This is a genomic window from Agarivorans sp. Toyoura001 (assembly GCF_005405585.1).
Classification (GTDB): domain Bacteria; phylum Pseudomonadota; class Gammaproteobacteria; order Enterobacterales; family Celerinatantimonadaceae; genus Agarivorans.
This window is the reverse complement of the sequence record NZ_BJEQ01000027.1, coordinates 1-41,816: the sequence shown is the minus strand read 5'-3', so window position 1 is coordinate 41,816 and position 41,816 is coordinate 1. Positions and strand designations below refer to the sequence as shown.

Genomic DNA, 41,816 nt, shown 5'->3' with positions numbered 1-41,816 from the left:
AGCGATATACAACACGATGAGACCGCACCTGAGTTTAAATATGGAAACGCCCAATCAGGTGCATAATAGAAAAGGCCAGCTACTGGAGCTGGCCTAAAAACCGTCAACCTATTTTAGGACGGGTCAAAACTAAACGCTATTTAGTCCAGTTCCAAGACTGTGATTGAACTAATTTCATTACGCCACGTTCAACCCCAACACTAGCGGCTTGGCTGAGTTTTTCAGCGAGCTTTTTCTTAGTGTGATATTTAAACTGAATAACTTGTTTATCGCTAAACTGTTCCATTAAGTAATCATCACTAGTACTGACTTCGTCTACCAACTCTAAACCAAAAGCTTGCGTGCCATACCAATGCTCGCCAGTGGCTACTTTAGTAATATCCAATTGCGGGCGAAACTCTTGCACAAACTCTTTGAATAGCACATGGGTCTCTTCTAGTTCGGTTTTAAACTTCTTACGTGCTTCTTCAGTATTCTCACCAAACATGGTCAATGTACGTTTAAATTCGCCAGCGGTTACCTGCTCAAACTCTATGTCGTGTTTTTTCAGCACTTTATTAAAGTTTGGTAGTTGCGCTATCACACCGATAGACCCAACAATAGCAAAAGGTGCAGCAATAATTTTGTCTGCAATGCAGGCCATCATATAACCACCGCTTGCGGCAACCTTATCAACCGCAATAGTCAACTTAATACCTTTCGCTTTAATACGTTTAAGTTGCGATGCAGCTAATCCATATCCATGAACCATACCGCCGCCACTCTCTAAACGAACTAAAACTTCGTCTTGTTCTTTAGCTGCAACAAGTACTGCGGTAACTTCTTCGCGCAAACTCGCGACTTCTTTAGCGTCAATACTGCCTTTAAAGTCGATAACAAATAACCGTGGTTTGTTTTGTTCTTCGCCTTTTTTCTTGTCTTCTTTTTGTTGCTGCTTCTGCTGCTTCTTATATTGCTTAAGCTGTTCTTTACTCATGAGGTTATGATTCAGCTTGTCTTCTATCTCATCTTGTCGCTCACTAAGATCAGTGACCTCTAATTCGCCACTCTTGTGCTTAGTTTTTGAAGATACTGCGATAACCACAACCACCACAGCAATAATGGCGATAACAATGGTTAAAGCCTTCGCAAAAAACAATCCAAACTCGATCAAAAAATCCAAACTTCTGCCCTCTTAAATTCAAGCTGTTATTAGTACCACAGCTTGAAAGACTAACCAAGCAACAAAAAAGGCCTGCGCGATGCAGGCCTTAGATTGATTATTTTTTACTTATTGAGCGGTGCTAATAACCGAGCTGTCATTCACCACTACCGTCGCGTTTCCAGCATCAGCACTTACTGCATAGCCCACAAACTGGCTTTGCATTTCAACGGTTGTTGCTAAACTCACCGTCGGTGAAATCAACGAACTGTGAGAGCCTTGGCCAAAGCGAATCGCATAACTACCTGCAGACGTAACTGCTGCGCCCTCTAATCCCATGGCAGCAATTAGCGGCTCGGTTCCCACTAGCGGTAACGTTGCCAGCGAGTTTGGTATCACTTGGTCACCACTTCCTTCGCTACCATCACCTACTACCTCATGCACCAATACTGGCATAGAAAAGCCTGCTTGCGCATAGTTTAGCGGGTCAGCTCCATCTACAACGGTTTGACCCAAAGCACCAAATACTTGAGCAAAAGCCGCATAATTGGAGTCAATAACTAGCTGCGCTGCTTCTGGATAGGTGGCTTGATAAACCGCAAACTGCTCCAATGCCGTAGCTGAGTCGTTATCTTCAAACCCTAAACCGGCAGCCACTAAACCTAAGTAACCAGGGTTTGCTTTAAGGTTTGCTTCAACTAAGGGGGCAAAGCTAGGCGAATTTTGGAAAATGCCCGCTAAACCACCACCTGGCACGCTAAACGAAGCACTTTGTAAGGAGTAATCTATGGGAAAGCCACTAACGATGACTTCACCAGCTAATGCGGCAGCGCCAACTCCAACAATAGAACCTAATGACTGGCCAACAAAGTGAACCTTGCTACCATCTAATTCTGCCGGAGCCGTAGCTGCTTGAAGTGCAGCTCGCAGGGCTAATAAATCAGCACTAGATTGGCGCAAGTTTTCTCGAATGCTTAAAAAGCTACCTAGATTTGCAAATACTTGCGCATCAGCATTAGCACTTAAATCTGCATTTCCATCGCCTGTTAAATCAATGCCACGGGTGCCGTGATAAGGTAAATCCATTGCTAACACCGCATACCCTTGAGCAGCATAACTTGCGGCTATGCCTGCGGCAGTTTCTTTTAACGAGCCAATCCCATGTTGGAATACCACAACTGGCCAACCATCCGCTGGCATAGTTTGTCCAGTTAAGGTTTCGTCAGGAAGGTAAATATCTAGGTTGAGTAAAGCAGTACTGCGTGTTTCTGGAATCGGGTTATAAGCAGTTAAATGGCGATGTGCATCTACGGCTTTGGTTTCGCCGTCTTCAACGTAGGTTAAACCCGCTAAATCGGCTTGAGCTAACAGGGTTCCGGCAGTTGCAGTATCGCCGCCAGTCAATAGACCACCAAAAGTCGCTGTGTCAAAACCTTTAGCACCAGCTTGTGCCCAAAAACTAGTGGCGCTAGCTTGGTCGGCAAAGTCCGCATTAGTTTGTAACAACTGAAGAATGGCAACCGGGCTGTCCGTTCTAGCTTGCGCCCATTTATTCATATCAGCCCCCGTAATGTCTGGATTATCTAAGTCAGACAAATAATAAGGAACCGATAAGGTTGATTTGAAGTACTTAGCAGCAGCAAAACTCGGCTGGCTAGCGCCTAACACGGTATTTGCTACATCTTCTGCAGTGCTGCCAGTATCAACCAATGCACCTAAAGGCAGTAGCCCGCTCAGTGCCATACCTCCGTATACTTGTTGCAATGCGCTAAGTACACTTCCTACTGATTGCGTAGTAAACACCGCTGCGTAACTAACAGCTTCTGTTACCCCTTCAGCAGCTAACAGACCATTGTTGAAGCCAGTTAAACCTTTTAATTGCTGAGTGGTTGCATCGTCTTCAGCAATAGCTGCAGTGCTTAGTAATTGATAACCACTGCCCGCTTCTACCGGGCGACCGTTGCTATCTAACAGCGATTCTGTAATCGCAACCATATAAGATGTTGCTGTGGTGAAAGGTTTAAGCGGCGTAACAACTATGTTGCCGTCGCTAAAGGTAGCAACGTAGTCTTCGCCATAAACCAACTGTTCATCAACCCTACAAGTTTGGCCGGCTGAAAAACTACCGCCGTTTTCGGTCACATCGGCACAGGTATCAACAAAACCAGAGGCTCTCACTTTGTAAAGCAAAACGCCTGCAGCAAAGGTGCTTTCATCTAAGGTAGTATCAATTTCTGCATTATATTCGCCTTCTTCGTCACCATAACCAAGAGGAATACTAAACGGTACGCTGGTCTGCCAGCCATCTAGGGCGCCAAGTACGTTGGTAATAGATTGATACTCTTGCGTAGCCACAATAGCAGCTTCACTAGGTAGATTAACGGTCCCGTCTTGGCTGCCATTAAACAGCAAATTATTTGGTGTAGAAACATCACCAATCAGCGGATTGAAACGAATTTTTACTGAGTTTGGCTCATTTGGCGTGATATCATTACTGAAATCAAAAGGCGAGTTGCTACTACCACAACCTGCAAGAGTAACAGAAGTAAATAAAGTGACAGCTGTAGCTATTCGGGACAAACGCATATTAGCAAATTCCTTTTTATTGTATGTTTTTCAAAGAAACCTTAAACATTTGTTTACATTATTGCAACAGGTCTAACCAGGCGTTAAACAGATGTTTAAATATTAAACAAATATTTGTGGGCTAACGCACATCTACAGGAACAAATAATGAGCACGGAAATCTCTCCTCAACACTTTCAAGCCAGCGCAGATGAACTTAAAGATAAAGTAATTTTGGTTACCGGTGCAGGCGACGGAATTGGCCGTCAGGCGGCGTTAAGCTTCGCTGAATTAGGTGCCACCGTGATCCTCCTTGGCCGAACAGTTAAAAAATTAGAAGCTGTATATGATGAGATAGAAGCGTTAGGCGCACCGCAGCCCGCAATCATTCCGCTTGATTTAAAAGGCGCCAGTCAACAGAACTACCTTGATATGGTTGCCACAATCGACAATCAATTTGGCCGCTTAGATGGCGCATTATTAAATGCCGCGCATTTAGGCGTGCTTAGCCAATATGTGCAAATTGACGAAGATCTTTGGGATCAACTGATGCAGGTAAATGTGAAATCTCAATTTCTACTTAGCCAAGCCTTAGTACCACTGATGCTTAAAAGCGATAATGCCTCATTGCTGTTTACCTCTTCTAGCGTTGGTAAAAAAGGCCGCGCCTATTGGGGTGGGTACTCGGTATCTAAGTTTGCCATTGAAGGCATGTCTCAAGTGATTGCTGATGAATTTGATAAAACTGGCCTGCGCAGTAACTGTATTAATCCTGGGGCAACTCGCACTCTAATGCGCGCTACGGCCTACCCCGGTGAAGATCCAAAAACGTTGAAAACGCCTTTAGATATCATGCCTAACTATGTGTACTTGATGAGCGATGCAAGTGCTGGCGTGACCGGGCAAAGCATTGACGCTCAAGCGAAATAGAACAACAACCTATGAGCATACCCTTTCGAGCAAAAAGCACATTAGAACAATGGCGTATTTTTCAAGCAGTGGTGGATTACGGGGGGTATGCTCAAGCTGCCAGTCAGTTAAACAAGAGCCAATCTTCGCTTAACCATGCGGTAAGCAAACTGCAAAACTTACTTGGCATTCAATTGCTCGAAGTAAAAGGCCGTAAAGCTTATCTCACGCCAATGGGCGAAGTAATGCTTCGCCGAAGTAAGTTACTCAGCCAAAATATTCAAGAGCTCGAACTACTCGCAGCAAGTTTAGAACAAGGCTGGGAACCACAATTGAGCCTGGCCTGTGAAATTATCCAACCCCGTGCTCCTATTATTAAGGCACTTAAAGCATTCTTGCCCGAAAGCCGTGGAACCCGTGTAGAAGTCATTGATACGGTAATTACTGGCGCCGATGAAGCAATTACCGATGGCAAAACCGATTTGGTGATTACCGGATTGTTGCCTAAAGGCGTATTGGGCGAGCGACTTAGTGCCGTTACTTTAGTGCCTGTAATTCATCGCAGCCACCCATTAGCTAAAATGCCCCAACCAGTGTCTATCGACGAAGTATTGCAACATGTACAGCTGGTTGTGCGTGATACTGGGAAAAACCCTCAGCCTGATCGTGGCTGGCTGCGTGCTGAGCAGCGTTGGACATTTAGCGGCTTTAATCAAGTGCTGGAGGTACTCAATCAAGGTTTAGGTTTTGCCTGGTTACCAGAGCATGTAGCAAAACCATTTTTTGAAGACGACAGCTTGGTTGAGTTAAATATTCAAGGAGGGGCATCTAAAACGCTAAACACCTACTTGGTGATTCCTCGACCCGAACAACTCGGCCCTGCGGGTCAATATTTCTCTAAGCTATTGTTACAACACTGTAAGGCTGCTCGCTAAGGACTGACATGTTATTAAATTGCGATATGGGCGAAAGCTTTGGCGTATGGAAAATGGGCATTGATGAGCAAGTAATGCCTCATATTGATATGGCGAATATCGCCTGCGGTGGACACGCTTCAGATCCCGACGTAATGAGTAATACCTTAGCCCTAGCTAAACAACACAATGTAAGCGTAGGCGCGCACCCAAGTTACGCTGATATTGGCGGTTTTGGTCGGCGTTCAATTCCCTACCAGCCCGATCAACTAACTCACCTAGTGCTAGCGCAAGTAGGCAGCTTACAAGCCTTATGCCACTACCATAAACTCAGCCTGCATTACGTAAAACCGCATGGCGCGCTTTACAACGACATGCATAAAGAGCCCAGTATTTTTGAATCGGTGGTTAAAGCTGTCGCCTCATTAAACGGCAATATTAAGCTAATGGTTCACGCTACCCAGTCTGCTGGATTTATAGAGAAAATTGCCGAAAGCTATCGCATCGAGTTAATCAAAGAAGCCTTTTGTGATCGCCGCTATTTGGCCAATGGTCAGCTGCAAGCTCGCAGCGAAGCTGGCGCGGTAATCACTGTACAATCCGATTTGATTAATCAAGTCACTACTATCCTAAGCAATCACAAAGTGATCTGTGCAGACGGTAGTGAATTAGCCGTACATGCTGACACTTTGTGTGTTCATGGTGATAATCAAGCCGCGCTTGATACCATCAAACAAATAAAGCAGCACATCATTCAAGCTAATCGAAGCAGCTAGCCTGATATGTACTGTATTGATTATGTAAATGAAGACAGCATTTTAGTTAGCTGTAAAAACTCAAAAGATTGCTCATCCCTGCCCGCGCTTTCTCAAATACTCAAACAGCAGCTTCGCGGCATTCTAGATATCATTGTGGCTGCAGACAGCTTACTGATCGTTTTAGAGTACACTGCCGATATCGATGCTTTACTATCAGTGGTAATTCAGTTTAACCCCAGTGAAGTCGTCAGCGGCTCGGCAAATGTTATCAACATCCCTGTATGTTACGAATCAAAGTTAGCGCCAGATTTAGCTGAAGTTTGCCAATTAAGTAAGCTAAGTGCTGACCAAGTAAAAGATCTACATCAGCAGGCAAGGTACCAGGTTAAAGCCATTGGATTTATGCCCGGTTTTGCTTATTTGAAGGGTTTACCTGCTCAGTTACAACTTCCGAGAAAAGCCGTACCCGCTTCAAAGGTTGCGGCAGGCAGCCTAGCCATTGCTGAAGACATGACTGCGGTCTACCCCGCTAGCAGCCCTGGCGGTTGGCATATTATTGGCCAAAGCCCTATGCAGCTATTTAATAAACTGTCTGAACCAATGTGCCCTTTTAAGGTCGGTGACGAAGTACGCTTTGTTGCCATCACTTATCAAGAGTTTATTGCTTTCAAGGAGAACCGATGAGCTCTCCAGCCGCCATGAATATAATCAGAAGTGGTCCGCATACATTGGTCGTCGACCAGGGCCGTTTTGGTTATCAAGACATAGGAGTCAGCCCTGGCGGGCCGGCAGATTTACACGCTTACTATTGGGCAAACCGTTTATTAGGCAATTCAGTAAACTGTGCAGCATTAGAAGTTACCATTGGAGGCGCCCAGTTCCAATTTAGTCACAGTTGCACAATCGCCGTTTGTGGTGCCAAGATGCCAATCACAGTCACGTCTGCTAACACTAGTACCTCAATAAACTTAGCCACTTGGCAAACTATAAAGGTAAACGCAGGCGATAGGCTAAGCCTAGCGCCCGCGCGTAGTGGTTTGCGCAGTTATTTGACGATATCAGGGGGATTTAGCGTAAGGCCAGAACTAGGCAGCGTGAGCAGTTCAATAAAACAAAAATTGGGAGCGTTTAATGGTCGCTTGCTGGCGGCTGGAGATAAGCTTGAATACATAACGTCATGCCAACACCCTGCACTCTCACAGCAACAGGTGCCGAACCGCTTTCTGCCTGATTACCAACAAACACTAAAACTAGCGCTTATTCCAAGTTATCAGTTTCAGCAGTTTACCCAAAAAGACATTGATACCTTACGCCATCAAACCTATACGCTTAGCGAATTAAGTGACCGAATGGGCCTGCGATTGATCGGTGATCCATTAGTAGATATTCCTCCCAGTGGAGAATCTGAGGCCATTGCTTTGGGTGCGGTGCAGGTTCCTCCCAATGGGCTGCCCATTGTATTGTCGGTAGATAAACAAACCATTGGCGGTTACCCCAAACTCGGCTGTATAGCCCGCCTTGACCTATATGCACTAAATCAACGCCGCCCTCAGCAAGCAGTGCAGTTTTACATAAGCTCTTGGCAAGCACAGCGACAACGTTGGTTAGCATTTCAGCAGTTCTTTTCAATACCACTGGGCGTAACAAGAAATGCCTAAAACTAAACAAGCTACACAACTTAGAGATTTAAAAGGTTTTGGTCCTAAAAGCGAAGAGATATTGGCCAAAGTGGATATTCACTCCGTCGAACAATTTATGGCAAGTGACCCTTTTGAGCTTTATGCCAAACTTAAACAAACGGTTAAAGGTACCGGGTTAAATTCGATATACGCAATTATTGGCGCCCGAGAAGATCTTCATTGGCAAATCATCAAACAACAAAGAAAAACCGAAATTCTACTAAAACTCGACGATATGGGTCTTGCACCTAAATAGACGATATTTTTGAGTTGCTAGGCTAAATACTACAAACTCAGCCAATGACGTAAGCTATTTACGATATGGTCCATTTCACTCAGCTGATTTAGTCGCTCGATAGTTTCTAATGCAATAATCGGTGAATCCGTCACTATGCCATCCACCCTCAGATAATAAAGCCTCTCCACGTCGGCTGCGCTATTTACCGTCCACACGTGCACTTGTTGGCCTCGCTGCTGAGCACTTAATAAGCGCCAAGCATTTACCCATTGTTGGTTAACAATCAACATATCTACGTTTTGCTGTACATCGGTTTCACCAAAACTAGCAGCAGCAATAAAGGCAGTGCTAATGTTTTTTGCCTGCGGAGTACCACTCATTTGAAGCTTTAAGGTTTCTAGCAGTTCACCATCTAAACTACTTATGATGACCGGGTGCAGATAATCTTTGAGCGCGTCCAGCAAGGCAGGAACCAAAGCCAAAGAATCGTTATAGCGTTTGAGTTCTATATTCAAGGTTATCTTGTCTGCACTTTTAGCTAACCAAACTGGCAAAGCTTGAGGCGTACTAAAACCTGCATTAACAAAGGCTTGTTGAACTTGTTCAAAGCGACTTAAATGCACTACCGCGCTATCGGCAGTTAAGCGTCGTAAATCTCTATCATGCACCACAGCAATTTTGCCATCAGCGGTTAACTGTACATCTATTTCTGTGACTTCTAGCCCAAGGTTTATCGATTTTTGTAAGCCTTCTAAACTGTTCTCTAGCGCTAACCAGCCACCTGCTCGGTGGCCCATCACCACAAAAGAGTTGGGTGCAGAGAAGCGCTGACTAAAGCGATTAATTTCATCACTTATTTCGTTGGCTCCAAGCACCAACACCGCCAAAAACATCATTCGTAAACCTAGATGCAAACGGCGGCTTTCTCTTAGTACTCGCTGATGAGCCAGTTTTAGCCCAGAACGATTACGTTTCACCAATACTTTGAACATATAAAACTGAATGCTGGCATATAGCCAAGTATCAAGAAAGCTCAGTACCGAACCACCAGCAAGCACAGCAAAGCTAAATAGAAATAGCCATAAACTGGTGACCTCTTCAGGCTGCCACCAACTTAAACTAAATCGTAGCAACCAAATAAAGCCACTGATAACTGAAACAAACACCAATGCACGCAGCGCAAACCAACCGGCATTAAGCGCCAAGATAAGTCTGCGTTGATGGTGGCTTAATTTGGTTGAATCTCTTAGTTGGTTGCTAAGCGGCTTTTTTTGCAGCATGCAGTATGGAAGCGCAAACCACCAATTGAGCCACTTTGCGCCAAGCCATAGCGCTAATGGGATCCCACCTACGCTTACGGCAGTAACAAAAATCCATAATTGATTACGCTGTTGATCGAGGTAATAGTTTATGTCCCAGTCGGCCAGCATTAGGCCAAACAACCAACGGCCAATAAACAAAATGGTACAAGAAATACTGATTAACAAAGCGGATTGCAGAAAGGCTAAACGGGCAATTAACCAAGAGCGATTTAGCAATAAACGAACGGCTTGTGATACAGAACGCCGATTAACTTCATGCTGAGCCAGCAGTAAAGTAATCACCCCCTGCTGTAAGAAAAAGTTGAACAATGCCATGGCAACGAGCCAAATAGCAAACAGGTATCCACTGGGCGAAAGAAAAAAGGCCAGTAACTGCTGATTAGCAACGCCTTGTAAACCATACCAAGACATTAAAGATTCGCTCACCACAATCGACACGGGTGCGACTACTGCCAACCAACATGCCTGCACCAGCAGATAAGCGCCAAACATTGCGATGCCGCGGCTTTTAAGCGAGCCGGCTAAATAATATATAAAGTGTCGAATACGATGTAATGCGTTGGGGAGAATCACTGGGTATTTAGCCCCAATATAGTGGCCATTTGTTGTACTTGTTGTTGCGAAACCTGCAATCGACTTAACTCTTTATCCAAATCTTTTGCTGCAGCCATGGCTAAGGCATATCGCTTGTCGAACTGAGAAGGTAATGCTGTTGATGCAGCGCTATGAAAATGCCTGAGTCCACTATTTAACAGACCGAGTATATTGTGTTCTCGCAATCCACCAGCAGCCAACCATTCAATGGTTGGAAAACACTGTTGCATGTCGAGTAACAAGATGAGTCCATCTTCAATGTTGTTCTTCTGACCAGAACTAAGCACACGTGTAATATTTAATGCTTCTATTTGTGTTGCTGCCTTTTTAGGCTCAGCCACACAATCGAAGGCTCGATGAAAGGTAGTACTAAGCCCCTTGGCTGCTTTAACCAATTGTTGGCATGCAAGTTCGTCCACCGAAGCGTCAGTATTTAGTGCACCAAAAACCACGCCATTAAAGCCTAAATCTTTAACCATCGTTATATCGGCAACCATTTGAGCAACTTCGTCATCGCTATAACAAAAGTCGCCGCCGCGTGGCCTAATCATTACAGTAATGTCGATTTGGCTTAAATAATCTTTCACCAATAACAATGCGCCATAACTAGGAGTCGTGCCGCCTTCTGCTTGGCCTGCGCAAAACTCTACCCGTGTAGCGCCACCACTAATAGCGTTTTTTACATCACTAATGCTGTAGCAGCAAATTTCAAGAACAGGAGAATTAGAATCAGATTTAGACAAGTTTTGGCCGACGTTCACGGGTTAAGTGTTTTTATTATAACGAATTATGCTCTAGCTTCACCTTCGTAAGCGATACATAATTAGCTTTTTCATCGAGAACCCTCGATTTTTATAGCAATAAACCATGAAACTTTGCCTAACTATAGAGAATCGTTAAGCTTTAATGCTTTAAACCAAGCGACCCATAGTGTTGATTTTGAGTTCACAACTTAGTCGTTCAAACAAGCGTTTTGCTAAATATCTGTGTATATTAAACGGGTTATTCTAGGGAAAGAAGACACTTTTAGGTGAAACCATGAAACGATTTCCACTTTATTTATTAACGGTGGCATTAAGCATCAATGCTAATTACACCTTAGCTAATGAGTATTTATTTGTAGGTACTGGTAATGTTAGCGGCGTTTATTACCCCACTGGCAACGCCCTTTGTCGCTTGCTAGAGCAGAGCAACGAGCACCGAAAATTAAGTTGTACTGCAGAGAGTTCAGGCGGTTCTAGCGACAACGTGGAAGCACTGCAAAGTGGTGATATTGATTTAGCTATTGTTCAATCAGACGTGCACTGGCAAGCCTACCAAGGTAGCGGCGAGTTTGCTGAACAAGGCGCTTATAAAGAAATGCGATCTCTTCTTTCCCTCTATGCTGAAGCCTTAACTATCTTAGTGCATGCAGACATGAAAATAGGGCAAATAGAACAGCTTAAAGGACATTCGCTAAACCTTGGACCAGAGGGTTCAGGCCAGTATTCAACCATGCAACTGGTGATGGAAGAACTCAATTGGCAAGCCTCGGATTTCTCTAAGTTAAGTAATTTAAAACCCGACGAGCAAAGCCGTGCCCTATGTAGTAAAAAAGTAGACGCAATTATCTATGTGGTTGGGCACCCTAATACCTCTATTACCCGCGCCACAACAATGTGTGAGTCCAACCTTATTAGCTTGTCTAAAAAGACCATTATGGCCCTAGCAGATAAGTATGATTACTTTTCGCCAGTGACTATCAAAGGCGGCACCTACCACGGTAACCCTGATGATGTTTCATCTATAGGGGTAAGTGCCACCTTAGTGGCCGACAAGCAGCTTTCTGAACAAACGGTTTATAACTTTGTTGCGGCAATTTTTGAAAACTTAAACACCATGCGTTCACTGCATCCAGCGCTAGCCGATCTGCAAGTAGAAGATATGATCAATACCAACTTAACCGCTCCCCTGCATGACGGTGCCAAGCGTTACTATCGTGAACAAGGTTGGATTAAGTAAGGTGCAGGCGGGTTTAAAAACCCGCGTGTTTGGCTAGCTGACTTAGCGGTAAATCTAGAGAGTCACACATTCGGTCAAGTTCCTTCCCTATAACTTGGTGCCAATCTGCACACTCCCCTTGCCAACCTAAGTGCTCAAGCCAAGCTTGCCTAAACGTTTTGTTAGTGAACAAATCATGCAAGTAAGAACCTTGAATATTGTTAAGTTGCCAGCCTGTATCAGCTTCGACAAAGCTAGCTAAGGGCTCAATGCACACTGTTTTACCGTGATGAATTTCGTAACAATTCAGCTCACTATGTTGCCAACTCAGCCGCCGTTGACGAGTCGTTTTTTGATCTGAGTATTCGGTAATAATTGGCAGTAAAGACAGACCCTTAAAGCTCTCTCCTTCTACCGAATTAGGATCAAGATTTTGCTCACCTAAAATTTGCAATCCTCCACAAACCCCGGTGATTAACACTCCAGCAGAAGCCGCTTTAATAATCTCATTATCCAAGCCACTCTTGGCTAAGTGAGCCCGACTTGCCGCAACATGTTTCGAACCAGGCAATATAATCGCATCAAATTGGCTAAGATCTTGGCTGTCACGCATTGGAACTACGTTCACACCTTGTTGGTAAATGAGAGGATCAAACTCGTCAAGATTACTGGCATAAGGATAAACAATCAGCGCAACGTTTATGCTGCCGGCTTGCCAAGTACTGCGATGGAAGAAATTATCTTCTTCAGGAAGTTGATGCGCAGTCCAAGGGATGACCGCAACAATAGGGATACCGGTTTTTTCCTCTAACCACACATTTGCATCGTGTAACAAGGCTTGCTCACCACGAAACTTATTAAGCACAAAACCCTTAACCCTTTGTTGCTCCGCTTCACTTAAACACATCCAAGTACCCAGTAAATGAGCGTAAGCGCCACCTCGGTCAATATCTGCAATTAAATATACTGAAGCATTGGTATGCAATGCTACTTCCATATTCACAATGTCACTTTTACGCAGGTTAACTTCGGCTGGGCTGCCTGCACCTTCAATCACCAATAAAGGGTGTTTACTCTGCAAACGCTGCAAACTGGCTGTAACGGCCGGCCAAAGCACCGCTTTACGTTGGTGCCAGTCTTTAGCCAGCAGCTCATGGCTCACCTTACCGTTCACCACTACCTGCGCGCCCTTTTCACTATGCGGTTTAAGCAGCACAGGGTTCATATCGATAGTGGGTGTTTGTTTGGCGGCAATCGCTTGAAGATATTGCGCTCTGCCTATCTCGCCGCCTTCTTGGGTTACCGCAGCATTATTACTCATGTTCTGCGCTTTATAGGGCGCGACATCAAGGCCTCGATTGGCTAAAAAACGACACATTAAGGCGCACACTAAGGATTTACCCGCATCACTGGTGCAACCCATAAACATGATGGGATCGGTTGTTGAGAACTGTGGTTTCATTAGTGAGTATTATCTACCAGTAATACCGACAGTACGTCGCGCCAAGTGACCAAGCCGAGTAATTTATTCGCCTCATCTATCACCGGTAAACAGCTAATACTTTTATCCACCAGCAACTGCCCGGCATCTCTAACGCCGGTAGTCGGTGTGCTGCACAACGGCTCTCTGGTCATAACATGATGTACCCGCTGGGTTAACGTTTGTACATCTCGCTGATTTTCTGCGGCTTTACCTAAATAAGGACTTAGCGCAGCCAGCAAATCAGATTCGGTGAGCACCCCTACCACTAAATCTTCGTCATCAAGTACCACCAAATGATGAAAGCTCACGTTATCAAAAATGTCTTTTATGTCGAATAGGCGTTGATCCATTCCCACAGTGACAACTCTGGTTTGCATAATATCTTTGATTATCAAGTGATTCTCCAATCCGCTGATGTTTCAACCATTATAAACACAACAATGGCTTTTTCGCTGTTTAGTTAATGACAACTATAGAAAAATTCATGCACATACGTACACTAGGGCGGTAACTAATTAGAGTAAGAAATCATGGCCTATCAAATTATTCCGGTAACTCCTTTTCAGCAAAATTGTAGCCTCATTTGGTGTGAAGCAACCATGCAAGCAGCCATCGTTGATCCAGGTGGCGATCCCCAGCTCATTCAAGCTGCGGTTGATAAGGCAGGCGTAACCGTAACTAAAATCTTGCTAACGCATGGTCACCTTGATCATGTTGGTGCTAGCAGCCTTATTCAACAACGTTACCAAGTGCCGTTGATCGGCCCACATATAGAAGATGACTTTTGGATAAGCAAAATGGCCATGCAGTGCCAAATGTTTGGTTTTCCTGAAGTGGCTAATTTTACTCCAGACCAATGGCTAGAACATGGCGAAGTGATTGAAGTGGGCGAGTTAAAATTGGAAGTACGCCATTGCCCAGGACACACTCCTGGCCATGTGGTATTTGTTGATCACGACAATAAACTAGCGATAGTAGGCGATGTACTTTTTAACGGCTCAATTGGTAGAACAGATTTTCCAAAAGGCGATCACCCTACTCTCATTAACGCCATTAAAACTCAGCTTTACACACTAGATGACGAGTATCAGTTACTACCAGGTCATGGCCCCATGTCTACCATAGGTCATGAGAAACAACATAACGGCCATACCCGCTAAACACAAAAAAGCACCTTTGATTCAATACTTCAAAAGGTGCTTTTTTATTATCTATACCATTAGACTGGGCCAATTAGCTTGTGTTTATCACGATAAATCAGATAAGCACAACTTAACCAAACCCCCACCGCCATAAAGAATAATGGATACTCCCTCGGACAACCTGCTTGCAAACAACTTAGGTCAGTATACGGAAATAAACCTAAAGGTGTGAAAATATGGAAGAAAATCGCGCCCGACATAATACCTAAACCCAGCAAGGCACCATAAAGGCGAGTTGCCTTACGCAAAATGAGAATGCTAGCAATCAGCTCAGCTAAACCAATCACGGTTTCACCGTATTGGCCAAACAAGTCGCCAATTAGCGTTAAGCCTAATCCTTCCCGCATCCATTGCCCTACCGTTTGAAAAATGTAAACGGTGATATCTGCTGGGCTACCAAACCAACCTGCAAATTTAAATACTAACGATTGTAAAAATACAAAAGCCACATAAATGGCAAGCACCAACGGTATATGTTTTTTCAAAGCAAACTCCCTGTTTTAAGCTTTTGTTTAAGCGTAGTTGATCAAATTGCTTACGCCTGTTTAAGCGCCAAGCATGTGACCCGACTACCAAGCCTTCGCTTTCAAAAAAGCTTAGCCGCTAGGTAGCAAAACGGCTGAGCTTGAACAGAGCTTTTTATTGAAATCGCTAAGTATTGTTAAGCGGCAACTCCAGTACTGGCGCTTTATCTTCACTAAGCGTTCTGCCCGCAAACCGCTCTCTTAAAGATTGGAATAACACAAAAAACACCGGCACAAATAAACAGCCGAGAACCGTAGCCGCAAGCATCCCACCAAAAGACGCCATACCAATTGCTTTCATCGCCGATGCCCCCGCAGACGAAGCGAGCATTAAAGGAACCACACCTAAAATGAATGAGAATGCGGTCATTAACACAGCACGAAAACGTAACTTTGCAGCGGCAACACCCGCTTCAACAATACTGTAGCCTTTTTCTTCCCGTAACTGCTTAGCAAACTCAACAATAAGAATTGCGTTACGACTTGCCATGCCAATTAACAACATAATGGCAATTTGGGTATATAAGTTCACGGTAGTGCCACTCACTAACACCGCAGACAACACGCCAAACACAGCAGTAGGCACTGCAAGCAAAATCGCTAAGGGGGTTAACCAAGATTCATATTGAGCAACCAAAAACAGGTAGGTAAACAACATGGCAAAAGCAAAGGCAATTAAGCTAGCGTTACCGGCTTGTTGCTCTTGTAAGGTTAAACCTGTCCATTCGTAACTATAACCATTAGGTAGAATATCTTCTGCTACTTGCTCCATCGCACTAATGGCTTGGCCAGAACTGAAGGCAGGCATAGCAATACCGTTAATGGTGGTACTCCCGGCAACGTTATAACGCACCAGCGAACTTGGGCTCAATACCGTAGATACAGACACCAAATTGCTTAAACGCACCATCTCGCCTTGAGTAGAACGTACATACAAATTAGACAAATCATCAATCTGTTGTCGCGAATCAGCTTCGGCTTGCAACATTACTCGGTAGTTGCGTCCACCTTTAGTGAAATCGTTAATGTAGCTACCGCCATATTGCACATTTAAGGTATTCACAATATCGCCAAAGGCAACGCCCATCGCTGCCGCACGCTCTTCATTAATATCTAGAAACAAGTTAGGCATGCTAATACTAAATGTTGAAAACGCCGAGGCGATCTCTTCGCGCTGATTGGCTTCAAGCAATAGCTGTTCTAGTACTTCTGCGGTGCGTTCAGACCCGTGGCCCATTTCATCTTTTAGGACAAATTCAAACCCATTAACCATACCTAAAGCTGGAATCGCCGGTAAACCGAAGGCAAAACCTACGCCTTCTGGCAGTGCATCTATCGCACTTTGTACTCGAGCAATCACCGCGTCTTGGTGTTGTTGCTGGTCAGTTCGCTGCTCCCAGTGTTTCAAACTAAATACCAATAAGGCTGAATTTGAATTACTAGACTCATTAAGCAAGTTGTAACCCGCTGCTGAAAAGGTCATCTCAATATCTGGATCATCACTAAGCGACTCAATCAGCAGCTTGGTCATATCACGCGTACGATTTAGCGCGGCCCCTTCGGGTAAATCAATCACTGCGAAAAACGTTCCTTGATCTTCATCAGGTAGAAATCCACCTGGTAGCTTAGCGCCCATCCACGCACTTCCAGCGATCACAATGGAAAACAGCAATACCGCTAAGCCTAAACGGCGACACAATACTGCCACTGATTTACCAAAGACTTCGGTAAACCTTTCAAAACCACGGTTAAAAGCCCGAAAAAAGCGGTTAGGTGTTAAATCGCGGGTCATTAGCAATACACACAAGGCAGGCGTTAAGGTCATCGCCACTAGGGTAGAAATAACAACCGATACTGAAATGGCAATACCAAATTCAGCGTAAATAATGCCTACCATGCCCGGAATCACCAAGGTTGGACCAAATACCGCTAACAGCACAGCTGCAGCCGCTATACAGGGTCCAATCACCTCTTTCATGGCAATTTCTACGCATTCTTTTACCGGTTTAGTGGTTTCGTGTAACAGGCGTTCCACGTTTTCAATCACCACAATGGCTGCATCGACCACCACACCAATGGCTAACACCAAACCAAACAAGCTGATCGTATTAATAGTCGAGCCAAACGCTTTCATCACCGCAAAGGTAGCAATCAGGGAAACCGGAATAGCAATTGCGGGGATCAACGTAGCTTGCCAAGTTTGCAAAAACAGGTAAGTCACCAAGGTGACTAACACCAGGGCGATAATGAGCGTTTCTTTCACATTATAAATGGATACATCAATGAACTCGGTGGCATCGTAGGGCAAGGTAAACACCATGCCATCAGGTAAGCTTTGCTCAAGTTTAGCCATGGCTTCTTTTACATCCGCCGCGACTTGCATAGCGTTAGCAGTAGGGTCTTGATAGACCATCATTGCTACCGACTCTTTGTTGTTTAGGTAGGTATCCACTAGGTACTTCTGCGCACCCAGTTCAATACGAGCAACATCTTTTAGGCGCACTAAACTGCCGTCGGCATAAGCTTTAATCCGAATGTTACCAAAGGCTTGTTCGTTGGCTAATCGTCCTCTAACTTGCACCGTATATTGCCAATCATTATTCCCAGCAACAGGCTCTGCACCAACACTGCCCGCTCCGCGTACTGCATTTTGATCCGCAATAGCGGCAGCAATATCATTCACCGTTAGATCTAAGGCTTGCAGGCGTTCAGGCTCTAGCCATACGCGCATCGCATATTCTTTTTCGCCCAAGGGCGTTACTTTACTCACCCCTTTTATTCGTGAAAGGGTTTCTCGAACAATGCCAGTAAGGTAGTAACTCAACTCCAAGGTATCATGAGCACCAGACTGTGAGTTTAGGCTGGCAATCATTAACATAGACGGGCTCATTTTTTCTACGTAGATACCCGAGCGACGTACTTCTTCTGGCAATAATGGCTGGGCTGCGTTAACCCGGTTTTGTACTAACGTGGCTGCACGGTCGGCATCAAAACCTGTTTCAAAAGTCACGTTAAGGTTATAAGAACCATCGTTGTTCGAGGTAGACTTCATGTAAATCATACCTTCAACGCCGTTCACTTCTTTTTCAATCACCGAGGCTACAGTGTCGTTTACGACTTTGGCGTTAGCACCGTTGTATTGAGTAAATACATTGATCATTGGCGGTGCAACATCAGGGTATTGGCCTACCGGCATGGTGTAGGCGGCTAACGCACCTAACACACTCATGATTACCGATAAAACAATGGCGGTTTTAGGGCGAGAAATGAAGAATTTAATCATATTTACCTCGCTGTCTTACAAGACTACCATCTGTCAGTTTCTGCTGGCCTCTAGAGACCACCACCGTGCCATCGTCTAAACCTTGTAATACCTCGGTTTGATTTCCTAGCTGGTCACCCAATTCAATAGCTTGCAACTGAGCTTTACCGCGAACCACTTTAAATACTGCGGGGCCACTTTGGGTTTGCACCAGGGCTCTACTAGGGATCACCACGGTGTTTTTGTGTTCCCGTAAAACAACTTCTACAAATTGACCCACAAATACACTGTCGTCGTTATGAAATTTGAAACCAACAGCTAATGCGCCTGTAGCCGGGTTTATTTTGTTGTCGATGTAATCAAGATCCCCCCCTATTGGGTACTCACTGCCATCTAAGAATCTCGCCAGTACTTCAAACTGCGAAGTGCCATTGCGGTATTGTTGAACCGCTTTAAGCACAGTTTTTTCATCAATGCTAACGGTCACTTTAAAAGCGCGGTCATCAACAATTGATGCGAGTTGGTAACCCACACTCACGGTATCGCCAGGGCTGAGTTCAGCTTGACTAATTCGACCAGCACGAGTGGCTTTAATTTCGGTTCTACTAAGCAGTAATTGTGCGTCGTCTACTTGCTTTTCAATCGCCTTAAGACTGGCTTGATTGACTAAAAATTGCGTTTCAATGTCTTCAAGCTCTTGCTTAGAAATTGCATCACCCAGTTTTTGGGCACGCTGCAAACTGTTTAAAGCGGAATGGTATTTTGCTCGTAAGTTAACCAAATTGGCTTGTAAGCTGGCTAGGTTAATTTCAAATTCTAAAGGGTCTAAACTAAACAGGAGTTGCCCAGTTTGTACGTAATCACCTGCTTGAAAATGTTTATCTAGCATGGTGGAGGTTACCCGCGATACCACTTTTACTTCTTCATCTGGAAGAACAGTGGTGGTGTAGATTTCTTCAAATACCAAGCTCTCTTGGCTGGCATTAGCTAAGTCCACGGGAATAGTGTCACTTACCGCACTTTGTAGTGGCTCATTACCAGTAGAAGTTTCACAGGCTGTTACAAACATGCTCGCCAACAACATACTTAATAATCTTATTTTCATTTTCTGCCCTTGTTTTGGATTTATTATCCTTAGCGTTTAGCAATTGGTTACTTCCCTGCAGGAGCATGGTAAGCCTTAGGCAGAAATAGCTTAAATTAGGAGCTGTAAGGACAGCTTATAGCCAAGAGGTATTGTGAAAAAGCTAGATAGTAAAAAAGGGAGCCCAATGGCTCCCTCTCCTTACTGGCTAAGTTTAACAATCATGAGGCTTCACAAAGCTCTGGATTGCCAGCTTGTTGCTGCCGTTTATCTAAAGCGCCACTGATTCTTGTGAGAAGCAATGCGCCCAGTACAATTAGCGAGCCAGCCCAAGGTGTATGCATAACACCAACCTTAGCTACAATCATCCCACCGCCCCATGCACCTAAGGCGATACCAACGTTAAAAGCCGCAATGTTTAAACCAGAGGCTACATCTACCGCGTTTGGTGTATGTTGCTCGGCAAGCTTTACCACATAAACTTGCAAACCCGGTACGTTGCCAAAGGCAAACGCTCCCCAGACTAAAATGGTCGCTACCGCCGCTACAGGATTAACCGCAGTAAAATTGAACACCATAAGCACTGTGGCTAAACCTAGAAATATCCAGCTTAAAGCTTTAATGGGCCCCATTTTGTCGGCCATCTTTCCGCCCCAAATGTTGCCAAACGCTACCGATACGCCATAAACCAACATAATTAAACTAATTGCACTGGCGTCAAAACCACTGATGTCTTGCAAAATAGACGCTAAAAAAGTAAATGCGGTAAACGAACCACCGTAGCCAATAGCGGTAATCGCATAAACCAACAGTAAACGCGGCTGGGTAAGTACCCTTAATTGGTCTTTTAATTTGGTCGCTGGTGGTTGTTTTAGGTTATTAGGCACTAATAACGCACTGCCGATTAAAGCGATAAGGCCCAAGATGGCCACCACTAAAAAGGTGGTTTCCCAACCAAAGTGCTGGCCAATGTAAGTACCTAAAGGTACACCAGTAACCAAAGCCACCGTTAAGCCAGTGAACATAATCGCTATAGCACTGGCGGCTTTATCTTTAGCCACCAAACCCGTAGCAATGGTGGAGCCAATAGAAAAAAATACGCCATGCGCCAAGCCAGTGAGGATACGCGCCCCCACTAGGGTTTCATAGCTAGGCGCTTGCCACGCGAGTAAGTTGCCTGCTACAAACAAACTCATTACCGCCAGTAATACGTGTTTTCTATTCCACTTACCGGTTAAGGCGGTAAGTACCGGAGCGCCTATGGCCACACCCAAGGCATATAAGCTTACCAACAAACCAGCAGAAGGAAGTGAAACCGCTAAATCTTGCGCCATGGTGGGGATTAGCCCAACAATAACAAACTCGGTGGTTCCTATGGCAAATGCGCTTAAGGTAAGCGCGAATAGAGCTAATGGCATAACAGTAATCTCTCGTCATCGATTAAGTTGTTGCACTGCGCAACAAGTGATGGCGAGCATTATGATCCAAAGAACTATTGTCAAAAATGGCACCTAGAACAAAATACTTTTGTAGAAATTAATGTTAATCCGCTAGGTAAACTGGTCTAGAAGCCGCTAATATTAAGCAACGTTATTGTTAGAGTGTGGCTATGTTTACCCTTAAAAACCGATCTGATGAACTCGAAATACTGCTAGCGGTGGTAGACAGCGGTGGCTTCTCGGCTGCTGCAGACGCCTTAGACATTCAAGTGGCTAAGGTATCTCGAGCGGTTAGCAAAATAGAGAAGCAGCTAGGCATTACTATTCTTAACCGAACCACCAGACGGGTGGTACAAACCGACGAAGGCCGCCAATTTATAGAAGCGGTACGTATAGGCTTGAGCCAAATTCAACAAGCTGAAGAAGACATTATTAGTAAGGGGGAATTGCCTCAAGGTAGGCTGCGTGTTGATGCCGCCAGCCCATTTGTGATTCACCAATTAGTGCCCCTAATTGGTGAATTTAAACGCGCCTACCCCAATATAGAACTAGAGCTAAATACTAACGACGGTTTTGTGGATCTGCTGGAAAAGAAAACAGATTTGGCGATCCGCATTGGTACATTAGCAGACTCCACCCTACATGCTCGCCCCATCGGCGTGAGTAACTTGTATATTGTCGCCGCGCCCGCTTACCTTGAACAGCGCGGGGTGCCGCTGCAGGTTGCACAACTAAACGAACATGAGCTGCTCGGCTTTAGCGGGGCAAAGGTGCTAAACCATTGGCCATTAAAAGGATTTAAATCAATGAATCCTGCCATTACCGCCAGCAGCGGAGAAACCATTCGCCAATTAGCTTTAAGCGGCAATGGCATTGCCTGTTTGTCGGGATTTATGGTGAAACACGACATCGAGCAAGGAACCTTAGTGAGTTTATTCCCAGCCCTGCAGGTAGAAGAAACTAACCAGCGACAAATTAACGCGGTGTATTACCGTTCATCTAAAGTAGCGCGACGCATCACTGCGTTCATTGATTTTATTAAGCCTCGCTTAAGCTTGTAAGTTGCTGCTTGACTTGGAGTTAGCTCCAAGGTTTAGGCTACACCTTGAGTCGCAAACTTTTAGGTCATTACATCAGAGGAAAAGATCATGGAAAGTAACCGATACCAACGCGGATTAGACAAGCTTAATGAAATAGACGGTGAAGCAGGCCATAAAGTTATAAATAGTCTTGCTACTATTTGCCCAGAGCTCGCTAAATTCACCATTGAATTTCCCTTTGGCGACATCTACAGTCGCCCTGACTTAGATTTAAAATCGCGAGAAATCGCTACCGTATCTGCCCTCACGGCAATGGGAAACTGCGCTCCACAACTTGCAGTGCATATTCATGGCGCTTTGAATGTAGGCTGTAGCCCAAAAGAAATTACCGAAGTGATTTTACAAATGGCGGTATATGCAGGGTTTCCGGCAGCAATTAACGGCATGTTAGTCGCGAAACAGGTTTTTGAAGAACGTGGCATTTTAGAGCCTTCACAATAACAAGTAGTTAGTTAACTTGGCATGGGTCATCGCCAATTGCGACTAGGCACTTAACACCAGTAATAAATATTGCTTAGGGGTGATTTTGGCGATGCTTTTACACTCTCGTGTCATGTGGGCTTGGTCAGAAAAGCCCTGACTTAGTGCCAACTCTGCTAAATCTACAGTAGGCTGGTTCTTTAGGGCCTTAAGAGTCATTTTCACTCTTAAGGTACGTTGCCACTGCTTTGGGGTCATGCCCATCAACTGTTGAAAATGCCGCTCAAGTTGACGCTGGCTTAACGCCACTTTGTTGCTCAGCAAGCCAATGTCTTTTGCATATTGCATAAAGTTAATGGCTTGAGTAAAACTTTGCGGTGGAGAATCAACTGCACTCAAACTGTGCTGTAGCCACTTGTACATCACAATAATTCTAGACTGCTGCCCCCTAAGTTCTTGTAATTGTTGGCAGAGTAACTGGAGTTGGTGATTGCGTTGCGGATCGATACTATCATTGGTGTTTCTTGGCAGAGTACCAAAGAACCCTGTACTCACTCCGGGTAAAAACCTAAATCCTGCAAGCTGTGCCTTGGCAGGTAAGGTGATTGAACGCGCCACTTTGCTAACCGGCAAAATAATCATTCCTGCTTCATACTGTTTGCCATCTAAACGCAGCGGCGGCCCTAAATTAAACAGCACACCGCTGCAGCCGTCGGCCTGCAACCAGCGTGTCATTGAGCCAGCACTTTGGCCATCAAGCGAAGCCGACCACAAGGCTTGAATGGTATCGGCCAAACGCCCCTTGGGTCGAAACAAAGAAAACCTAAAACGCTGGTCAACCTCGTTCAATATTTGCTTAGCTGGGTGTATAACTGCCTACCTTTGATGTAAATGCTTTCGCGATTCTATTCCAACTATTGATCGCATTAATGGCAATGGTCAAATCAACAAGAGATGGCTCACCAAACGCTTCATGCGCTTTACGATAAAGCGCATCACTTATCGGCTGCCCTGCGCTAAGCTGTTCAGCCCAGCTCAAGGCCATCCGTTCGTTCTGCGTGTACCAAGGCATATCTTTCCAGGCGCTCAAACCTATAATCCGCTGCGCTGTCTCACCAGCTTTTAATGCATCTTTACTATGCATATCAATACAAAACGCACATTGATTAATTTGGGATATACGCAATTTAACCAACTCCCACATGGCTAAGTTTACGCTGTCAGATTCAAGAAATTGGCCTCGTAAATAGTCCTCTTGTTGCATGAGGATCTCCATACCCTTCGGCGCATTATCAAAATAGTTCAGTCGAGTTGTCATAGTCTTCTCCTTTTTGGTTACAGAAAGACTAACGGGAAGCCTTAAAGGTTTATTGAAGATTTTCGACATCCTTCATCAGCAAACAAATTGCAGCTGTAAGTTAGCCTGAAAGGTGCTTATTTAACTAATATTAATAAGGCGCAGATAATAGACACATACAAACAACAACAGTGAAAACAGACCATGAACAACCTTAGCAAAATTCTTATTGCCTCTGTACTTGGTGCAGTGTTTTACAATAGCGCAGCCACAGCTAACATTGTAGAGATTGAAATCTACCAAGATGGTATTGAATACGAGTGTTTACAAGATACTCAAACTGGCAAAATTTTTAACTGTGAGCGTGATTAATATGAAAACCTACTTAGCTATACTTGCCGCTTTTATTGGATTCACCGCCAATGCCGACACGCTTAACAATGCTATACAATGGCAGGTTGGCGACAACAATAATGCCATGATCGTAAGTAAAGATTTAGGTTACGTAGCCGAATTTAGTTTTTACGATGGCGGGGTTATTTTCTCTAGTACCTTGCGTGGTAAATGTGCCGGTACACAGCAGCGCCATAAGGTACAAAGTAAAACCGTTGAATTTACCCTAAAGCAAAACAACGAACATTGTTCATTGATTCCAACAAACAATAAAGACAAAGCAGCAGTGAATGGGTCGTTTAATCGCTTAAGTACGGTGAGTTTTAACAACGCTACATTTACCACTAATGGCTTCCACGACGCCTTGGTAAGGGCTGAAAAAATCCGTTTTACTCGCACTAACAGCTAAGCTTGTAAAGGGTAAACCCGTCTCAACAAAATAAATGATGTTAATAACGGTTTTCACATCCTCCGGTTAACCACATTCAATATTTGTTTCTACGTAGAAGCTGAACAAGGACGTTGCTAAATCATAAACTCAATTAGCCAATAGGTTCTTCATTTTTAATATGAAGATTTGGAAATACCAATAACCCTTAGTAACCGCACCCTTCCCTCCAAGTCGACAGTTTTGAATAGCTCATCGTCAAACATTAACAACAACACAGTTACTCGGAACTTAGCCAGTGTCTTCTCTATTGCTAATCATTGTCTATCCCTTAACTTTTAGTATGCAAAAAACAGCATATTATTCATTAACTTAATAATGCGTCCTCTGCTTTAGCGCAGTCGAATAATCAACCAATAGCTGCTCGTTATTCCACCACGCAGTATTCAGTGACAAGGTTGAAACTATAGTTACTAAACCATTAAGGTATTACAAAACAACAAGTTAACCCTCACACAACTCCGACCAGAAGGTACATTAGATTTACTTAGTAGTCTCTCGTTTCACCACCACGTACTCCGCTTTGAGCTTCTGCACATTTTTGTAAAACAGCTAATTATTCACCCACTCGAAATAAATATTGATCAACCAATTGTGATGAAGATCTAAATATTGGGTTACCAATAATGTTACTAATTTCTTATTGATACAATTATTGGTCAACCTATGTGGTTATTTAGGGACACTAATAAGCCAATAAGGAGGTTGGTAATTCTAGAATCGCTTAACCAAGGGAGTGGATACCAGTGTTAAATAATTTATTTGAAATAATCATATTACTTAAGCCCTTGGCTTAAGTGTTGCTGCTGGTGACTAACGTAATTGGTAAGTAACTCCCCTAGTGCTTAAGCAAGTAAACAATCAATTTTGGTAACCAATATTGGTGTACCAAAAAAAGCATATGCGTTTAAAAAATAGAGAAGTAGCAAACGCGAATAGATAACTAGGATATAAACATAGGAAGTTTTATGACTATTAAGGCAAAGAAAATGGCTCCACTCTACTTTGCCGTCAGTTCAATTCTGAGCATAGGTGTATGTTCAGCGGCGACTGGCGAAGCAATACGAGTAGAGGCCGAAGATTTCGTTATGATTGGCGGAACCTTCGATGATGGCCAAATTGCTGCGGTAAGTACTTATACGGTAAATGGCGCAACCGCAATCAACTTTGTAAACAAAGGTGACTACTTAGATTATCAAGTAGACATTGCCGAAGCAGGATCTTACAGCATTGATTACTTTATTGGCACTGGTATAGCAGACGGTGCGGAAATTGAAGTGCTAGTAAAAGACGGCGGTGCTTGGGTTTCTCAAGGAAGAACCACAGTACCAGCGTCAGGTTGGGACAATTATCAAGCGCTAGATTCTAACCACTCGCTAGAGCTGCCCAGTGGCCAGGTTGATATCAGAATCTCAGCCTCTGGCACTAACGATTGGCAGTGGAATTTAGACTACTTTACCCTGCAAAAAATTGCTGACCAACCGGTAGATCCAGAACCTCCGGTGGTATTACCCCCAGAGGCGATTATTACCCAAGCGAGTAGCTTTGCGTCTAGCGGTGGCACCTTTGCCGATGGTCAACCCTCGCCTGTTAGCACCTACACCAGCAATGGTGTAAGCGCGATTAACTACATCAACAAAGGCGACTATGTTGATTACAACCTAAACATTGCAGAGTCAGGTGATTACAGTATTGAGTACTTGATTGCTACCGCAATTGATAGCGGTGCAGAAATTGAAATACTGCTAAACACTGGCAACGGGTGGACATCAGTAGGTAAATCTTCAGTAGCAGCTGGTGGCTGGGATAACTTCCAATCTCTAAAACCTAGCTACCTGTTATCCATTCCTAGTGGTTCAGTACAATTACGACTAAATGCATCAGGCAGTAATGATTGGCAGTGGAACCTAAGCAGCTTTGCTCTATTACGAGAAGCTGATATTACTGATCCAACGGACCCTACCGATCCAACCGACCCTACTGATCCAACGGACCCTACTGATCCAACGGACCCTACTGATCCGACGGACCCTACTGATCCAACTGACCCTGTTGATCCTCCCGTGGTTATTCCACCGGGTAACGGCAGTGACCCAGTACCCGTTAGTGGTAGCTTTACCCTAGAAGCCGAAAACTACCAAGCAGTGGGCGGCGAAGTTCAAATCTACGACTTGGATAACGGTAAAGCAGTCAATTACTTTAACTCTGGCGACTACTTAGAGTTTTACATTGAGCTAGAAACCGGCGGCTTATACGACGCCAGCTACCGAGTCGCTACCGGTACGCTCAGTGACACAGCCGTAGGTTTAATGGTCACCGACCACAATGGCCAATTAGCGGTTAAAAACGTAACAACAGTTAATAGCGTTGGCGGAGACTGGGATGCATTTTACACCCAACCTGGTAATGGTAAATTTAACGTCTTTAGTGGCGTAAATACTATTCGAGTTTATGGTGCAGGATCAGCAGATTTCCAGTTTAACATCGACAGCATCAGCTTTAGTCGCGTGGGTAATATTGACCTCGCAGCAGATGGTGATAACGATGGTGTGCCAGATGTTGATGACTTATGTCCTAGCAGTCCAAGTGATGAAACAGCAGACGCAAATGGCTGTACTCCATCGCAAAAAGACAGCGACGAAGACGGCATTAATGATCGCATCGATCAATGTCCAAACACGCCTCCGGGTTCTTTTGTTGACGACATAGGTTGTATTAGCACCGGTGGAGACGATGACGACTTTGATGGGATACCGAATACCATTGATCAGTGTCCTAACACCCCATTTGGTCAAAATGTTAATCCGCAAGGTTGCCCTGTTTCAGGAAGCGACGCCGATGAAGATGGCGTTGCCAACAGTGTAGATATTTGTCCAAATACATCTGCCGATGAGTTCGCCAATGCCGAAGGTTGTTCGACTTCTCAGTTAAACAATAGCCACACTGTATCGGTTAGTGTAAACGCCAACATCATGCACGAAGTAAATGGGATATCTGACTTTGGCCGTAATCGCCATATCACCATGCACAGTGCTATTTACGAGAATGATTGGAACGGCCACAGTGACCGCCTAAATTACATCGTAAATACTCTTGGTGTAACCTTAGGTCGAGACAACGGTACTGCTACATGGCGCTTTAACGAAACCGCCCAAAATCCAAACGAGGCCAATACGCCAGATTTAGATTGGATGGTTAATCGTGGTGAAGTACTGCGTAACGATTACGCAAACAATGAGTTTTATAAACGCTTCTCACCAAGTAGCACCGAACTAATTGCTGGTACTAACCCACACCCTACTTACCCTACCCTTAGCTGGTACGACAATGGCATTACTACCACTGGTTGGCAGCCGAAAACCATTGAAACCTCAGCCAAATGGATGGGCCATTACTTAGCGAATTACTACGCTAACTCGCAAAATGGAAACGTAGGCGAACCAATGCCTAAGTTCTGGGAAGTGATCAACGAACCTGACATGTTAATGAAAACCGGTCAGTTCATGGTAACTAACCAAGAAGATCTATGGCGTTATCACAAACTGGTTGCTCAAGAGATTAAGCAAGCACTGGGTGACGAAGCACCAATGATTGGCGGCATGACTTGGGGTCAGCATGACTTCTACCGTCGTGACGGTATCTCTCGCTACGCCGACGACTACCTATGTGCATGGGTAGACGAAGAAGCCTGTGAGTTATTCACCAGCAAGATGCAAACTACCGTTGATGATACCCGTGAACAAGACTGGTACCAGTGGGATGTTATGTGGCGTGGCTTTATGGAAGAAGCAGGTGCCGATATGGACTTCTACGCAGTGCATATCTACGACTGGCCAAGTGAAACAGCCGGCGGTCGCGCACCTACCGTTCGCCGTGGAGGACACGTACAAGCCATGTTAGACATGATGGAATGGTACGACGTGAACCTAGGTGGACTAGAAAACCGTAAACCGATTGTAATGTCTGAATACGGCGCAGTAAATGGTGCCTGGGACGAACTCCCACACGAAGAGCGCTACGACATAGCCAACCTTAAAGCCTTTAACGGCATGTTAATGCAATTCTTACAACGCCCAGACTACGTAATAAAGTCTATGCCGTTTACCCCAGCTAAACCACTGTGGGGATACAAGCCTGGTGGTTGTGGTTACGATGCAAGCGTTAACTGTACCGCGCCTTACCACTACTCGATGATCATGGAGTCAGAACTAAACAACGGTGATTGGCAGTGGTCTTCTTACATCAAGTTCTTTGAGTTATGGGCTGATGTAGATGGTACACGTGTTGATGCACGCTCTAGCGATCCAGATGTTCAAGTCAATGCCTACGTAGACGGCACAGAGCTGTTCGTCATCCTCAACAATCTTGAAGATTACGACACCAGTGTAAACCTAAACGTAGCGGGCTTAACTGGACTAAACGTAAGCAATGTAGAATTGCGCCAAATGTACTTCGATGGTGTAGAGCACACTAAACTAGAGCGTCGCCATAAACAGCAGCTTCCTTCTAGTTTAACGCTGGCAGGTGATGGAACAGTGGTACTGCGTTACTCATTAAGCAGCGACATAGCCGTTAACCAAAAAGTGGTTGAACGCAAATACTTTGGAGAAAGTGTTAGTGGTGGTTCAGTACCACATCGCATTAGCGTAAATGGTGGTGCTAAAACCGTTAAGGTGAATAACCTTGTCGTGCCTAGCGGTTCTGCCGATGCAATGTTACGCCTTACCGTTGCCTTGTTCCCAGACCAAGACGACCTAGAAGGTGGTTTGCTAACCATTAACTCTCTAAACGTAAATGGAAACACAGTAATAACGCCGATTGATTGGCGTGGACCAGCTAAATACTCAGCCGACCGTTACTTTGCCACCTTAGAAATTCCTGTACCGGTAGAGTACCTCTCTACCAACAACACCGTAAATGTTGATTTTAAACATAACGGTGAGCTAACCGTAGCTAGCATTGTTGTGTGGGACTTCTCCGCTCCACCGCAACGCTAAACAGTTAGCAAAATCTTGGCCCTAGCACCAAGACCGTAAGCAAAACGCCGCATCCCTGTGCGGCGTTTTTTTTAACAAACATAAATAACAACCTTAGTTCTACGACGCTGTTTTCAAGTTAGCGCTAAGGAGCGACTAAAAGGATAACTAAACCAATGAAAACGTTTAGCTTTACCACTTGCCACTCAGCCTTAGTAAAACTAAGTACAAGCAGTTTACTGGCGCTTACTCTTAGTGTACCTGCCGCCAATGCCTGGCAATGGGGCGATGCGACCAACGACAACAGCTATCAGCAGCTTAAGTCGCAAGCACAAACCGCACGCAGTCTACTAATTCAAACCATCAATCAAGCCGAGCAGCAAGGCCTTAACACCGACTACGCCAATGTATCCAAAGTGGTCATCGATCTATTTCTTAGATACGCAGAATTTGACCGGCAAAATCCGCAAGTTATTCAAGCCAAAATAGACGCTATTTGGTGGAACGAGTTCATCCCTAGCAACTACGCGCAAAACATTCCCTTTGAAGAGTTAAAAGACAGTATCACTGTAGCTGAGCGTGCTGTAGAAGAGCTGCAAGCCCAAATGAACGGCAGCTTAGTATTACAAACCCCTTACGACTTTAGCTCTGGGCCAGTTGTTCTCAAAGGTGACAAGTTCACTATTAATGACCAAGCCGTTTATCCTAGTAGCTTTAATTGGCTACCCAGTGAAGACAATTACATTGATGCCTTTGGCCGAATTGGTGGCGATTACTACCCAGTAGCAGAACTAAAAGAAAGCGGCGGCTTACATAGTTGGTCGGTTAGCGGCGCAGTAGAAGAACTGCAAAAACAAAACAGTAAGTACATGGATCCCAAAGTCTTTTTCTTGGGTTATAACGCCAGCACTTGGCAAAAAAATGCCGCGCCAGAAGCCTTTGAAACTGGCCGATACTTTGTGCCCTTCGATATAGACAACAGCAGTATTCGCAGTTGGTATCAACAACTCATGCAGCACTATATTCCTGGCACCAAAGATCAAGCTGGTCAAGGCACAAGAATTCACTTATTAGCTAACGAACCACACTTTGCTACCCGCGAGGGCGGCTGGTTAGCCGACAACGGGGTATCTGCCACCACCAAACAAAAATACCAAGATTGGCTACAACAAAAATACAGTAGCATTAGCGATTTAAACCAAAGCTATGGCACCCAATATAGTAACTTTACGCAAGCTAAAAACGGCTTAGTGTTGCCAATTGCTAAATCCCTACAAGGTGGCCCCATTTGGTACGATTGGTGCAAATTTAACATGGCGCGTGTTACCGAGTGGTTCAGTTTCTTAAAACGCAACGTTCAGCAGCACGATCCTCAAGCCAAAGTCACCATTAAAATACTGGGCTGGATCATGAGTTCAGAATGGCGAGACCATGGTATCGACATTGAAGCACTGGCCAAGCTCCAAGATGTAATGGGTTCAGATTTTAGTATGGGCCCAAGAGATTTAGTGAACTTTAAAAACAAAGAATTTGAATTTAGAGAGCGCTACAGCATTGAATGGGTAGAGCAATCTCGAGGCTTAGACTTTTATCGCAGCATAGCCCCTAACAAACCATTCTATGATTCTGAGTGGCACGGTTTATCGGCCGAATGGCAACACTTTGACATGGAACCCAGCTACGTACGCGCAAGCCTTTGGTTAGCCCACACCCACGGTATGAAAATGAATACCGCTTGGGTATGGGGCCGCAAAGACGACGGTGATCCAAGCAGCGTAAACTCAATATTTGTGTCAGAGCCAACCACCCAACCCCTCGTGATGGATGCCTACGGTCGTACCATGAAAGAGCTAAATGCTCATACCGACAGTTTCAACCAACTGGTCGATTACGACACAACATTCCGTATTTTCTATTCTGAAGATTCAGCCATTCAAGACGGCAGCTACATTGGCAAACTCACCAAAGTGTACGAAGCACTTAAAATGTTGAATGTAGATGTAGGATTCACTACCGCGTCAGAGTTAAGCAACGTAGGCGCAAACAACGTGATCATTATTCCGCCCACACCGTATTTAAGTTATTGGGAATATAAAGCACTGCAAGATAACGCCGCTGAAAAGATACTGGTTGATCGCCAAGCGTCCTTTGTTAAGAACCAACACGGCAAGCAACGTAATCAACCACAAATGCCCTCTTATGCCGATATTACCTTAAGTGGCGTATATGACATGGCAGACGAACTCGCTAGCAACGTTAACGCTTTAGCTAAGCCGCGAGTGGTAGATTTCCAAATAACCGATATGCAAAACCAAGCGGCTTATGGAGTGTTTGTTCGCCAAGCAACTGACAACAACGGCGACACGACCCTGTCGATCATTAACGTGAGTAAAGACAAACGTAAACTGCGTTTAGAGCTTCCTAATAAAGTAAAAGACTTAGTGACTGGCAATATGTTATCTCAAGGTTTTGAGTTAGCGCCTGATGATGTTTATCTGGTAAAAACCAGCCAACAAGCCACCGCAGTTAACAGCTTAACAAGCATAACCGTTCCGGCAACCATCAATGCTGGGCAGCAACTATCTGTCGGTGTTAATTACTCGGCAAACGCCCAACAAAACTTAGAGCTGCACTTGGTCAGTCGTACCACCTGGGCATCAGTGGCAAAGCAACAAAAAGTGGTTTACTCAGCAAGCAATAAAAACACGTGGTTTGATTTTGAGGTGCCTAGCGATATCCCCAGTGGCGACTACGAGTTTAGAGCCATGTTAATACCTGAAGGCCATACCTGGCGCGAGGCACATGACATACTCAACCAACAGGTGGTGGTTAACGAAAACCAAAACGGTAGTGCCATTCCAAGCGATTGGACCAACCTAGAACTCGCCCACAGTGGACGCTGTTTCGACTTAACCGGAGGCAACACCGCTAACGGCACCGGTTATCAACAATGGGATTGTAATACGTCCAACCTAAATCAACGTTTTAAGTTTGTTCCTGTCAGCGATGGGTGGAACCTCATTCAATCTCAACGAAGCGATAAGTGCGTTGATTTAGACAATGGGTCAACCGCCGATGGAGCGAAGGTGCAACAATGGAGCTGTATGCCAAACAACCAAAACCAACATTGGAAGATAAACCCGAAAGACAATGGCGGGTTTGAGTTAATCGCTCGAAAGAGTAATAAATGTATCGATGCCGAAGGTAAAGCCACCACGAATGGAACATCGCTAGTACAGTGGTCTTGTTACAACGGAGATAATCAGCAATTTACTTTTAAATAACCGTAAATACATCAAGCTTCCTGCAGGGAAGCTTGATGTTACAACATCCACTTCACAATTACATTGATTACGCTATTAAGCGTCCTTAGTTACCCTTAATTTACGCGCACCTTTACCAGCTTAGCGGCTGGTATTAGAGCAAATGATGGAAAGAATATCGCTAACGTTTTGACAAACGGGCTTTGTTACTGCCCTGCCTTTAATCTCTTTAGCCATGCCCTCCTCAATGGTTCCTATGCTACCCCATCGCGCAGACTTAGAAAAAGCACTGGTAGTACCTTTAATTTATATAGTAATTTGCATAACGGTTCGTTCAATAAGCATGCATTGTTGCCGAGGTAGTGAAAAGTTTTTCCTTGAGCAAATTTCAGTGGGTGTAGGCTCTAGCCTAGCCACCAAGTTAGTTTGAGACTTTTCCATCCTTCCGCTATACCGAAACCTTAGCTTCTTGCTCTCTAACAAACTCATACATAGCATTTATTTCAAGACCGTTAGAGTAATACTAAATGGAGTCCAACTAGTTGTGACTAATTTTTTTCCAATTGAATCGGCTTGGTTTACACACAAGATTTGCTTGTCAAATCAAAAATCAAAAAAAATAACATAAAATCAGATGGTTAATATACAGCGTGTATTGCCCCTCACTGCTACAGCGTATAAATGAAAAAACTCGTCAACAGGTGACCGATTCACTATTCGTAATATTTAATGCACTACACTTACCTTAATGACTATTAAGTTAATTGCGTTGATTGAGAAATCACAGCAAGTATTTTACTAGCTTTCCTCCAATCGTTCGTACCAGGAAAGCACCAACAGGAAAGGATTAACAGACTATTTATAACAAGATGGAAGTTAGAATGAAAAATGGCACAAGTAGTAGTGTTGTACTAAATGCGACGGAACTTAAAATACTTAGAAAAAAAAAGGACTCTCACAAGAAAAATTAGCAGAAAAGAGTTCTGAAATTCGAAATCCAATATCTTGCTCATCAATTAAAAGAGCCGAACTAGGGTATAAAATATCACTTAGAACCGCTCGAAGTATTTGTGATTTTTACTCAAAATCAATGGATGAATTAATTTCAACTGAAAATGATATAAATATTGATATGCTAGAAATTCAAAGACTAAGTACTCTAATAGTGTGGAAAAACGTCTTAAACCTGTCAAAAGATAAACATCAATCAAGGGTAAAATCAGCCTGTTACAAGCTACTTATAGAGATTCATGGCTCTAGTGACTCCTCAGTTAATTCGGCTTGCATTAGTAAAAACCTAAATAGTTTAAAAACTTAATTGACACCAAACTGATACTGATAACAAAACCCAAGTCACTATAGTGAATTACATCAACTAACCATATTTAAATAAGGGGAGTTGTTGTAATTCACTATAGCTATGGAGCCAATTGTCATGAGTAATAGCGGGAATATCAATTTCTCTTTTATCCACGAGTTAGAGGGGTTCTCTCTCACCGGATATGTACCAGATCCCAAACATAGTCGGTCTGGTGTAACAATAGGAGCAGGCTTTGATATTGGTCAGTGTTCTATTGATGAACTAGAAAAGGCATTCACTCCCCATCTAACTATGAAACTACGACCGTATACGGGGCTGATTAAAGATAAAGCAGAAAGAGTCTTACGTGAAAAGCCTTTAATTATTACTTCCGATGAAGCGCAACAAATAACAAGTTATGCCGCACGAAGGACACTTCATAGATTGACCAAAGAGTGGGCTCAAAGTAACGCAAAAACACCTTTTAAAGACCTCCCATCTCCCTGCGCAACAGTAATAACTTCGTTGTATTTTCAATATGGCAGCTTATCAAAGAGAACTCCAAATTTTTGGCGCCAAGTCACAACTAATGACTGGAGATCAGCGCTAAGCAACCTCAGAAACTTTGGAGATAAATACTCTTCAAGGAGAAATAAAGAGGCCGATTTACTTCAATCTTGGCTTGACGTTAACCATTCACAAGCAACTAGGAACTAACTATGTCCAGTTCAAATTTAACTTTACAAAACCTCGTAGAAGCAATCATGAATTCCATTTCTGATGCTCAAGACCAGATTGAACGCCAAACATTGGACAACATCAATGAATGGTTTGATGACGAAGGCCGCCCCAAAACAGTCATTTTTAAAGTTCCATCTCTACATCCTGATGATGTTGAGTCTAGAAAAAATGGCGGGGAATTAGTGGAACGGGAAATCGAAGTCCCTTTACTAACACTAATGCAAAAAAACCCAATAAAAATTAAGAAACTAACGTCCAAATTTGATATCAGCCTTGGTGGAGTTGAAATTCAAGAAAACCAAGGAGACACATCAAAAACCCTTATTGGGTCTGAAACAACCAAACGAATTCGCAAAATTCTTTCTACTGATTTGTTTACTGGTAGCGCAAAGGAGAGCAGTAAACCTCGCCAAGCCAGTATGGAAATTGAGTTTGAAAGTAGTGAGCCTACAGAAGCATTTCTAAAGATTCAGAATGACCTTCTTAGGCTTTTTTAACCCCAAGCATAAAATAAAGGAACTACTATGGGTGAATTAGTAAAAATGTCAGACCAATTTGGCGGTTTACCAATGGATCAATTAATTGGTGGTCCGCTAACAGCGGCATGTGATGCTCAGGTCTCTTTGGCGAGAGCAACATCAGACTTTATCGAAACTGTCGGATTTGAAGACGGTAAAGTTCGCTATGTCGATTTTAAGTTCGATAAAATAGAGGAGGATCCCCAAGCCGACGGTTCATTGAAGCGAGTAAAACGAGAATACAGCCTAAACATTCCATTTGTTGCAATAGTATCAGTGCCAACACTTCAGGTCAGCGAAGTCGACGTTAACTTTATGATGGAAGTAAAATCATCATTTAGTGAACAAACGAAAGATGCGCGCCAAGCATCTTTCGAAGCCGAAGGCTCTGGTGGTATAGGCCCTTTCAAAGTCCGAGTAAAAGTTCAAGGTTCAATTTCCTCGAGCAAGGACACACAGCGCTCTTCTGATAATTCAGCCAAATACGAAGTATCAGTAAAAGCGCGCCAATCGGGCACTCCTGAGGGGTTATCTCGTGTACTTGATATTTTACAACAATCAATCACGCCGGTTCCAACTTCAGAGCCGATTGAAGAAATATCAAGTCAACCAGCCTAGTTAAAAAAGCTTAGGTACACACTAGGGCTCTCTAGCTGGAGAGCCTTTCACAAATTTGTTAACCAAGGATAAGGATATGTTTAATTCAAATGCTTCCCAATTAAATACCTTTGATGTCACAGACGTTGGTTTTTTGGAGCGCATAGTAGTGGGAACAACTGACCCTGCAAGCATGCCAACCGAAGAAGAGACTCAAGACAAAATGACAGTTTTGAATCGTTGTTTATCTGAGTACCCCAAAGGCCGAATTATCGGGATAGAGCGCAGTTTCTCTGTAGTTCGAATCGGTGAGCATCAAGTGGTTTTGGAGGCTGTTGTTTACCATGTGGGCTTTAAAAAGGCTCCATTGTGGCTTGAAGAGAACAAACAAGAGTCCAGCCGATTTAAAGTCGATCCACAAAAGGTTAACGATATCATCCATCAATATTAGTCATTAATAAAACAAATGCACTGAAAACTTAAGGAAAATAAAATGACACAATTAATAAAAAGAACCTCTGCCAATAGTATGGATATTTACTGTTACGATGATGAAACCGAAGCCGTTGAGGTAAACGAAACTCTCCACAATATTATCAGAGAGTTTAATACAAGAATGAACGTTTGGGTTATAACAGGTACCCATGGAAACGTGAATGGCGAAGTTGAACCCGAGTACAAAGATAAGGACTTTAAGAAAGAAGACCTTGATAGTGCCAATGTCACTAGTAAAAATATTCACATAATGGACTATCATCTATTGGCACCTAATAGATGGGAAGCTCTTAAAAACAAGCCTGCTGCAACCAATGTAGCTGTTTTGGCTTTCTGCTATAGCTCTCAATGGCTAGAAAATGATGATATTCTCGGAAACAACAACAAACTGTAATCTATATTATTAGAAAATAGTTAGTATGAAGAACTTAAAAATAAAGCCGTCAATTCCATGGCGGCTTTCATATATTTTTTAGTTTTAGGTTTGAGATAAATATAGTAAGTTATTTCACCCAAAGCATATACAAATCAACACTTTTCACAAAAAATATGTATTACAAATTAAGCAATTTGATGTAAAATCTATTCTTTATCTTGCCTATGCTGTCATGCCACGTTTTACACCATCTACATTAATTACGCTGTTGGGCGTATTTTTAGTTGCCCTTAATTTACGCGCACCTTTTACCAGCTTAGCGCCGGTATTAGAGCAAGTGATGGAAAGCTTATCGCTAACGGCGTCACAGGCTGGGTTTATTACCGCCCTACCCTTAATCTCTTTAGCCGTATTCTCTTCAATGGCGCCTAAGCTCTCCCATCGCATAGGTTTAGAGAAAGCGCTGGTAGTATCTTTAATCTGTATAGCAATTGGCATAGCGGTTCGTTCATTGGGCAATGTATCACCACTTTATCTAGGCACGGTGATCCTGGGGGCCGGTATTGCCTTTGGTAATGTATTGTTGCCCGCAGTAGTGAAAAAGTTTTTCCCCGAGCGAATTTCCGAAGTCTCATCACTATACATTTTTGTTATGGGTGTAGGCTCTACATTGGCTGCAAGCTTAATGGTACCCTTATCTCATCAAGCACCTGCCCAGTTATTTGGTTGGCAGTTTTCGCTGGCTTTTACTCTCACTTTTCCAATTGCAGCACTAATGTTTTGGTTACCAAGCTTATCTGCTCAGTCAAAATCCAAGCAACACCAAAGCGAAAAAGACGCAACAGAGCACACGCCGCTGTCCTCTCTTTTACGCTCGCCAGTGGCTTGGTTTGTAACCTTAGCGCTAGGTATTAACTCGTTCACCTTTTATGCTTTTGCCGGGTGGCTGCCTAAAATCCTTAACGACGTTGGCTACAGCGAATTAGATGCTGGCTATATTTACGGTTTTTTGCAGTTTTCTACCATGGTGCCTGGCTTAGCACTCATGCCTATTTTAGCAAGAGTACGCAATCATGCCTTGCTTATAGGCCTGTGTGCTTCTGGCGTTGTATTCAGTTTACTTGGCACGATAGTGGCGCCTAATTTGGCCATTATGTGGGTGGGGTTATTTGGTTTAAGTAACTGCTCTACCTTTATTATTGCGCTAAGTTTTATCGGCCATAAAACCTCTAATACTCAGCAAGCGGCTGCTTTGTCGGGCATGTCTCAAAGCATTGGTTACGCGCTAGCAGCTACTGGCCCATCGCTAATTGGCTTTATTCACACAAGCAGTGGTAACTGGCAATGGCCAATTATTACCATCGCCCTATTTGCGGTGGCGTGTACGGTGTTTTCAGTACTTGCCGCTAAAGGGAAAAGGCTAAAGCTTAACAGTAAGAGAAAGCAAAACCCTAACACTTAGCCTTTCTTAACCACCTACCGCTTAACAGCTCAAGCAACTAAAGGAAGTTAGGCAGAGGTAACTACAACAAAACCAGTAGCTAGCAAGGCTGGTTTTGTTATTTAAAAGCGGCAAATTATTCATTAGGTATAAAATGAGTGGCGCATATTTTGTTGCCGTCTGGGTCACGTAAGTAAGCCAAGTAAAGCTGGCGCGGCGCTTTACCTCTCACCCCCGGCGGATCTTCAATCGCTGTTCCGCCGTGTGCTAACCCTATGCGATGCCACTCGTTTATAATCTCTGGACTACAGGAAATAAAGCCAACGGTCATGCCGTTGCCGATACTGGCGGCTTCACCATCTATAGGTTTAGTGAGGCCCAACACTCCAGACGCGGTGGCATACATACAACGCCCTTTGGGGTCTATCACGCCTTTGTTGTATCCGAGTACCAACATAATTTCATCATAAAAAGCTTTCGAACGTGTCAGATCATTAGTACCAATCATCACGTGACTAAACATAACTTATCCTTAAGGTTAAACGTCTACTGCTTATCAAGTTAAAACAGTAACAACTCTAGAAATAGAACGATATTGCGATTACAGCGAGCTGCCTAAAAATCACTAAATGAGGTTTGAGCCTCACTGGCTAAACAGTAAAACTTAGGCCTTTATATTTGCCAATAAAGCGATTACTTCTTCAGTTTCTGCCGGCCTCACTATGCGCGCCACCTCTTTTCCAGACTCAAGCAAAATTAAAGTTGGCCAAAGCTTTACCTTAAACGAACGACCTAAGCGCTTTCCCTTACCGTCAAACACTTTTATGTGTGGTAAACCTGCCTTAGATAACACCGATTCAACAGCAAGTGCAGCCGCTTTACAGTGGCCACACCACGTTGCGCCGAATTCAAGTATTGCGTAGCCGCTAAGCTCAGCCACCTCTTCAATGCTGGGGGCGTCTTCTTGGTATTCAGGGTTAAAACCTGTGTGGCTTGCTTTCATGCTATTTTCCTATGCGATTACAAAATAATTAACGCGACTCAGCGCTTTTAGTAAGCTAAGCCCTTTTGGGTTAATGTTCAAATTCACCCGTTTTTAAAAACAGCTTCACTTGTTTTATTACGTCATCATTTTTCATCATAAAGGTGTGAGTAACCGGCATAACAACATGGTCTGTCATGCCCTCAACTTTTGTTCGCTCAACGGAAACCTTTCCATCATCAGGGTTGGGTAGCATTAACGAGAGAAAGGGATTAAAGGTAGAACTGCCCGCGATAATGCCAACGGGATAAGTCACCGGGCCAATAGAGTTTGGCAAGCTGTCATCTTCTGTCCCGAGTTGCATGCCAGCAGGGCCATTAACCAACTCAAAACCTGGTACATTTTTAAGCCTATCAACAACCTCACTGCCCTTATTTGGAGGCCCTAACATCACCACGCGGCCAAGCTCATTAAGCCTGTTTTCTCTCAAATACTTTCGCAATACAATACCGCCAAGCGAGTGAGTAACAAAATTTACCGGTTTAGCACTACCACATGCTTCTAATGCTTTAGTAACGTGTAACTCGGATATTGCTTCAATATCTAGGCGAGTAGATGGATAATCATAGTTAGAAACAATATACCCTTCTTCCTCTAGTACTTTGGCAAGTTTACCCATAGAACTCTCTGAGCGGGCCATTCCATGAAGTAAAACCACGCACTCGTCGGCCAACACAGAGTTGCTTGAAATCAAGAGCAAGATAGCGATAACTACAGTCTTTGTTATGCCGAATTTTACACTTTCCAGTTGCTTAGACATGAGCAGAAAATGGGATAATTGCTGTTTAATATTAACGTACCGAGTCATTGATGTTTAAACGGAGACAAAGCCACCTAATCTGATTGGCAAACAAAGCGCGATAGGGATTTTTTCTAGGCATTTTTATTTGACTCTGACCCCTTTTATTACTTTTATTATGACCCCTTTTTTTATTTTGTCGTCTTGCTGTTGTGTAGATTTCATTTTTAACCTTGTAATTTCGCCCAAAGTAACGGAAAGCTTAAGCCTTAGATATCGGCCTCAACTGCCCACTTAATCGCTCTTTCTAAGCGTTCATTACCCCAAAAAAGCTCGCTACCGACATAAAAAGAAGGCGCACCAAAAATTCCACGCTCAATCGCCTCTTCGGTTTGTTCTCTCAGCATTAACTTAGCCTCTGCAGTGACCGCTTCCCTCATCACTAAGGAAACATCTGCCCCAACAGCACCAAGGCAACGTTCGATTACGCTTGAAGATGAGATATCTTGGTTATGCTCAAAATTAGCAGAGTAAACTAACCTTACGAACTTCGGAACCCAAGGTGCTTCAGAAAATCTAGTTGTAACGCGGGCTGCTAACAATCCATTTTGCGGAAATTTTACGGGGCGGCTAAATGGAAGATTGGAATCGCGACAAATTCTCGCCATATCTTTCCACATGTATTCACCTTTAGCGGGATAGACATTAAAAGGTGAATCATTCATACCCTGTTTATTGAAGATTGCCCCCAACAGAAAAGGCCGCCACACAATACTTACATTTTTATCGGCCGCCACAGACTCAATACGCATTGCCGCAGGATAGGAGTATGTACTAGCATAATCAAACCAAAACTCAATGTTCACTATGCACTCCTCTAGAAGCTAAACGCCTAGTTAAGCCAATGACTTAAGCGAATACTATTTGTTGTTTTCTTTATCCGCCAGATACTTAGTAATTAATTGAGGAATATGTAGCCCTGTCTTGCGAACAAGATACCAATCTATAGCAGCCAGGATAACCAAACCTATTATCATTCCCATTTTCAATTCTCCATGTACTTTGAAATACAAATCTATCAAATGGTTAAGAAAAACACTTTGAACCTAAATGCACTATTGATATTAGATCTGGATAATTACCTTTATTCCGTAGACATAATGACTCCCCAAGAAGGTGCTGTTCTACAACTTCGTGGGTTAGCTGAAAGCCAGAGCCATAATAGTTAATGATAATAAACTAGATTGGAGATCAGCATGAATAAACATAACATACTTTTTATTGGCCTAGATACTCACAAAGAGTTTGTTGAAGTCGCCTATATTGAAGACCAACGCGGGGCGCAAGCGGTTCACTTCGGCAGAATATCTAGCGCTAAAGCCGCCATTGTTAAACTGGCCAAACAGCTTCACTCTAAATACCCAAGAGCCACCTTACACTTTGTCTATGAAGCGGGGCCTTGCGGTTACTGGATATACCGCCTGCTCACCAGCCTTGGCCATTGTTGCTATGTGGTCGCCCCGTCACTTATCCCTAAAAAGCCAGGCGATAAGATAAAAACCGATAAGCGTGATGC

37 protein-coding genes and 1 pseudogene are annotated in these 41,816 nt (G+C 43.8%); 22 read left to right on the top strand and 16 right to left on the bottom strand.

Features of this window, described 5'->3' with window-relative positions:
* Positions 1–136: 136 nt before the first annotated feature.
* Entirely contained in the window at positions 137–1,162 is a 1,026-nt protein-coding gene (gene sohB, locus FFR00_RS20605; protein WP_137675304.1) for a protease SohB, read from the bottom strand.
* Between the two features lie 108 nt (positions 1,163–1,270).
* Positions 1,271–3,727, bottom strand: coding sequence for a VolA/Pla-1 family phospholipase (locus tag FFR00_RS20600; RefSeq protein WP_137675303.1), 2,457 nt, complete (start codon positions 3,725–3,727; stop codon positions 1,271–1,273).
* Positions 3,728–3,874: 147 nt separating this feature from the next.
* On the opposite strand from FFR00_RS20600, the gene FFR00_RS20595 reads away from it, so the two are divergent.
* The 6 genes from FFR00_RS20595 to FFR00_RS20570 are packed head-to-tail and all read left to right on the top strand — an operon-like array spanning position 3,875 to position 8,222.
* Positions 3,875–4,636 carry a YciK family oxidoreductase gene (locus tag FFR00_RS20595; RefSeq protein ID WP_137675302.1) on the top strand — a complete coding sequence of 254 codons (762 nt, stop codon included), beginning with the start codon at positions 3,875–3,877 and terminating at the stop codon, positions 4,634–4,636.
* Positions 4,637–4,647: 11 nt separating this feature from the next.
* On the top strand, positions 4,648–5,550 hold the full coding sequence (locus FFR00_RS20590; RefSeq protein WP_137675301.1) for a LysR family transcriptional regulator: 903 nt from the start codon (positions 4,648–4,650) through the stop codon (positions 5,548–5,550).
* 8 nt (positions 5,551–5,558) lie between these two features.
* Positions 5,559–6,305 (top strand): 5-oxoprolinase subunit PxpA, encoded by a 747-nt coding sequence (locus FFR00_RS20585; RefSeq protein WP_137675300.1) that lies wholly within the window; start codon positions 5,559–5,561, stop codon positions 6,303–6,305.
* Between the two features lie 6 nt (positions 6,306–6,311).
* A complete protein-coding gene (locus FFR00_RS20580; RefSeq protein ID WP_137675299.1) occupies positions 6,312–6,971 on the top strand; it encodes an allophanate hydrolase subunit 1 in 660 nt (219 codons plus the stop codon).
* A complete protein-coding gene (locus FFR00_RS20575) occupies positions 6,968–7,945 on the top strand; it encodes a biotin-dependent carboxyltransferase family protein (protein WP_137675298.1) in 978 nt (325 codons plus the stop codon). The genes FFR00_RS20580 and FFR00_RS20575 overlap by 4 nt, the downstream gene beginning before the upstream one ends.
* Positions 7,938–8,222, top strand: a complete 285-nt coding sequence (locus tag FFR00_RS20570) for a TfoX/Sxy family DNA transformation protein (protein ID WP_137675297.1) — start codon at positions 7,938–7,940, stop codon at positions 8,220–8,222. Before FFR00_RS20575 ends, FFR00_RS20570 begins: the two co-directional genes overlap by 8 nt.
* Positions 8,223–8,251: 29 nt before the next feature.
* On the opposite strand, the gene FFR00_RS20565 is transcribed toward FFR00_RS20570, so the two are convergent.
* The gene (locus FFR00_RS20565) at positions 8,252–10,018 is read right to left on the bottom strand and encodes a glycerophosphodiester phosphodiesterase family protein (protein ID WP_137675296.1); all 1,767 of its coding nucleotides are present in this window, start codon (positions 10,016–10,018) and stop codon (positions 8,252–8,254) included.
* A gap of 77 nt (positions 10,019–10,095) precedes the next feature.
* Complete coding sequence (locus FFR00_RS20560; RefSeq protein WP_161985219.1) at positions 10,096–10,863, bottom strand: copper homeostasis protein CutC; 768 nt, start codon at positions 10,861–10,863, stop codon at positions 10,096–10,098.
* Between the two features lie 295 nt (positions 10,864–11,158).
* On the opposite strand from FFR00_RS20560, the gene FFR00_RS20555 reads away from it, so the two are divergent.
* Positions 11,159–12,121 carry a TAXI family TRAP transporter solute-binding subunit gene (locus FFR00_RS20555; RefSeq protein WP_137675294.1) on the top strand — a complete coding sequence of 321 codons (963 nt, stop codon included), beginning with the start codon at positions 11,159–11,161 and terminating at the stop codon, positions 12,119–12,121.
* Between the two features lie 13 nt (positions 12,122–12,134).
* Here the strand turns inward: FFR00_RS20555 and FFR00_RS20550 are convergent, their stop codons facing one another.
* Positions 12,135–13,562 carry a cobyric acid synthase gene (locus tag FFR00_RS20550; protein WP_235836273.1) on the bottom strand — a complete coding sequence of 476 codons (1,428 nt, stop codon included), beginning with the start codon at positions 13,560–13,562 and terminating at the stop codon, positions 12,135–12,137.
* Entirely contained in the window at positions 13,562–13,978 is a 417-nt protein-coding gene (locus tag FFR00_RS20545; RefSeq protein WP_373681421.1) for a CBS domain-containing protein, read from the bottom strand. Before FFR00_RS20545 ends, FFR00_RS20550 begins: the two co-directional genes overlap by 1 nt.
* Before the next feature lie 135 nt (positions 13,979–14,113).
* Between FFR00_RS20545 and FFR00_RS20540 the strand changes: the two genes are divergently transcribed.
* Positions 14,114–14,743, top strand: coding sequence for an MBL fold metallo-hydrolase (locus FFR00_RS20540; RefSeq protein ID WP_137675293.1), 630 nt, complete (start codon positions 14,114–14,116; stop codon positions 14,741–14,743).
* 59 nt (positions 14,744–14,802) lie between these two features.
* Here FFR00_RS20540 and FFR00_RS20535 read toward each other — a convergent pair whose 3' ends face one another.
* The 4 genes from FFR00_RS20535 to FFR00_RS20520 all read right to left on the bottom strand — a co-directional run bounded on the left by FFR00_RS20535 (position 14,803) and on the right by FFR00_RS20520 (position 21,073).
* Complete coding sequence (locus FFR00_RS20535; protein ID WP_137675292.1) at positions 14,803–15,270, bottom strand: hypothetical protein; 468 nt, start codon at positions 15,268–15,270, stop codon at positions 14,803–14,805.
* A 166-nt stretch (positions 15,271–15,436) separates the two neighbouring features.
* On the bottom strand, positions 15,437–18,592 hold the full coding sequence (locus FFR00_RS20530; RefSeq protein WP_137675291.1) for an efflux RND transporter permease subunit: 3,156 nt from the start codon (positions 18,590–18,592) through the stop codon (positions 15,437–15,439).
* Positions 18,585–19,676 carry an efflux RND transporter periplasmic adaptor subunit gene (locus tag FFR00_RS20525; protein ID WP_137675290.1) on the bottom strand — a complete coding sequence of 364 codons (1,092 nt, stop codon included), beginning with the start codon at positions 19,674–19,676 and terminating at the stop codon, positions 18,585–18,587. Before FFR00_RS20525 ends, FFR00_RS20530 begins: the two co-directional genes overlap by 8 nt.
* Before the next feature lie 200 nt (positions 19,677–19,876).
* Positions 19,877–21,073 carry an MFS transporter gene (locus FFR00_RS20520; protein ID WP_137675289.1) on the bottom strand — a complete coding sequence of 399 codons (1,197 nt, stop codon included), beginning with the start codon at positions 21,071–21,073 and terminating at the stop codon, positions 19,877–19,879.
* A 191-nt stretch (positions 21,074–21,264) separates the two neighbouring features.
* Between FFR00_RS20520 and FFR00_RS20515 the strand changes: the two genes are divergently transcribed.
* Both FFR00_RS20515 and FFR00_RS20510 read left to right on the top strand, forming a co-directional pair.
* Positions 21,265–22,155 carry a LysR family transcriptional regulator gene (locus FFR00_RS20515; RefSeq protein ID WP_137675288.1) on the top strand — a complete coding sequence of 297 codons (891 nt, stop codon included), beginning with the start codon at positions 21,265–21,267 and terminating at the stop codon, positions 22,153–22,155.
* 87 nt (positions 22,156–22,242) lie between these two features.
* On the top strand, positions 22,243–22,635 hold the full coding sequence (locus FFR00_RS20510; RefSeq protein WP_137675287.1) for a carboxymuconolactone decarboxylase family protein: 393 nt from the start codon (positions 22,243–22,245) through the stop codon (positions 22,633–22,635).
* 42 nt (positions 22,636–22,677) lie between these two features.
* Here FFR00_RS20510 and FFR00_RS20505 read toward each other — a convergent pair whose 3' ends face one another.
* Together FFR00_RS20505 and FFR00_RS20500 are read right to left on the bottom strand one after the other, a co-directional pair.
* On the bottom strand, positions 22,678–23,430 hold the full coding sequence (locus FFR00_RS20505; protein ID WP_137675286.1) for a helix-turn-helix domain-containing protein: 753 nt from the start codon (positions 23,428–23,430) through the stop codon (positions 22,678–22,680).
* 40 nt (positions 23,431–23,470) lie between these two features.
* The gene (locus FFR00_RS20500) at positions 23,471–23,932 is read right to left on the bottom strand and encodes a carboxymuconolactone decarboxylase family protein (RefSeq protein ID WP_137675285.1); all 462 of its coding nucleotides are present in this window, start codon (positions 23,930–23,932) and stop codon (positions 23,471–23,473) included.
* A 183-nt stretch (positions 23,933–24,115) separates the two neighbouring features.
* Between FFR00_RS20500 and FFR00_RS21685 the strand changes: the two genes are divergently transcribed.
* From FFR00_RS21685 to FFR00_RS20455, 11 genes and pseudogenes are all read left to right on the top strand, one after another.
* The gene (locus tag FFR00_RS21685) at positions 24,116–24,283 is read left to right on the top strand and encodes a hypothetical protein (protein ID WP_154675884.1); all 168 of its coding nucleotides are present in this window, start codon (positions 24,116–24,118) and stop codon (positions 24,281–24,283) included.
* Position 24,284: 1 nt separating this feature from the next.
* The gene (locus FFR00_RS20495; protein ID WP_137675284.1) at positions 24,285–24,713 is read left to right on the top strand and encodes a hypothetical protein; all 429 of its coding nucleotides are present in this window, start codon (positions 24,285–24,287) and stop codon (positions 24,711–24,713) included.
* A gap of 1,007 nt (positions 24,714–25,720) precedes the next feature.
* Positions 25,721–29,749: a carbohydrate-binding protein gene (locus FFR00_RS20490; protein ID WP_137675283.1), complete on the top strand. Its 4,029-nt coding sequence runs from the start codon at positions 25,721–25,723 to the stop codon at positions 29,747–29,749.
* A gap of 155 nt (positions 29,750–29,904) precedes the next feature.
* A complete protein-coding gene (locus FFR00_RS20485; RefSeq protein ID WP_137675282.1) occupies positions 29,905–33,012 on the top strand; it encodes an RICIN domain-containing protein in 3,108 nt (1,035 codons plus the stop codon).
* A gap of 931 nt (positions 33,013–33,943) precedes the next feature.
* A pseudogene (locus tag FFR00_RS22075) lies at positions 33,944–34,309 on the top strand (hypothetical protein); the annotation flags it as partial.
* A gap of 117 nt (positions 34,310–34,426) precedes the next feature.
* On the top strand, positions 34,427–35,008 hold the full coding sequence (locus tag FFR00_RS20480) for a pesticin C-terminus-like muramidase (protein ID WP_137675281.1): 582 nt from the start codon (positions 34,427–34,429) through the stop codon (positions 35,006–35,008).
* A gap of 2 nt (positions 35,009–35,010) precedes the next feature.
* Positions 35,011–35,529 carry a DUF2589 domain-containing protein gene (locus FFR00_RS20475; RefSeq protein WP_137675280.1) on the top strand — a complete coding sequence of 173 codons (519 nt, stop codon included), beginning with the start codon at positions 35,011–35,013 and terminating at the stop codon, positions 35,527–35,529.
* Between the two features lie 27 nt (positions 35,530–35,556).
* Positions 35,557–36,168: a DUF2589 domain-containing protein gene (locus tag FFR00_RS20470; protein ID WP_137675279.1), complete on the top strand. Its 612-nt coding sequence runs from the start codon at positions 35,557–35,559 to the stop codon at positions 36,166–36,168.
* A gap of 76 nt (positions 36,169–36,244) precedes the next feature.
* Positions 36,245–36,598 carry a hypothetical protein gene (locus tag FFR00_RS20465; protein WP_137675278.1) on the top strand — a complete coding sequence of 118 codons (354 nt, stop codon included), beginning with the start codon at positions 36,245–36,247 and terminating at the stop codon, positions 36,596–36,598.
* A gap of 42 nt (positions 36,599–36,640) precedes the next feature.
* Positions 36,641–37,036, top strand: a complete 396-nt coding sequence (locus FFR00_RS20460) for a hypothetical protein (RefSeq protein ID WP_137675277.1) — start codon at positions 36,641–36,643, stop codon at positions 37,034–37,036.
* Between the two features lie 214 nt (positions 37,037–37,250).
* Complete coding sequence (locus FFR00_RS20455; RefSeq protein ID WP_137675276.1) at positions 37,251–38,480, top strand: MFS transporter; 1,230 nt, start codon at positions 37,251–37,253, stop codon at positions 38,478–38,480.
* A gap of 115 nt (positions 38,481–38,595) precedes the next feature.
* Here the strand turns inward: FFR00_RS20455 and FFR00_RS20450 are convergent, their stop codons facing one another.
* The 4 genes from FFR00_RS20450 to FFR00_RS20435 form a co-directional block, all read right to left on the bottom strand.
* Positions 38,596–38,982, bottom strand: a complete 387-nt coding sequence (locus FFR00_RS20450) for a VOC family protein (RefSeq protein ID WP_137675275.1) — start codon at positions 38,980–38,982, stop codon at positions 38,596–38,598.
* Between the two features lie 141 nt (positions 38,983–39,123).
* Positions 39,124–39,462, bottom strand: coding sequence for a thioredoxin family protein (locus tag FFR00_RS20445; RefSeq protein WP_137675274.1), 339 nt, complete (start codon positions 39,460–39,462; stop codon positions 39,124–39,126).
* A gap of 70 nt (positions 39,463–39,532) precedes the next feature.
* Positions 39,533–40,261: a triacylglycerol lipase gene (locus FFR00_RS20440; RefSeq protein WP_161985218.1), complete on the bottom strand. Its 729-nt coding sequence runs from the start codon at positions 40,259–40,261 to the stop codon at positions 39,533–39,535.
* A gap of 248 nt (positions 40,262–40,509) precedes the next feature.
* Positions 40,510–41,106: a 2-hydroxychromene-2-carboxylate isomerase gene (locus tag FFR00_RS20435; RefSeq protein ID WP_137675273.1), complete on the bottom strand. Its 597-nt coding sequence runs from the start codon at positions 41,104–41,106 to the stop codon at positions 40,510–40,512.
* Positions 41,107–41,496: 390 nt separating this feature from the next.
* Here FFR00_RS20435 and FFR00_RS20430 point away from each other — a divergent pair.
* On the top strand, positions 41,497–41,816 hold a 320-nt coding region (locus FFR00_RS20430; protein WP_137675272.1), incomplete at its 3' end, for a transposase.

Excerpts from the sequence above, each read along its gene's own strand:
- FFR00_RS20510 (WP_137675287.1), top strand. The coding sequence starts at position 22,243 with ATGGAAAGTAACCGATACCAACGCGGATTAGACAAGCTTAATGAAATA.
- FFR00_RS20595 (WP_137675302.1), top strand. The coding sequence starts at position 3,875 with ATGAGCACGGAAATCTCTCCTCAACACTTTCAAGCCAGCGCAGATGAA.
- FFR00_RS20530 (WP_137675291.1), bottom strand. The coding sequence starts at position 18,592 with ATGATTAAATTCTTCATTTCTCGCCCTAAAACCGCCATTGTTTTATCG.
- FFR00_RS20465 (WP_137675278.1), top strand. The coding sequence starts at position 36,245 with ATGTTTAATTCAAATGCTTCCCAATTAAATACCTTTGATGTCACAGAC.
- FFR00_RS20600 (WP_137675303.1), bottom strand. The coding sequence starts at position 3,727 with ATGCGTTTGTCCCGAATAGCTACAGCTGTCACTTTATTTACTTCTGTT.
- FFR00_RS20490 (WP_137675283.1), top strand. The coding sequence starts at position 25,721 with ATGACTATTAAGGCAAAGAAAATGGCTCCACTCTACTTTGCCGTCAGT.
- FFR00_RS20575 (WP_137675298.1), top strand. The coding sequence starts at position 6,968 with ATGAGCTCTCCAGCCGCCATGAATATAATCAGAAGTGGTCCGCATACA.
- FFR00_RS20570 (WP_137675297.1), top strand. The coding sequence starts at position 7,938 with ATGCCTAAAACTAAACAAGCTACACAACTTAGAGATTTAAAAGGTTTT.
- FFR00_RS20515 (WP_137675288.1), top strand. The coding sequence starts at position 21,265 with ATGTTTACCCTTAAAAACCGATCTGATGAACTCGAAATACTGCTAGCG.
- FFR00_RS20525 (WP_137675290.1), bottom strand. The coding sequence starts at position 19,676 with ATGAAAATAAGATTATTAAGTATGTTGTTGGCGAGCATGTTTGTAACA.
- FFR00_RS21685 (WP_154675884.1), top strand. The coding sequence starts at position 24,116 with ATGAACAACCTTAGCAAAATTCTTATTGCCTCTGTACTTGGTGCAGTG.
- FFR00_RS20480 (WP_137675281.1), top strand. The coding sequence starts at position 34,427 with ATGAGTAATAGCGGGAATATCAATTTCTCTTTTATCCACGAGTTAGAG.
- FFR00_RS20585 (WP_137675300.1), top strand. The coding sequence starts at position 5,559 with ATGTTATTAAATTGCGATATGGGCGAAAGCTTTGGCGTATGGAAAATG.
- FFR00_RS20485 (WP_137675282.1), top strand. The coding sequence starts at position 29,905 with ATGAAAACGTTTAGCTTTACCACTTGCCACTCAGCCTTAGTAAAACTA.
- FFR00_RS20440 (WP_161985218.1), bottom strand. The coding sequence starts at position 40,261 with ATGTCTAAGCAACTGGAAAGTGTAAAATTCGGCATAACAAAGACTGTA.
- FFR00_RS20555 (WP_137675294.1), top strand. The coding sequence starts at position 11,159 with ATGAAACGATTTCCACTTTATTTATTAACGGTGGCATTAAGCATCAAT.
- FFR00_RS20540 (WP_137675293.1), top strand. The coding sequence starts at position 14,114 with ATGGCCTATCAAATTATTCCGGTAACTCCTTTTCAGCAAAATTGTAGC.
- FFR00_RS20580 (WP_137675299.1), top strand. The coding sequence starts at position 6,312 with ATGTACTGTATTGATTATGTAAATGAAGACAGCATTTTAGTTAGCTGT.
- FFR00_RS20450 (WP_137675275.1), bottom strand. The coding sequence starts at position 38,982 with ATGTTTAGTCACGTGATGATTGGTACTAATGATCTGACACGTTCGAAA.
- FFR00_RS20565 (WP_137675296.1), bottom strand. The coding sequence starts at position 10,018 with ATGTTTGGCGCTTATCTGCTGGTGCAGGCATGTTGGTTGGCAGTAGTC.
- FFR00_RS20500 (WP_137675285.1), bottom strand. The coding sequence starts at position 23,932 with ATGACAACTCGACTGAACTATTTTGATAATGCGCCGAAGGGTATGGAG.
- FFR00_RS20470 (WP_137675279.1), top strand. The coding sequence starts at position 35,557 with ATGGGTGAATTAGTAAAAATGTCAGACCAATTTGGCGGTTTACCAATG.
- FFR00_RS20455 (WP_137675276.1), top strand. The coding sequence starts at position 37,251 with ATGCCACGTTTTACACCATCTACATTAATTACGCTGTTGGGCGTATTT.
- FFR00_RS20495 (WP_137675284.1), top strand. The coding sequence starts at position 24,285 with ATGAAAACCTACTTAGCTATACTTGCCGCTTTTATTGGATTCACCGCC.
- FFR00_RS20550 (WP_235836273.1), bottom strand. The coding sequence starts at position 13,562 with ATGAAACCACAGTTCTCAACAACCGATCCCATCATGTTTATGGGTTGC.
- FFR00_RS20460 (WP_137675277.1), top strand. The coding sequence starts at position 36,641 with ATGACACAATTAATAAAAAGAACCTCTGCCAATAGTATGGATATTTAC.
- FFR00_RS20590 (WP_137675301.1), top strand. The coding sequence starts at position 4,648 with ATGAGCATACCCTTTCGAGCAAAAAGCACATTAGAACAATGGCGTATT.
- FFR00_RS20475 (WP_137675280.1), top strand. The coding sequence starts at position 35,011 with ATGTCCAGTTCAAATTTAACTTTACAAAACCTCGTAGAAGCAATCATG.
- FFR00_RS20520 (WP_137675289.1), bottom strand. The coding sequence starts at position 21,073 with ATGCCATTAGCTCTATTCGCGCTTACCTTAAGCGCATTTGCCATAGGA.
- FFR00_RS20445 (WP_137675274.1), bottom strand. The coding sequence starts at position 39,462 with ATGAAAGCAAGCCACACAGGTTTTAACCCTGAATACCAAGAAGACGCC.